Annotated in this window: 64 protein-coding genes and 1 tRNA gene (2 of these 65 running past the window's edge); 14 read left to right on the top strand and 51 right to left on the bottom strand. The window is 63.1% G+C overall.

Annotated features, from left to right (window positions below):
- The 37 genes from Q0877_RS08995 to rpoB form a co-directional block, all read right to left on the bottom strand.
- Window positions 1-711, bottom strand: the 5' portion of a protein-coding gene (locus Q0877_RS08995; RefSeq protein ID WP_299167094.1) for a tRNA pseudouridine(38-40) synthase TruA. Its footprint begins 231 nt before the window's first position; the window shows 711 of its 942 coding nt (coding positions 1-711); its start codon is at window positions 709-711; its stop codon lies off the left edge, out of view.
- Window positions 712-732: 21 nt separating this feature from the next.
- Window positions 733-1,365 (bottom strand): 50S ribosomal protein L17, encoded by a 633-nt coding sequence (rplQ, locus tag Q0877_RS08990; RefSeq protein ID WP_299167093.1) that lies wholly within the window; start codon window positions 1,363-1,365, stop codon window positions 733-735.
- A 64-nt stretch (window positions 1,366-1,429) separates the two neighbouring features.
- Window positions 1,430-2,440: a DNA-directed RNA polymerase subunit alpha gene (locus Q0877_RS08985; protein WP_299167092.1), complete on the bottom strand. Its 1,011-nt coding sequence runs from the start codon at window positions 2,438-2,440 to the stop codon at window positions 1,430-1,432.
- 154 nt (window positions 2,441-2,594) lie between these two features.
- Entirely contained in the window at window positions 2,595-2,996 is a 402-nt protein-coding gene (gene rpsK / locus Q0877_RS08980; protein ID WP_026545640.1) for a 30S ribosomal protein S11, read from the bottom strand.
- Window positions 2,997-3,045: 49 nt separating this feature from the next.
- Window positions 3,046-3,423 (bottom strand): 30S ribosomal protein S13, encoded by a 378-nt coding sequence (gene rpsM / locus Q0877_RS08975; protein WP_299167091.1) that lies wholly within the window; start codon window positions 3,421-3,423, stop codon window positions 3,046-3,048.
- A 166-nt stretch (window positions 3,424-3,589) separates the two neighbouring features.
- Window positions 3,590-3,703: a 50S ribosomal protein L36 gene (gene rpmJ / locus Q0877_RS08970; protein ID WP_024475611.1), complete on the bottom strand. Its 114-nt coding sequence runs from the start codon at window positions 3,701-3,703 to the stop codon at window positions 3,590-3,592.
- A gap of 21 nt (window positions 3,704-3,724) precedes the next feature.
- Window positions 3,725-3,946 carry a translation initiation factor IF-1 gene (infA, locus tag Q0877_RS08965; protein WP_019481515.1) on the bottom strand — a complete coding sequence of 74 codons (222 nt, stop codon included), beginning with the start codon at window positions 3,944-3,946 and terminating at the stop codon, window positions 3,725-3,727.
- A 212-nt stretch (window positions 3,947-4,158) separates the two neighbouring features.
- Complete coding sequence (gene map, locus Q0877_RS08960) at window positions 4,159-4,986, bottom strand: type I methionyl aminopeptidase (RefSeq protein WP_299167088.1); 828 nt, start codon at window positions 4,984-4,986, stop codon at window positions 4,159-4,161.
- A gap of 2 nt (window positions 4,987-4,988) precedes the next feature.
- Window positions 4,989-5,561 carry an adenylate kinase gene (locus Q0877_RS08955; RefSeq protein WP_299167086.1) on the bottom strand — a complete coding sequence of 191 codons (573 nt, stop codon included), beginning with the start codon at window positions 5,559-5,561 and terminating at the stop codon, window positions 4,989-4,991.
- Entirely contained in the window at window positions 5,558-6,871 is a 1,314-nt protein-coding gene (gene secY, locus Q0877_RS08950; RefSeq protein WP_299167085.1) for a preprotein translocase subunit SecY, read from the bottom strand. The genes Q0877_RS08955 and secY overlap by 4 nt, the downstream gene beginning before the upstream one ends.
- 236 nt (window positions 6,872-7,107) lie before the next feature.
- A complete protein-coding gene (rplO, locus tag Q0877_RS08945) occupies window positions 7,108-7,656 on the bottom strand; it encodes a 50S ribosomal protein L15 (protein ID WP_299167084.1) in 549 nt (182 codons plus the stop codon).
- The gene (rpmD, locus tag Q0877_RS08940; protein WP_299167083.1) at window positions 7,656-7,874 is read right to left on the bottom strand and encodes a 50S ribosomal protein L30; all 219 of its coding nucleotides are present in this window, start codon (window positions 7,872-7,874) and stop codon (window positions 7,656-7,658) included. Before rpmD ends, rplO begins: the two co-directional genes overlap by 1 nt.
- Window positions 7,874-8,578, bottom strand: a complete 705-nt coding sequence (gene rpsE, locus Q0877_RS08935; RefSeq protein ID WP_299167172.1) for a 30S ribosomal protein S5 — start codon at window positions 8,576-8,578, stop codon at window positions 7,874-7,876. Before rpsE ends, rpmD begins: the two co-directional genes overlap by 1 nt.
- A gap of 29 nt (window positions 8,579-8,607) precedes the next feature.
- On the bottom strand, window positions 8,608-8,991 hold the full coding sequence (gene rplR, locus Q0877_RS08930; RefSeq protein ID WP_299167081.1) for a 50S ribosomal protein L18: 384 nt from the start codon (window positions 8,989-8,991) through the stop codon (window positions 8,608-8,610).
- A 2-nt stretch (window positions 8,992-8,993) separates the two neighbouring features.
- A complete protein-coding gene (gene rplF, locus Q0877_RS08925) occupies window positions 8,994-9,530 on the bottom strand; it encodes a 50S ribosomal protein L6 (RefSeq protein ID WP_299167079.1) in 537 nt (178 codons plus the stop codon).
- A 20-nt stretch (window positions 9,531-9,550) separates the two neighbouring features.
- Entirely contained in the window at window positions 9,551-9,949 is a 399-nt protein-coding gene (gene rpsH, locus Q0877_RS08920) for a 30S ribosomal protein S8 (protein WP_056544043.1), read from the bottom strand.
- A gap of 95 nt (window positions 9,950-10,044) precedes the next feature.
- On the bottom strand, window positions 10,045-10,620 hold the full coding sequence (rplE, locus tag Q0877_RS08915) for a 50S ribosomal protein L5 (protein WP_056544039.1): 576 nt from the start codon (window positions 10,618-10,620) through the stop codon (window positions 10,045-10,047).
- Window positions 10,620-10,997 (bottom strand): 50S ribosomal protein L24, encoded by a 378-nt coding sequence (gene rplX / locus Q0877_RS08910; RefSeq protein WP_299167076.1) that lies wholly within the window; start codon window positions 10,995-10,997, stop codon window positions 10,620-10,622. The genes rplE and rplX overlap by 1 nt, the downstream gene beginning before the upstream one ends.
- A 2-nt stretch (window positions 10,998-10,999) precedes the next feature.
- Window positions 11,000-11,368: a 50S ribosomal protein L14 gene (gene rplN / locus Q0877_RS08905; RefSeq protein WP_056544033.1), complete on the bottom strand. Its 369-nt coding sequence runs from the start codon at window positions 11,366-11,368 to the stop codon at window positions 11,000-11,002.
- Window positions 11,369-11,702: 334 nt separating this feature from the next.
- Entirely contained in the window at window positions 11,703-11,990 is a 288-nt protein-coding gene (gene rpsQ / locus Q0877_RS08900; RefSeq protein ID WP_299167074.1) for a 30S ribosomal protein S17, read from the bottom strand.
- Complete coding sequence (gene rpmC / locus Q0877_RS08895) at window positions 11,987-12,334, bottom strand: 50S ribosomal protein L29 (RefSeq protein ID WP_299167073.1); 348 nt, start codon at window positions 12,332-12,334, stop codon at window positions 11,987-11,989. The genes rpsQ and rpmC overlap by 4 nt, the downstream gene beginning before the upstream one ends.
- A gap of 2 nt (window positions 12,335-12,336) precedes the next feature.
- Window positions 12,337-12,753, bottom strand: coding sequence for a 50S ribosomal protein L16 (gene rplP / locus Q0877_RS08890; RefSeq protein WP_026545657.1), 417 nt, complete (start codon window positions 12,751-12,753; stop codon window positions 12,337-12,339).
- On the bottom strand, window positions 12,754-13,614 hold the full coding sequence (gene rpsC / locus Q0877_RS08885; protein ID WP_299167071.1) for a 30S ribosomal protein S3: 861 nt from the start codon (window positions 13,612-13,614) through the stop codon (window positions 12,754-12,756). It lies immediately after the preceding gene.
- The gene (rplV, locus tag Q0877_RS08880) at window positions 13,615-13,980 is read right to left on the bottom strand and encodes a 50S ribosomal protein L22 (protein ID WP_204531724.1); all 366 of its coding nucleotides are present in this window, start codon (window positions 13,978-13,980) and stop codon (window positions 13,615-13,617) included.
- A 39-nt stretch (window positions 13,981-14,019) separates the two neighbouring features.
- On the bottom strand, window positions 14,020-14,301 hold the full coding sequence (gene rpsS / locus Q0877_RS08875; RefSeq protein ID WP_011692805.1) for a 30S ribosomal protein S19: 282 nt from the start codon (window positions 14,299-14,301) through the stop codon (window positions 14,020-14,022).
- A 12-nt stretch (window positions 14,302-14,313) separates the two neighbouring features.
- Window positions 14,314-15,153 (bottom strand): 50S ribosomal protein L2, encoded by an 840-nt coding sequence (gene rplB, locus Q0877_RS08870; RefSeq protein WP_299167066.1) that lies wholly within the window; start codon window positions 15,151-15,153, stop codon window positions 14,314-14,316.
- 31 nt (window positions 15,154-15,184) lie between these two features.
- Entirely contained in the window at window positions 15,185-15,490 is a 306-nt protein-coding gene (gene rplW, locus Q0877_RS08865) for a 50S ribosomal protein L23 (RefSeq protein WP_299167065.1), read from the bottom strand.
- Complete coding sequence (gene rplD / locus Q0877_RS08860) at window positions 15,487-16,125, bottom strand: 50S ribosomal protein L4 (RefSeq protein WP_299167063.1); 639 nt, start codon at window positions 16,123-16,125, stop codon at window positions 15,487-15,489. The genes rplW and rplD overlap by 4 nt, the downstream gene beginning before the upstream one ends.
- A 3-nt stretch (window positions 16,126-16,128) precedes the next feature.
- On the bottom strand, window positions 16,129-16,785 hold the full coding sequence (rplC, locus tag Q0877_RS08855) for a 50S ribosomal protein L3 (RefSeq protein ID WP_299167062.1): 657 nt from the start codon (window positions 16,783-16,785) through the stop codon (window positions 16,129-16,131).
- Between the two features lie 16 nt (window positions 16,786-16,801).
- The gene (gene rpsJ / locus Q0877_RS08850) at window positions 16,802-17,110 is read right to left on the bottom strand and encodes a 30S ribosomal protein S10 (RefSeq protein WP_003803825.1); all 309 of its coding nucleotides are present in this window, start codon (window positions 17,108-17,110) and stop codon (window positions 16,802-16,804) included.
- A gap of 398 nt (window positions 17,111-17,508) precedes the next feature.
- On the bottom strand, window positions 17,509-18,111 hold the full coding sequence (locus Q0877_RS08845) for a hypothetical protein (protein WP_299167061.1): 603 nt from the start codon (window positions 18,109-18,111) through the stop codon (window positions 17,509-17,511).
- Between the two features lie 76 nt (window positions 18,112-18,187).
- Window positions 18,188-19,378, bottom strand: coding sequence for an elongation factor Tu (gene tuf, locus Q0877_RS08840; protein WP_299167060.1), 1,191 nt, complete (start codon window positions 19,376-19,378; stop codon window positions 18,188-18,190).
- Between the two features lie 121 nt (window positions 19,379-19,499).
- Window positions 19,500-21,614, bottom strand: coding sequence for an elongation factor G (gene fusA, locus Q0877_RS08835; RefSeq protein ID WP_299167059.1), 2,115 nt, complete (start codon window positions 21,612-21,614; stop codon window positions 19,500-19,502).
- Window positions 21,615-21,698: 84 nt separating this feature from the next.
- Entirely contained in the window at window positions 21,699-22,169 is a 471-nt protein-coding gene (gene rpsG, locus Q0877_RS08830; RefSeq protein ID WP_167994193.1) for a 30S ribosomal protein S7, read from the bottom strand.
- 1 nt (window position 22,170) lies between these two features.
- Complete coding sequence (rpsL, locus tag Q0877_RS08825) at window positions 22,171-22,545, bottom strand: 30S ribosomal protein S12 (protein ID WP_026531947.1); 375 nt, start codon at window positions 22,543-22,545, stop codon at window positions 22,171-22,173.
- A 371-nt stretch (window positions 22,546-22,916) separates the two neighbouring features.
- Window positions 22,917-26,810, bottom strand: coding sequence for a DNA-directed RNA polymerase subunit beta' (locus tag Q0877_RS08820; protein WP_299167058.1), 3,894 nt, complete (start codon window positions 26,808-26,810; stop codon window positions 22,917-22,919).
- 105 nt (window positions 26,811-26,915) lie between these two features.
- Entirely contained in the window at window positions 26,916-30,425 is a 3,510-nt protein-coding gene (rpoB, locus tag Q0877_RS08815) for a DNA-directed RNA polymerase subunit beta (protein ID WP_299167057.1), read from the bottom strand.
- Between the two features lie 411 nt (window positions 30,426-30,836).
- Between rpoB and Q0877_RS08810 the strand changes: the two genes are divergently transcribed.
- The gene (locus Q0877_RS08810; protein WP_299167056.1) at window positions 30,837-32,039 is read left to right on the top strand and encodes an acetyl-CoA C-acetyltransferase; all 1,203 of its coding nucleotides are present in this window, start codon (window positions 30,837-30,839) and stop codon (window positions 32,037-32,039) included.
- Between the two features lie 70 nt (window positions 32,040-32,109).
- On the opposite strand, the gene rplL is transcribed toward Q0877_RS08810, so the two are convergent.
- From rplL to Q0877_RS08770, 8 genes are all read right to left on the bottom strand, one after another.
- Window positions 32,110-32,490: a 50S ribosomal protein L7/L12 gene (gene rplL / locus Q0877_RS08805; protein WP_299167054.1), complete on the bottom strand. Its 381-nt coding sequence runs from the start codon at window positions 32,488-32,490 to the stop codon at window positions 32,110-32,112.
- A 60-nt stretch (window positions 32,491-32,550) separates the two neighbouring features.
- Entirely contained in the window at window positions 32,551-33,150 is a 600-nt protein-coding gene (gene rplJ, locus Q0877_RS08800; protein WP_299167053.1) for a 50S ribosomal protein L10, read from the bottom strand.
- A gap of 276 nt (window positions 33,151-33,426) precedes the next feature.
- Window positions 33,427-34,521: a GNAT family N-acetyltransferase gene (locus Q0877_RS08795; protein WP_299167052.1), complete on the bottom strand. Its 1,095-nt coding sequence runs from the start codon at window positions 34,519-34,521 to the stop codon at window positions 33,427-33,429.
- Between the two features lie 134 nt (window positions 34,522-34,655).
- Window positions 34,656-35,363, bottom strand: a complete 708-nt coding sequence (gene rplA / locus Q0877_RS08790; protein ID WP_299167051.1) for a 50S ribosomal protein L1 — start codon at window positions 35,361-35,363, stop codon at window positions 34,656-34,658.
- Window positions 35,364-35,564: 201 nt separating this feature from the next.
- Complete coding sequence (gene rplK, locus Q0877_RS08785; RefSeq protein WP_299167049.1) at window positions 35,565-35,993, bottom strand: 50S ribosomal protein L11; 429 nt, start codon at window positions 35,991-35,993, stop codon at window positions 35,565-35,567.
- Window positions 35,994-36,121: 128 nt separating this feature from the next.
- Window positions 36,122-37,003: a transcription termination/antitermination protein NusG gene (gene nusG / locus Q0877_RS08780; protein WP_299167048.1), complete on the bottom strand. Its 882-nt coding sequence runs from the start codon at window positions 37,001-37,003 to the stop codon at window positions 36,122-36,124.
- A 59-nt stretch (window positions 37,004-37,062) separates the two neighbouring features.
- Window positions 37,063-37,323 (bottom strand): preprotein translocase subunit SecE, encoded by a 261-nt coding sequence (secE, locus tag Q0877_RS08775; protein ID WP_299167047.1) that lies wholly within the window; start codon window positions 37,321-37,323, stop codon window positions 37,063-37,065.
- A 105-nt stretch (window positions 37,324-37,428) separates the two neighbouring features.
- A tRNA-Trp gene (locus tag Q0877_RS08770) sits at window positions 37,429-37,501 on the bottom strand.
- A gap of 270 nt (window positions 37,502-37,771) precedes the next feature.
- Here Q0877_RS08770 and Q0877_RS08765 point away from each other — a divergent pair.
- Window positions 37,772-39,004 (top strand): pyridoxal phosphate-dependent aminotransferase, encoded by a 1,233-nt coding sequence (locus Q0877_RS08765; protein WP_299167046.1) that lies wholly within the window; start codon window positions 37,772-37,774, stop codon window positions 39,002-39,004.
- Between the two features lie 19 nt (window positions 39,005-39,023).
- On the opposite strand, the gene Q0877_RS08760 is transcribed toward Q0877_RS08765, so the two are convergent.
- Window positions 39,024-39,674 (bottom strand): response regulator transcription factor, encoded by a 651-nt coding sequence (locus Q0877_RS08760; protein ID WP_299167045.1) that lies wholly within the window; start codon window positions 39,672-39,674, stop codon window positions 39,024-39,026.
- Window positions 39,667-40,911, bottom strand: a complete 1,245-nt coding sequence (locus Q0877_RS08755) for an ATP-binding protein (protein WP_299167044.1) — start codon at window positions 40,909-40,911, stop codon at window positions 39,667-39,669. Before Q0877_RS08755 ends, Q0877_RS08760 begins: the two co-directional genes overlap by 8 nt.
- Window positions 40,912-41,035: 124 nt before the next feature.
- Between Q0877_RS08755 and Q0877_RS08750 the strand changes: the two genes are divergently transcribed.
- From Q0877_RS08750 to Q0877_RS08710, 9 genes are all read left to right on the top strand, one after another.
- Entirely contained in the window at window positions 41,036-42,628 is a 1,593-nt protein-coding gene (locus Q0877_RS08750) for a PspC domain-containing protein (protein WP_299167043.1), read from the top strand.
- Window positions 42,625-42,843, top strand: a complete 219-nt coding sequence (locus Q0877_RS08745; protein WP_299167042.1) for a hypothetical protein — start codon at window positions 42,625-42,627, stop codon at window positions 42,841-42,843. Before Q0877_RS08750 ends, Q0877_RS08745 begins: the two co-directional genes overlap by 4 nt.
- Before the next feature lie 63 nt (window positions 42,844-42,906).
- Window positions 42,907-43,152, top strand: a complete 246-nt coding sequence (locus Q0877_RS08740; RefSeq protein ID WP_299167040.1) for a PspC domain-containing protein — start codon at window positions 42,907-42,909, stop codon at window positions 43,150-43,152.
- Between the two features lie 123 nt (window positions 43,153-43,275).
- On the top strand, window positions 43,276-44,202 hold the full coding sequence (locus Q0877_RS08735; RefSeq protein WP_299167038.1) for an ABC transporter ATP-binding protein: 927 nt from the start codon (window positions 43,276-43,278) through the stop codon (window positions 44,200-44,202).
- Window positions 44,199-45,074: an ABC transporter permease gene (locus Q0877_RS08730; RefSeq protein WP_299167037.1), complete on the top strand. Its 876-nt coding sequence runs from the start codon at window positions 44,199-44,201 to the stop codon at window positions 45,072-45,074. Before Q0877_RS08735 ends, Q0877_RS08730 begins: the two co-directional genes overlap by 4 nt.
- Before the next feature lie 44 nt (window positions 45,075-45,118).
- Window positions 45,119-46,351, top strand: coding sequence for a sensor histidine kinase (locus Q0877_RS08725; RefSeq protein WP_299167036.1), 1,233 nt, complete (start codon window positions 45,119-45,121; stop codon window positions 46,349-46,351).
- Window positions 46,348-46,995 (top strand): response regulator transcription factor, encoded by a 648-nt coding sequence (locus Q0877_RS08720; protein WP_299167035.1) that lies wholly within the window; start codon window positions 46,348-46,350, stop codon window positions 46,993-46,995. Before Q0877_RS08725 ends, Q0877_RS08720 begins: the two co-directional genes overlap by 4 nt.
- A 136-nt stretch (window positions 46,996-47,131) precedes the next feature.
- The gene (locus Q0877_RS08715; RefSeq protein WP_299167034.1) at window positions 47,132-48,157 is read left to right on the top strand and encodes a 6-phosphofructokinase; all 1,026 of its coding nucleotides are present in this window, start codon (window positions 47,132-47,134) and stop codon (window positions 48,155-48,157) included.
- Window positions 48,158-48,201: 44 nt separating this feature from the next.
- Window positions 48,202-48,933, top strand: coding sequence for a GNAT family N-acetyltransferase (locus Q0877_RS08710; RefSeq protein WP_299167033.1), 732 nt, complete (start codon window positions 48,202-48,204; stop codon window positions 48,931-48,933).
- 61 nt (window positions 48,934-48,994) lie between these two features.
- Here the strand turns inward: Q0877_RS08710 and Q0877_RS08705 are convergent, their stop codons facing one another.
- From Q0877_RS08705 to Q0877_RS08690, 4 genes are all read right to left on the bottom strand, one after another.
- Window positions 48,995-49,393, bottom strand: a complete 399-nt coding sequence (locus Q0877_RS08705; protein WP_299167032.1) for an ankyrin repeat domain-containing protein — start codon at window positions 49,391-49,393, stop codon at window positions 48,995-48,997.
- Window positions 49,390-50,475 carry a folate-binding protein YgfZ gene (locus Q0877_RS08700; protein ID WP_299167030.1) on the bottom strand — a complete coding sequence of 362 codons (1,086 nt, stop codon included), beginning with the start codon at window positions 50,473-50,475 and terminating at the stop codon, window positions 49,390-49,392. The genes Q0877_RS08705 and Q0877_RS08700 overlap by 4 nt, the downstream gene beginning before the upstream one ends.
- A gap of 62 nt (window positions 50,476-50,537) precedes the next feature.
- Complete coding sequence (locus Q0877_RS08695; RefSeq protein WP_299167028.1) at window positions 50,538-51,137, bottom strand: FABP family protein; 600 nt, start codon at window positions 51,135-51,137, stop codon at window positions 50,538-50,540.
- A gap of 198 nt (window positions 51,138-51,335) precedes the next feature.
- Complete coding sequence (locus tag Q0877_RS08690) at window positions 51,336-52,070, bottom strand: hypothetical protein (RefSeq protein WP_299167027.1); 735 nt, start codon at window positions 52,068-52,070, stop codon at window positions 51,336-51,338.
- Window positions 52,071-52,313: 243 nt separating this feature from the next.
- Here Q0877_RS08690 and Q0877_RS08685 point away from each other — a divergent pair, with 243 nt between their 5' ends.
- The 3 genes from Q0877_RS08685 to Q0877_RS08675 form a co-directional block, all read left to right on the top strand.
- The gene (locus tag Q0877_RS08685) at window positions 52,314-53,018 is read left to right on the top strand and encodes a response regulator transcription factor (RefSeq protein ID WP_299167025.1); all 705 of its coding nucleotides are present in this window, start codon (window positions 52,314-52,316) and stop codon (window positions 53,016-53,018) included.
- Between the two features lie 212 nt (window positions 53,019-53,230).
- A complete protein-coding gene (mshD, locus tag Q0877_RS08680) occupies window positions 53,231-54,214 on the top strand; it encodes a mycothiol synthase (protein ID WP_299167024.1) in 984 nt (327 codons plus the stop codon).
- Window positions 54,215-54,284: 70 nt separating this feature from the next.
- Window positions 54,285-54,299, top strand: partial view of an RNA degradosome polyphosphate kinase gene (locus Q0877_RS08675; RefSeq protein WP_299167023.1) — the start only. The gene runs 2,211 nt beyond the window's last position; only the first 15 of its 2,226 coding nucleotides appear in the window; its start codon is at window positions 54,285-54,287; its stop codon lies beyond the right edge, outside the window.

Here is a 54,299-nt window from a genome sequence, read left to right as displayed (position 1 = left end):
GTGGCAGAAGGCGTCAGCCTGGATGGTGGCGAGGAGTACGCCGTCGGGCTCACGCTCAAATTCGAACCGCTGCAGTTCGCGCACCGTTGTGGCGCCCACGCGGGGCTTGCAGAAAGCGAGGAAATTCTGCAGGCCCAGCAGCGACGCCGCAGCCTCGTTCAGTAGACGCTCGTCCAACTCCTCCGAGTGCCACAGCACAGTGCTGCGGTGCAACGGGTCCTGCAGGTCTGAGCGGTCGGCGATGCGATAGCTGTAGCGGCGCCACAAGGCCGAGAAGCGGGCGTCGAAGCCCACCGGCGCAAGGCGGACAGCCCGTACGACGACGGGCGAGGCCGGATTGCCCGCGTAGACGGTGCGGGCGGCGGCGCTGGGTGGCAGGTAACGGTTCAGGGTGGCCTGGAGGCGGCGCTTCAGGGCCAGCGCGGGGTCGATCTCCCGACCTCGGTTCAGGGCGAACCATTCGGCCGGCTCGAGGTCGATGTGGGTCACCTGCCCGCGGGCGTGTACCCCTGCGTCGGTGCGGCCGGCAACAGTGAGGCGTACGTGCCTGCGGAAGAGCAGTTCGAGTCCGGATTCCACCGTGCCCTGGACTGTTGGCAGACCTGGCTGGACCGCCCAGCCGGAGAACGGGCCGCCGTCGTACGCAATATCGATCCGGACACGCAAATGCCCGCCATCCACGGACGGGATGACGGGCATTTGTTCGTTCATGTGTTCAGCAGAGGGGAAGAACTACTTCTTCTCGTCTGCTTCCGGCACGGAACCTTCTTCAACTACTACGGTCTCCGCAGCGTCGCCCTCAGAGGCGCTCACCGTGGTGTCCTCTGCCGCAACCTCATCAGCCGAAGCTGCGGAGGGTGCGGACTCAGCCGACTCTGCGGATTCAGCCGACTCAGGTGAATCTGCGGACTCAGCGGATGCTACGGGAGCAGCAGCTGCAGCGTCGCGGGCAGCGGCGTTGCCGGCAGCCTGCTCAGCTTCGCCGACGACGGCCTGCTTGGCGGACACTGCCTCAAGCACCAGCTCGATGACAGCCATGGGAGCGTTGTCGCCCTTGCGGTTGCCGATCTTGGTGATGCGGGTGTAGCCACCGTTGCGGTTGGCAACGGCCGGCGCGATGTCCGTGAACAGCTCGTGGACGACGCCCTTGTTGCTGATGACAGCCAGGACGCGACGGCGCGAAGCCAGATCACCCTTCTTGGCGAAGGTGATCAGGCGCTCGGCGTAGGGGCGAAGCCGCTTTGCCTTGGTCACCGTGGTGGTGATGCGCTTGTGCTCGAACAGCGAGGCGGCCAGGTTGGCGAGCATCAGGCGCTCGTGCGCCGGACCGCCACCGAGGCGTGGGCCCTTTGTGGGTGTGGGCATGATGTTTTATCTCCTCATGAATGTGCCCGAGGCCGCATCCTAAAGCGGCGCCAGGTTCTAACGTTTAGAGTTCGTCGTCGCCGTAAGCGGCGTCGTCCTCTTCAATCGCAGCGGCGCGGGCTGCAAGGTCGAACCCTGGAGGCGAATCCTTCAGGGACAGACCAAGCTCAACCAGCTTTGCCTTGACCTCATCGATGGACTTGGCTCCGAAGTTACGGATGTCCATCAGGTCAGCCTCGGAGCGTGCAACGAGCTCACCCACGGTGTGGATGCCCTCACGCTTGAGGCAGTTGTAGGAACGAACGGTGAGTTCGAGATCCTCGATCGGGAGAGCCATGTCAGCGGCGAGTGCGGCGTCGGTGGGCGACGGGCCGATCTCGATGCCTTCAGCGGCGGTGTTCAGCTCGCGGGCGAGGCCGAACAGTTCAACCAGGGTAGTGCCGGCGGAAGCAACGGCGTCGCGCGGGGCGATGGCGTCCTTCGTCTCGACGTCCACGATCAGGCGGTCGAAGTCGGTGCGCTGCTCAACACGGGTGGCTTCCACGCGGAAAGTCACCTTCAGGACCGGCGAGTAGATCGAGTCAACCGGAATGCGGCCGATCTCGGAGTCGCCGGACTTGTTCTGGGAAGCGGAGACGTAGCCGCGGCCGCGCTCGATGGTCAGTTCGAGCTCGAACTTGCCCTTCGAGTTCAGCGTTGCGATGTGCAGGTCCGGGTTGTGGAACTCCACACCGGCCGGCGGAGCAATGTCAGCTGCAGTCACGACGCCGGGGCCCTGCTTGCGCAGGTAGGCAACCACGGGCTCGTCGTGCTCGGAAGACACCGCGAGGTTCTTGATGTTCAGGATGATCTCGGTGACATCTTCCTTCACACCGGGAACCGTGGTGAACTCGTGCAGCACGCCGTCGATCCGGATGCTGGTGACAGCGGCTCCGGGAATCGAAGACAGGAGGGTGCGGCGAAGCGAGTTGCCGAGGGTGTAGCCGAAACCGGGCTCCAGCGGTTCGATGACGAACCGCGAACGGTTGTCAGCTACTACTTCTTCAGTCAGGGTAGGGCGCTGTGCAATAAGCACTTACATTTCCTTTCAGGGAGCATCCGCTATATGACGCAACACAAATGGTGGAAAGGGAAAGCTAGAGAGCGAAACTCAGTAGCTGAACGAAAGTCAGCCCCAGGCCGCCCGCGATTACAGCAGAAACGCGGATGGCCTGGAGCCAAGGAAGCTACTAGACGCGGCGGCGCTTCGGGGGACGGCAGCCGTTGTGGGCGCTGGGGGTAACGTCCTGGATGGAACCGACCTCAAGGCCTGCTGCCTGCAGCGAACGGATCGCGGTCTCGCGTCCGGAGCCCGGACCCTTCACGAATACGTCGACCTTGCGGACGCCGTGCTCCTGGGCGCGCTTTGCAGCGGCCTCGGCAGCGGTCTGCGCAGCGTAAGGGGTGGACTTGCGTGAGCCCTTGAATCCGACCTCGCCAGCCGAAGCCCAGGAGATAACAGCTCCGCTGGGGTCGGTGATCGAGACGATGGTGTTGTTGAACGTGCTCTTGATATGCGCCTGACCGAAGGCGATATTCTTTTTGTCCTTGCGACGCGGCTTGCGCACCGCTCCACGAGTCTTGGGGGGCATTACTTCTCCTACGAAGGTTCTGGGTGTTGGCTATCGGCGACCGCTGAAATCAGCGTCCGGCCTTCTTCTTGCCTGCGACGGTGCGCTTGGGGCCCTTGCGGGTACGCGCGTTGGTCTTGGTGCGCTGTCCGCGCACGGGAAGGCCGCGGCGGTGCCGAATACCTTCGTAGCTGCCGATCTCCACCTTGCGGCGGATATCTGCGGCTACTTCACGGCGGAGGTCACCCTCAACCTTGTAGCTGCCTTCGATGTAGTCGCGAAGCTGGACGAGCTCAGCGTCGGTCAGATCCTTAACACGCGTGTTCGGGTTGATCCCGGTCTCTGCGAGCGTCTGGTCTGCACGGGTCTTGCCCACGCCGTAAATGTAAGTAAGCGCAATGACTACCCGCTTTTCGCGGGGAATGTCTACGCCAGCGAGACGTGCCATAGTGGCGGTTCTCCTCTTGATGACCGGAGGTCTGAAACAGTGCGGCCCGGATTATTCCGGTCCCCGGCCTCCGTACCGGGGGTGTGGGCTGGTTGATGCTCGATCAACCGGCCCTGCTCTGCTTTTTGTGGTGTTACTACGCGTGGGTGACCCTCGAAAAGAGGATTCAGCCCTGGCGCTGCTTGTGGCGCGGGTTTTCGCAGATTACGAGTACATTGCCCTTGCGGCGAACCACCTGGCACTTGTCACAAATCCGCTTCACGCTCGGCTGGACCTTCATGGTTTTCCTTTGCGTTCGTTCTTATTTGTAGCGGTAGACAATACGGCCCCTGGTGAGGTCGTAAGGGCTAAGCTCCACTACCACCCGATCCTCGGGGAGGATTCGAATGTAGTGCTGACGCATCTTTCCCGAGATGTGGGCTAGAACAATGTGTCCGTTGGCCAACTCAACGCGGAACATCGCGTTGGGCAGAGCCTCGTTCACAGTGCCTTCAATCTCAATGACACCGTCTTTCTTGGCCATATCCTCCGCTAACTTCTGTGCCGCCACTTGCGGGGCGGACGGTCTTGGGTTTTGATTGCCTGACTCCCCCGCCCGGGATCACGAGATCCCGTTCCAGCCGCAACGAGACAATCCGTTCGGTGGATGGGCGCAAAAGGGCGCAAAAGTAGCGACAACCAACAATCAACTCTACGCTATGGCGTGTGAGAAGTTAAATCCGCCCGGAAGGGCGCTTAGTCCAAAGGCGCGACGACGACGCCCAGCTCGGCGAGCTTCGCGGCACCGCCGTCTGCTGCGCTGAGAACCCAGATGCCGCCGTCGTGCACGGCCACAGTGTGTTCCCACTGGCAGGCGCGCTTGCCGTCAACGGTGACCACGGTCCAGTCATCGTCGAGGACGGAGGTTTCCACGCGGCCCTGAACGAGCATGGGCTCGATAGCGAGGCACAGCCCCGGCTTGATCTTCGGGCCGCGGTGGCTGCTGCGGTAATTCAGCACGTCCGGTGACTGGTGCATCTGCGTACCAATGCCGTGCCCCACGTAGTCCTGCAGGATGCCCAGCGCCGGACCTTCGGCGGCAGACACGTAGTCGTCAATCGCAGAGCCGATGTCCCCGACGTGTTTGCCTGTGGCCAGGGCTGCGATCCCCCGCCACATGGCTTCCTCAGTGGTCTTCGACAGGTGGACATCTTCTGCCCGGGGCGTACCGACGATCACGGTGCGGGCGGAGTCCGAGTGCCAGCCGCGAACAATGGCGCCGCCGTCGATCGAGATGATGTCCCCGTCCTGCAGCACGTAGTCCCCGGGGATGCCGTGCACAACCTCGTGGTTCACGGAGGTGCAGATGCTGGCCGGAAACCCGTGGTAGCCGAGGAAGTTGGAGGTGGCGCCGGCGTCTTTGAGGACGCCGGCGAACACCGCGTCCAGCTCGCGGGTGGAGATACCCACGCGGGCCGCGGCCACCGTCTGATCCAGGGCGTTGGAAAGCACAAGGCCCGCTTCCCGCATGGTCCGGATCTGGTTGGCCGACTTGTACTCGACCCGCTGCTGGCGGAACATCACGGTTACTGGGTGACTTTCAGGGCAGACATGACGCGCTCGGTTACCTCATCGATAGCACCGATGCCGTCAACGCGGGTCACGATGCCCCGCGCCTCGTACTGGGAGACGACGGCCTCGGTCTGCTCGTGGTAGAGGTCGAGGCGATGCCGGATGACAACCTCATTGTCATCCGTACGCCCGTCAAGACGGGCACGACCGAGGAGCCGGCGGATCAGCTCCTCGTCATCGGCAGTGAGCTGCAGTACGACGTCGAGGTTCAGGTCATTCTGCTGCAGGATGTCATCCAGCTCGGTCACCTGGGCGGCAGTGCGCGGGTAGCCGTCAAGCAGGAAGCCCTCCTTGACGTCGTCATCGGCAAGGCGTGCGCGGACCATGCTGTTGGTCACGCTGTCCGGAACGAAGTCGCCGGCGTCCATGTACTTCTTCGCTTCGAGGCCCAGTGGGGTTTCACCCTTGACGTTCTCGCGGAAGATGTCGCCGGTGGAAATGGCAACCACGCCCAGCCGCTCCGAAATCCGGGCGGCCTGCGTTCCCTTGCCGGACCCGGGCGGTCCAATGATGAGCATCCGTGTCATCGCAATAACCCTTCGTAGTGGCGCTGCTGCAGCTGCGCGTCAATTTGCTTCACCGTCTCGAGGCCAACGCCGACCATAATGAGGATGGAAACTCCACCGAACGGGAAGTTCTGGTTCGCATTGATGGCCACGAGCGCGATCAACGGGATGAGCGCAACAAGTCCGAGGTAGATAGCGCCCGGCAGGGTGATGCGGGACAGGACGTACTGGAGGTACTCAGCGGTAGGCCGGCCCGCCCGGATACCCGGGATGAAGCCGCCGTACTTCTTCATGTTCTCCGACACTTCCTCCGGATTGAAGGTGATCGCCACGTAGAAGTATGTGAAGAACACGATCATCGCGAAGTACAGCGCCATGTAGAGGGGGTGGTCCCCGGAGGTCAGGTAGGTGGTAATCCAGTTGACCCACTCCGGCGGTGCGGTCTGCCCGTCGGTAGGTGTGTTGAACTGGGCGATCAGCGACGGCAGGTACAGCATCGACGACGCGAAGATCACGGGGATAACGCCGGCCATGTTGACCTTGATCGGGATGTAGGTGCTGCTGCCGCCCAGGGTACGGCGGCCGATCATGCGCTTGGCGTACTGCACCGGAATACGGCGCTGCGACTGCTCAACGAAGATCACGAGCATCACCGTAACAATGCCGATCAACAGCACGCTGAGGAAGACGCTCCAGCCCTGCGTACGCAGGATCTCACCCAGCGAACTGGGGAAGCCGGCAGCGATAGCGGTGAAGATCAGCAGCGACATGCCGTTGCCGACGCCGCGCTCGGTGATGAGCTCGCCCATCCACATGATGAGGCCGGTACCGGCGGTCAGCGTGATGATGAGGAGGATGATCGTGATGATGCTGTCGTCCGGGATAATCGGCACCGGGCAGTTGCCCAGCAGGGCACCTGACCGCGCCAGCGACACCAGCGTCGTGGCGTTCAGCAGCCCAAGTGCAATCGTCAGATAGCGCGTGTACTGGGTCAGCTGTGCCTGGCCCTGGGCGCCCTCCTGGTGGAGCTCCTGGAAGCGGGGAATGACCACGCGGAGCAGCTGCGTGATGATGCTGGCCGTGATGTACGGCATGATCCCGAGAGCAAAGATGGACACCTGCAGCAGCGCACCGCCGCTGAAAAGGTTCACGAACTGGTAGAGGCCGCCCTCTGTGTTGCCGAGCTGCAAACACTGCTGCACGTTGCCGTAGTCAACACCGGGCGCCGGGATGAACGCACCCAAACGGAAGATGGTGATGATTCCCAGCGTGAACAACAGCTTGCGCCGCAAGTCTGGCGTCCGGAAAGCCCGGCCAATAGCGCTTAGCAAGCGTCCTCCTGAATAAGTATTAGTGGCCCTCTACGGGCAATCCACACCAACCGAGTCTAACGGCTGGAAACGGGCAGGTGAGAACCCGAGGAAGTAATGAAGCCTGTTAAACGAAACAGACTCCTGGTGGACCGGGGATCCCGGCCCACCAAGAGTCTAGTTGCTTCATGAGCTAGATCACAGCCGGCTCCCCCGCCGCCGTCTTACGGCGACGGTGGGGGAAGCGACGCCGGGAACTAGAGACCCGAGACCGAACCGCCGGCAGCGGTGATCTTCTCGGCAGCGCTGGCGGACACGGCGTGAACCCTGACGTCTACCTTCACCGCGATGTCGCCCGTTCCCAGCACCTTGACGAGCTGGTTCTTGCGCACTGCGCCCTTGGCGATCAGGCTGTCCACGGACACCTCGCCGCCTTGGGGGTACAGCTCGTTGAGCTTGTCCAGGTTCACTACCTGGTACTCAACGCGGAACGGGTTCTTGAAACCGCGCAGCTTCGGCAGGCGCATGTGCAGCGGAAGCTGCCCACCCGCGAATCCTGCCTTGACCGAGTAGCGTGCCTTGGTGCCCTTGGTACCACGGCCTGCAGTCTTACCCTTGGAACCTTCACCACGACCAACGCGGGTCTTGGCGGTCTTGGCACCGGGGGCAGGGCGAAGGTGGTGTACCTTCAGTGCGTGGACGCGGGGCGTGCTTTCAGGGGTTTCCTGAACGGCCGCTCCCTTGGCAGCAGGCTTGCGGGCCGGCTTCTTCTCGGTGGATTCCTCCACTGTCTTCTTCTCAGCCATTACTTGGCCTCCTCAACCTTCACGAGGTGCGGAACCGTGTTGACCATACCGACGGTCACTTCGTCAGCGGTGCGGACAACAGTGTGTCCGATCCGCTTCAGGCCGAGTGAACGAAGGGTGTCCCGCTGGTTCTGCTTACCGCCAATGACGGACTTGATCTGGGTGATTTCCAGCTTCGCTGAGCTGACAACCACGCGCTTGGGTGTAATAGCAGTCATTACGCACCTGCCTTCTGATCCTGCATAGCGCGCAGCATCGACGTTGAGGCAACCTGGTCCAGCGGCAGGCCACGGCGTGCCGCCACAGCCTGGGGCTCTTCGAGCCTCTTCAGCGCGTCAACAGTTGCATGAACAATGTTGATGGCGTTGGAGGAACCGAGGGACTTGGAAAGGACGTCGTGAATGCCGACGCACTCCAGTACAGCGCGCACCGGACCACCGGCGATTACACCGGTACCGGGAGACGCCGGGCGCAGGAGTACGACGCCGGCAGCGGCCTCGCCCTGCACCAGGTGCGGAACTGTGCCACCGATGCGGGGAACCTTGAAGAAGGACTTCTTGGCCTCCTCCACGCCCTTGGAGATGGCCATGGGAACTTCCTTGGCCTTTCCGTAGCCGACGCCGACCATGCCGTTGCCGTCGCCGACAACAACCAGTGCGGTGAAGCTGAAGCGCCGACCGCCCTTGACGACCTTTGATACACGGTTGATCGACACGACACGCTCGACGAACTTGTCCTTGTCGTCACGACCGCCATCGCGACCGCCACGGCCGCCATCGCGACCGCCGCGACCGCTGTCACGGCCGCCGCGCTCTCCACGGCGACCGCCGCCGCCGCGGCGATCGTCAGTAGCTGACGCCGTCTCGGTGGATCCGGCCGCGGGAGCTTCAGTTGCAGGCTGCTCAGCCTTTGCCGTATTCAATGAGGCTTCCTTTGCGTTGTTCTGCTCGGTCACAGTGCCAGCCCACCTTCACGTGCGCCGTCTGCGATTGCGGCAACCCGGCCGTGGTACTTGTTGCCCCCACGGTCGAATACGACTGCCTCAATGCCCGCAGCCTTTGCCCGACCGGCAACGAGCTCGCCGACGCGCCTGGCCTTGGCGGTCTTGTCGCCGTCGAACGAACGCAGGTCCGCCTCGAGGGTCGAAGCCGATGCAACGGTGATGCCCTTGGTGTCGTCGACAACCTGCACAAAAATGTGACGGGCTGAACGGTTGACCACCAGACGGGGACGAACAGCAGTACCTGTAATGCGCTTGCGGACCCGAAGGTGGCGCCGTCCGCGCTGGGCGGACTTGCTCTTCGACGTGCGCTTCTTGTTGATGCTCAGTGTCATGGTTACTTACCAGCCTTTCCGACCTTGCGGCGAATAATTTCGCCCGCGTAGCGGATGCCCTTGCCCTTATAGGGATCCGGACGGCGCAGCTTGCGGATGTTCGCAGCAACTTCGCCGACCTGCTGCTTGTTGATGCCGGAGACGGACACCTTCGTGGGGCTGTCCACGGTGAGCGTTATGCCCTCCGGGGCCTTTACGGCCACGGGGTGGCTGTAGCCCAGTGCGAACTCCAGGTCGGAACCCTTGGCCTGCACGCGGTAACCGGTGCCGACAATCTCGAGGTTCTTCTTGTAGCCCTCGGTCACTCCAACGATCATGTTGGAGATCAGGGTGCGGGTCAGGCCGTGCAGCGAACGCGATTCGCGCTCGTCATTCGGGCGGGAGACGGTGATGGTGCTTTCCTCAAGCGATACCTGGATGGGGCTGGCAACAGAGTGGCTCAGCTCGCCCTTGGATCCCTTGACAGAAACAACACTGCCGTCAACCTTGACCTCAACGCCTGCGGGCACGGTGATGGGGAGACGTCCAATACGTGACATGTTTCTCTTTCCCTTTCCCGCTACCAGACGTAGGCGAGGACTTCCCCACCTACACCCTTCTTGGCTGCCTGGCGGTCTGTAAGCAGACCGGAGGACGTGGACAGGATGGCAATGCCCAGTCCGCCCAGTACGTGCGGCAGATTGGTGGACTTTGCGTAAACGCGCAGGCCCGGCTTGGAGATGCGCCGGATGCCCGCAATGGAGCGCTGACGGTCGGGACCGAACTTGAGGTCAATGGTGAGCTTCTTGCCCACCTCAGCCTCTTCTTCCTTCCAGCCGCCGATGTAACCTTCGGCCTTCAGGATGTCGGCAACGCGTGCCTTCAGCTTGCTGTATGGCATGGACACGGTGTCGTGGTATGCCGAGTTGGCGTTGCGGAGACGCGTAAGCATGTCTGCAACTGGATCTGTCATTGTCATTGGGCTCTAGCCCTTCCTCGGAACGGTTTCCGCTACTCCGGTGAGAACCAGCATCAGCTGGCCGGACCCCGGAACGGACCTGCAACGTAGTTGAATTAGTCTTCGGATTTGAACGGGAAGCCGAGCGCCTTGAGCAGGGCGCGGCCTTCGGCGTCAGTCTTGGCAGTGGTCACAACGGTGATGTCCATGCCGCGGACACGGTCAATCTTGTCCTGATCGATCTCGTGGAACATCGACTGCTCCGTAAGGCCGAAGGTGTAGTTGCCGTTGCCGTCGAACTGGCGCCCGTTGAGGCCGCGGAAGTCGCGGATACGGGGCAGTGCCAGCGAGACCAGGCGGTCGACGAATTCCCACATGCGGTCGCCACGCAGAGTTGCGTGCGCACCGATCGGCATTCCCTCGCGGAGCTTGAACTGCGCGATGGACTTGCGTGCCTTGGTGACCTGCGGCTTCTGGCCGGTGATCTGGGTGAGGTCGCGGACCGCACCGTCGATGAGCTTGGAGTCCTTGGCGGCATCTCCAACACCCATGTTCACAACGACCTTGACGAGCCGGGGAACCTGGTTGACGTTGCTGTAGCTGAATTCCTCCAGCAGCGTCGACTTGATTTCCGAGGCGTAGCGGGCCTTCAGGCGGGGGGTGATCTTTGTTTCTACGGCTTCAGCAGTCATTACAGATCCTTCCCTGATGCCTTGGCGACGCGGATGCGGACCGTGCGCTCACGGCCGTCCCGCTCCACCGTTTCGGTGCGGTAGCCGACACGGGTGGGCTTCTTGCTCTCCGGGTCTACAACTGCGACGTTACTGATGTGGATTGAGGCCTCAACGGTCTCGATGCCACCGGTCTGGGTGCCGCGCTGCGTCTGCCCAGCCTTGGTGTGCTTCGTGACGCGGTTAATGCCTTCGACCAGTACACGGTTGCTCTCAGGGAATACCTTGAGGACCTTGCCCTGCTTGCCGCGGTCTCCGCCGCGCTCCTGCTTGGCGCCGGTGATGACCTGAACGAGGTCACCCTTCTTGATCTTCAGCTTCGAACGGGTCTGAGCCATGACTACAGCACCTCCGGGGCCAGTGAAATGATCTTCATGAAGCGCTTGTCGCGAAGTTCGCGACCGACCGGGCCGAAGATACGGGTACCACGGGGATCGCCGTCGGCCTTGAGGATAACGGCAGCGTTCTCGTCGAACTTGATGTAGGAACCATCCGCACGGCGGCGTTCCTTCTTGGTGCGGACGATGACGGCCTTGACCACATCGCCCTTCTTGACGTTCCCACCAGGGATGGCGTCTTTGACGGTGGCGACGATGACGTCGCCAATTCCTGCGTAGCGACGTCCGGATCCACCGAGAACACGAATGGTAAGGATTTCCTTAGCACCAGTGTTGTCGGCGATCTTGAGTCGCGACTCTTGCTGAATCACTATCTACTCCTTGCGTCGCGCCGGTTCTCAGACCGAAAATAATGCATACGGAATGAGCCTTGCGGAACGGTTGATCGGGGTGTCTCTGGACCCACCTGGATTTTGCCAGGGATGAGCCTAAACGCCCGTGCCCGAGGCATTTACCTCCCAGGCGCAACAAGAGCAGGGAAGTACTATGCCGGAGCACGATTGATTACGAGGTTTGTCAATGGCACACGAAAGGCACCACACAAACTCAATATCCTAGCACGTTTGAAAACGCAAGCAGTCCCCCGCTCCGTAAAGGAACGAGGGACTGCCTGGGTGTCGCTTGACGACGAGAGGCTACTTGGTCTTACTTAGCCTTCTCAATAACTTCCACCAGACGCCACCGCTTGGTAGCGGACAGCGGGCGGGTCTCGCTGATCAGAACCATGTCGCCGATACCGGCGGTGTTCTGCTCATCGTGGACCTTGACCTTGGAGGTGCGGCGGATGACCTTGCCGTAGAGGGCGTGCTTCACACGGTCCTCCACCTGCACGACTACCGTCTTGTCCATCTTGTCCGACACGACGTAGCCGCGGCGGGTCTTGCGCTGACCGCGGGCCTCAGCCTCTACAGTGCCGTTCTTCTCTTCACTCATTTGGCATCCTCCTCAGAAGCCTGTGTTTCCACGGACTTTTCGTCCTTTGTGGAGGCAGCCTTGGAACCCTTCGATTTCTTGCCGGCCTTCTCAGTCTTTGCTTCTTCAACTGGGGCAACGACGTCGGGCCGAATTCCCAGCTCGCGCTCACGCAGCACGGTGTAGATGCGGGCAATATCCCGCTTCACCGAGCGCAGGCGGCCGTGGTTTTCAAGCTGACCGGTGGCTGACTGGAAGCGCAGGTTGAACAGCTCTTCCTTAGCCTTGGCGAGTTCCTCCACCAGACGGTCCTTATCGAACCCATCCAGCTGGTCGGTTGCCAGTTCCTTTGAACCGAGTGCCATGACTATTCACCACCCTCACGACGCACGATACGTGCCTTCAACGGCAGCTTATGGATCGCCAGGCGCAGTGCCTCGCGAGCTACCTCTTCATTGACACCGGAGAGTTCAAAGAGAACACGCCCCGGCTTGACGTTGGCGACCCACCACTCGGGCGAACCCTTACCGGAACCCATACGGGTTTCGGCAGGCTTCTTGGTCAGCGGACGGTCAGGGTAGATGTTGATCCACACCTTTCCACCACGCTTGATGTGACGGGTCATTGCGATACGCGCAGATTCGATCTGGCGGTTGGTGACGTATGCCGGGCTCAGAGCCTGGATACCCCACTCACCGAAGCTGACCTGCGTGCCGCCGGTAGCAGCGCCCGAACGACCGGGGTGGTGCTGCTTACGGAACTTCACTCGACGTGGGATAAGCATTTAAGCCTGTCCTCCTTCCGCTGCAGCAGCGGACTCAGCCGGTGCGGACTCGGCGGGAGCAGCGCTAGCTTCACCCTGACCGGCACCGCGATCGGTATTACGACGACGACGGTCGCCTCCGCGATCTCCACCGCGGTCAGCGCCGGCCGGGCCACGGCCCGGACGGTCTCCGCCACCACGGCCACGCGAAGGTGCTGCTGCAGCCTGGGCTGCGAGCTCCTTGGCAGTGACGTCGCCCTTGTAGATCCATACCTTCACACCGATGCGGCCGAAGGTGGTCTTGGCTTCGAAGAAGCCGTAGTCGATGTTCGCGCGCAGGGTGTGCAGGGGCACACGGCCTTCGCGGTAGAACTCCGAGCGGCTCATTTCCGCGCCGCCGAGGCGGCCGGAGCACTGTACGCGGATGCCCTTGGCACCGGCACGCTGTGCCGACTGCATGGCCTTCTTCATGGCGCGGCGGAAAGCCACACGTGAAGAGAGCTGCTCAGCGACGCCCTGGGCAACAAGCTGTGCCTCGATCTCGGGGTTCTTGACCTCGAGGATGTTCAGCTGAACCTGCTTGCCGGTGAGCTTCTCAAGCTCGCCGCGGATACGGTCTGCTTCAGCGCCGCGGCGGCCGATGACGATACCCGGGCGCGCCGTGTGGATATCCACACGAACGCGGTCGCGGGTGCGCTCGATCTCGACCTTGGCGATGCCGGCGCGGTCCATGCCCGTAGACATGAGCTGGCGGATCTTGATGTCCTCGCGGACGAAGTCCTTGTAGCGCTGGCCGGGCTTGTTGCTGTCAGCAAACCAGTGTGACCGGTGGTCAGTGGTGATGCCGAGTCGGAACCCGTGCGGGTTTACTTTCTGTCCCACTTAGCGAGCCTCCACTTTCTCAGGGGTAGCGACTACCACAGTGACGTGGCTGGTCCGCTTCTTGATCTGAAATGCACGACCCTGAGCTCGCGGCTGGAACCGCTTCATGGTCGGGCCTTCATCAACAAACGCTTCGCTGATGATGAGGTCGCCTTCGTCGAACGCCAGGCCGTCGCGGTCCGCGAGGACCCGGGCGTTGGCGATCGCCGACTGTACTACCTTGAAAACCGGCTCCGAAGCTGCCTGGGGGGCAAACTTCAGGATTGCCAGAGCCTCATTCGCTTGCTTACCACGAACAAGGTTGACGACGCGCCGGGCCTTCATAGGCGTTACGCGCAGATGACGCGCAATAGCCTTGGCTTCCATTGCTTTCCTTCTCTCGTCTTAGCCGTAGAAACAGGCGCCTTAGCGGCGCTTGCCCTTGCGGTCGTCCTTCACATGGCCGCGGAATGTCCGCGTGGGAGCGAATTCGCCGAGCTTGTGCCCGACCATCGACTCGGTGACAAACACCGGAATGTGCTTGCGCCCGTCATGAACGGCAATGGTGTGGCCGAGCATGTCCGGGATGATCATTGAGCGGCGGGACCACGTCTTGATGACGTTCTTGGTGCCCTTCTCGTTCTCGCGGTCCACCTTGACGAACAGGTGCTGATCGACGAAGGGGCCTTTCTTCAGGCTGCGTGGCATGTTTCCAGGCTCCTATCGCTTGTTCTTGCCGGAACGACGGCGACGCACAATGAGCGAGTCGCTTTCTTTGTTGGGACGGCGGGTACGGCCTTCGGCCTTACCGTTCGGGTTGACCGGGTGACGTCCACCGGAGGTCTTGCCCTCACCACCACCGTGCGGGTGATCGACAGGGTTCATCGCAACACCGCGGACGGTCGGGCGAACGCCCTTCCAACGCATGCGGCCTGCCTTGCCCCAGTTGATGTTCGACTGCTCGGCGTTGCCGACCTCGCCGATGGTGGCGCGGCAGCGCACATCAACGTTGCGGATTTCACCGGACGGCAGGCGAAGCTGCGCGAAGCGGCCTTCCTTGGCAACGAGCTGGACCGAGGCCCCTGCGGAGCGTGCCATCTTGGCACCGCCACCGGGACGAAGCTCAACAGCGTGGATAACCGTACCCACGGGGATGTTGCGCATCGGCAGATTGTTGCCGGGCTTGATGTCGGCGCCGGGGCCGGCCTCAACGAAGTCGCCCTGCTTCAGCTTGTTCGGCGCGATGATGTAGCGCTTCGTGCCGTCGATGTAGTGCAGGAGTGCAATGCGAGCGGTGCGGTTGGGATCGTATTCGATCTCAGCAACGCGGGCGTTGACTCCGTCCTTGTCATGACGACGGAAGTCGATGAGACGGTACTGACGCTTGTGTCCACCACCCTTGTGACGGGTGGTGATCTTTCCGGAGTTGTTACGGCCGCCCTTCTTGGGGAGCGGACGCACCAGGGATTTCTCCGGCGTCGACCGTGTGATTTCTGCGAAGTCGGCGACGCTCGAGCCGCGACGGCCCGGGGTTGTCGGCTTGTATTTACGGATAGCCATTTTTCAGTTCCTCGTTAAAGTGGTCTCCGCTCTAGCTGAGCGGACCGCCGAAGATGTCGATCGTGCCTTCTTTGAGGGTGACGATTGCGCGCTTGGTGTCCTTGCGCTGTCCCCATCCAAAGCGGGTGCGCTTGCGCTTCCCTGCACGGTTGATGGTGTTGATCGAGTCGACCTTTACGGAGAAAATCTTCTCCACGGCCAGCTTGATCTCGGTCTTGTTGGAGCGCGGGTCGACCAGGAAGGTGTACTTACCTTCGTCGATCAGGCCGTAGCTTTTCTCCGACACGACGGGCGCAATGACGACGTCGCGAGGATCCTTTGTGATGGAGCCACTCACTTGGCGTCCTCCTCAGTTGTGATGTCGGCGTCTACGGCCTGGGCCGTACCAACAAAGGTGTCGTAGGCGGCCTTCGTGAAGATCACGTCGTCCGACACGAGTACGTCATAGGTGTTCAGCTGATCCACGTACAGGGTGTGGACGTCGAGCAGGTTGCGCACGGACAGTGCGGCCTGGTCATTCGAACGCTCAATGACGAGCAGCAGGTTGGGACGCTCCGAGATGCCGCGCAGCGTGGCCATTGCAGCCTTGGTCGACGGCTTCTCGCCGCCGATCAGCGACTCGATGACGTGAATGCGTCCGTTGCGTGCCCGGTCCGAGAGTGCGCCGCGCAGGGCGGCTGCCTTCATCTTCTTGGGGGTGCGCTGGCTGTAGTCACGCGGCGTGGGGCCGTGGACAACGCCACCGCCGGTCATGTGCGGTGCGCGGATCGAGCCCTGGCGTGCACGGCCGGTGCCCTTCTGCTTGAACGGCTTGCGGCCGGCTCCGCTGACCTCGGCGCGTGTCTTCGTCTTGTGCGTACCCTGACGGGCAGCAGCAAGCTGGGCCACGACGACCTGGTGCAGCAGCGGAACGTTGGTCTGTGCGTCGAAGATCTCTGCGGGGAGATCGACATTCACAGTGTTGGTAGCCATGACTTATGCTCCCTTCACGGCGGTGCGTACGAGTACGACCTGTCCGCGGGCGCCGGGAACAGCGCCCTTGATCAGCAGCAGCGACTTCTCGACGTCCACAGCGTGAACGGTGAGGTTCAGGGTGGTCTGACGAACGGCGCCCATACGGCCTGCCATTTTCATTCCCCTGAAGACGCGGCTGGGGGTGGATGCTCCACCGATCGAGCCGGGCTTGCGGTGGTTCTTGTGTGCACCGTGGGAAGCGCCGACGCCGTGGAAGCCATGACGCTTCATAACACCGGCGAAGCCCTTGCCCTTGGTCTTGCCGATGACATCGACCTGCTGGCCGGCTTCGAACAGCTCAACGGAGAGTTCCTGGCCCAGCGAGTAGGAATCGGCATCGGAGGTGCGCAGTTCAACGACGTGACGGCGAGGCGTAACGCCGGCCTTCTCGAAGTGGCCGGCGAGCGGCTTGGTGACCTTGCGCGGATCGATCTGGCCGAAGCCGATCTGGACGGCGGTGTAGCCGTCAGCGTCAGCGGTACGCAGCTGCGTGATGACGTTGGAGTCAGCCTGCAGGACGGTTACCGGTACGAGGAGATTGTTTTCATCCCAGACCTGGGTCATGCCGAGCTTGGTAGCGAGCAGTCCCTTGACCTGGCGCGTAAGCGAAGTAGACATAGTTATCTTCTCTCCCTTACAGCTTGATCTCGATGTTCACGTCCGCGGGGAGGTCGAGGCGCATGAGCGAGTCGACGGCCTTGGGCGTGGGGTCAATGATGTCGATCAGACGCTTGTGCGTGCGCATCTCAAAGTGCTCGCGGCTGTCCTTGTACTTGTGCGGCGACCGGATAACGCAGTAAACGTTCTTTTCCGTGGGCAGCGGCACGGGGCCGACTACCGTCGCGCCTGCGCGCGTCACCGTCTCAACGATCTTCCGAGCTGAAACGTCAATGACCTCGTGGTCATACGACTTCAGCCGGATGCGGATCTTTTGTCCCGCCATGGCGTCTCGACTCTCTCTCTTCATGAAGAACGCCACCGTGCGGTGACGCTCCTGGCTACGTACATGCGCCCGTTGTTATGACGCTCCTCCAACAGACTGAATCCGGATAGCTCCGGGTTCCTCACCCTGCCGAGGCTCCGACCCCCGCGCTCGGGCGTGTCGCGTAACTTCTACATGGAAATGCAGACGATCCCGCAGAAAACCGAGCTTGTCGATTGGGGTGGGTTATATTTGGGCCAACTTCTGCGGTGGATGCGACCCTGCGTCAGGCATTATCCTGACCGGGACTACAGCTCAAACCGCGCGCGAAGGCGCTTGAACAACTCATTTAGTCTGCCAGATTATGCAGCACATTGCGAATCCGGCCCGTGTTAGCTTGCCGACACGCCGAGCAGATGCTAGCTCGCTCTGACACCTTCGCGTTTCAGAGCCAGCCGCGCCAGTCCGTCCAGAGTGGCTTGGTCACCCTCGCGCCACGCCCGCACCGGGTCTTCGGAGACCTTTCGCAACTGGGACGGTTTCGCCAGGACCAGCGCCCGCAGGGCAAGCAGCTCCCTGCCGCCGTCTTCGCCATTAAGGCGGCGTGTACGGGTGGACCGTACGACGAATTGAACCCGAGGGACCAGCCACATCGGGATGAGGACAAGTACCGGAAGCAGAAAGATGGCCCATCCCACCACTGCTGCGGCCTGGGCAACGGAGTGCTGCTGATCCTGGCCTGCATTGATGAGGAATCCTCCCGCCTCCGCTGCGTCCAGGAAGGGCGCACTCGCTTCATCTCCGATGAGCGGCACTCCCCCGATACGCTCAGCGGCATTTCCCATGGTGCTCTGGAACCCGCTGCCCGCATCTTCCAGGCCGGCCCCGAACACGGCGAGACCGGAAACAGCCTCAAAGGTTGCACGCGAGAAAAGCCAGGCAACCACGACGACGGCGATCGCAAACAGGTCGGTCAGGATCTGCCAGCCCCGCTTGAGCGGGAGGCTTGAGTAAATTTGCACCGCCTAACTCTACGGCACAAAAGCGAAAGCCCCGCTGCGCGAACGCAGCGGGGCTTTTGCGAAAGTAGTTCAGGAACTACTTGTTGATCTTGGTAACGCGACCTGATCCAACGGTGCGGCCGCCTTCGCGGATAGCGAAGCCGAGGCCTTCTTCCATAGCGATGGGCTGGATGAGCGCAACGGTCATCTCAGTGTTGTCGCCGGGCATGACCATTTCGGTGCCCTCGGGGAGGGTGATGACACCGGTGACGTCAGTGGTACGGAAGTAGAACTGCGGACGGTAGTTGGAGTAGAACGGGTTGTGACGGCCGCCCTCGTCCTTGGCCAGGATGTAGACGTTGGCCTCGAAGTCGGTGTGCGGGGTGATCGAACCCGGCTTGACGATAACCTGGCCACGCTCTACGTCTTCGCGCTTGATACCGCGGAGCAGCAGACCACAGTTCTCGCCGGCCCAGGCCTCGTCGAGCTGCTTGTGGAACATCTCGATACCGGTAACCGTGGTCTTCTGGACCGGACGGATTCCGACAATCTCGATTTCCGAGTTGATCTTGAGGGTTCCACGCTCGGCGCGGCCCGTGACAACGGTTCCACGGCCGGTGATGGTGAAGACGTCCTCGACAGGCATGAGGAACGGCTTGTCCTTGTCCCGAACCGGGTCCGGAACGCTGTTATCCACAGCGTCCATCAGGTCCTCAACGGACTTGACCCACTCGGGGTCGCCTTCGAGAGCCTTCAGGCCGGAAACGCGCACCACAGGGGCGTCGTCGCCGTCGAAGCCCTGCGCGCTGAGCAGCTCGCGGACTTCCATCTCCACGAGGTCCAGCAGTTCCTCGTCATCGACCATGTCGGACTTGTTCAGCGCGACCAGCAGGTAGGGGACACCAACCTGGCGGGCAAGCAGAACGTGCTCGCGGGTCTGGGCCATCGGGCCGTCGGTCGCAGCAACCACAAGGATTGCTCCGTCCATCTGCGCGGCACCGGTGATCATGTTCTTGATGTAGTCAGCGTGGCCGGGAGCGTCTACGTGTGCATAGTGGCGCTTCTCGGTCTGGTACTCAACATGCGAGATGTTGATGGTGATACCGCGCTGCTTCTCCTCGGGAGCCGAGTCGATGGACGCGAAGTCGCGTGCCTCGTTGAGGTTGGGGTACTTGTCATACAGCACCTTGGAAATGGCAGCCGTCAACGTGGTCTTTCCATGGTCAACGTGACCAATGGTGCCGATGTTAACGTGCGGCTTAGTCCGCTCGAACTTTGCCTTCGCCACGGGTTCCTCCTAGAACGTTTTTAGAAGACTTACTCCCCAGCCACGCTTTTCGCGGCTGAAACTCATGCAAGTCTACTGGGGGCTTTTATTTTGGTGAAATTACTGTCCGGACGAGCCGGAGTTACTCTCCGCGAGTCTTCTGGATGATCTCGTCGGCTACTGCCTTCGGGACCTCCGAGTAGCTGTCGAACTGCATTGAGTAGACGGCACGCCCCTGGGTCTTGGAGCGCAGATCGCCGATGTAACCGAACATGCCGGACAACGGCACGTGCGCACGGATGACCTTGACACCGCTTGCGTCCTCCATGGACTGCATCTGGCCGCGGCGTGAGTTGATGTCGCCGATCACATCACCCATGTACTCCTCGGGTGTGCGAACTTCAACCTCCATCAGCGGTTCGAGCAGCACGGGCTTCGCCATGCGGGCAGCTTCCTTGAACGCCATCCGGCCGGCGATCTTGAACGCCATTTCGGAGGAGTCAACATCGTGGTAAGCGCCGTCGAGCAGCGTTGCCTTGATGCCGACCACCGGGTATCCGGCCAGGATTCCGTCGTTGAGGGCATCCTGGATGCCCGCGTCGACGCTCGGGATGTATTCGCGGGGAACACGGCCACCGGTGACCTTGTTCTCGAAGGCGTACAGCTCGCCTTCGGACGTGTCCATCGGCTCGATCATGATCTGGATCTTTGCGAACTGTCCGGATCCACCCGTTTGCTTCTTGTGGGTGTAATCGTGCTTCTGGACGGTACCGCGAATGGTCTCACGGTAGGCGACCTGCGGCTTGCCGACATTCGCCTCGACCTTGAACTCGCGGCGCATGCGGTCCACCAGGATGTCCAGGTGGAGCTCGCCCATACCGGCGATGATCGTCTGGCCGGTGTCCTCGTTGAGGGACACCTGGAAGGTGGGGTCCTCAGCGGAGAGCTTCTGGATAGCGGTTGAAAGCTTCTCCTGGTCGCCCTTGGTCTTCGGCTCGATTGCAACCGAGATGACAGGCTCAGGGAAGCTCATCGACTCGAGGACGATCTGGTTGGTCGAATCGGAGAGGGTGTCACCGGTGGTGGTGTCCTTCAGGCCGATCGCCGCGTAGATGTGCCCGGCGAAGGCTTCGTCAACAGGGATTTCCTTGTTGGCGTGCATCTGGAAGAGCTTTCCGATGCGCTCCTTCTTGCCCTTGGTCGAGTTCACAACCTGTGTGCCGGCGGTGACGTGTCCGGAGTACACCCGGATGAACGTCAGCTGACCGAAGAACGGGTGGGTAGCGACCTTGAACGCAAGAGCCGAGAAGGGCTCCTCCGTGCTCGGCTTGCGGGTCAACGCAGCTTCCTCGTCGCGCGGGTCGTGTCCCACCATCGGGGGAACGTCCAGCGGGGAGGGCAGGTAGTCGATGACAGCATCGAGCATCGGCTGAACGCCACGGTTCTTGAATGCCGATCCACACAGTACCGGGTAGATTTCCGAGTTGATCGTCATCTTCCGGATGCCGGCCTTGAGCTCCTCGATGGTGGGCTCTTCGCCCTCGAGGTACTTGTTCATCAGCTCGTCAGAGGACTCAGCAACGGCCTCGACCAGCGCTGCGCGGTATTCCTCAGCCTTGGCCTGGAGGTCAGCCGGGATCTCCTGGATCTCGTACTTGGCGCCCATGGTCACGTCACCCTTGGAGTCACCGGGCCACACGAGTGCACGCATGTAGAGCAGGTCGACAACACCGATGAAGTCGTTCTCGGCACCAATGGGCAGCTGCATAACCAACGGCTTGGCACCGAGGCGGCTGACGATCGTGTCTACGGTGAAGTAGAAGTCTGCGCCCAGCTTGTCCATCTTGTTGACGAAGCAGATGCGCGGAACTTCATACTTGTCGGCCTGACGCCAGACAGTCTCGGACTGGGGCTCAACGCCCTCTTTGCCGTCGAACACAGCAACTGCGCCGTCGAGGACGCGCAGCGAGCGCTCAACCTCAACAGTGAAGTCAACGTGACCGGGGGTGTCGATGATGTTGATCTGGTTCTGTTCCCAGAAGCAGGTCACCGCGGCGCTGGTGATCGTGATGCCGCGTTCCTTTTCCTGTTCCATCCAGTCAGTGGTCGAGGCGCCGTCGTGCGTCTCGCCGATCTTGTGGTTTACACCCGTGTAGAACAGGATGCGCTCGGTAGTAGTGGTCTTGCCGGCATCAATGTGGGCCATGATGCCGATATTGCGGACCTTGTTGAGGTCAGTAAGCACGTCCTGTGCCACGGTGTCTCCCTTTTCTAAGGTGGAGTTCTGCTGGACCGCCGGTCCCCCACACCGCCGGAGCAGTATGAAAGACCGGCAGCGCGATTACCAGCGGTAGTGAGCGAAGGCCTTGTTGGACTCGGCCATCTTGTGCGTGTCTTCGCGACGCTTCACAGCGGCACCCAGACCGTTCGAAGCGTCGAGGATCTCGTTCTGGAGACGCTCGGTCATGGTCTTCTCGCGGCGAGCCTTCGAGTAACCGACGAGCCAGCGCAGCGCCAGGGCCGTGGAACGGCCCGGCTTGACCTCAACGGGAACCTGGTAGGTGGCTCCACCGACACGGCGTGAACGAACCTCGAGGCTGGGCTTGACGTTGTCCATGGCCTTCTTGAGGGCTGCAACCGGATCGCCGCCGGACTTGGCGCGAGCGCCTTCGAGGGCACCATAGACGATGCGCTCTGCGGTGGACTTCTTGCCGTCGACGAGCACCTTGTTGATCAGCTGGGTGACCAGGGGCGAACCGTAAACGGGATCTACAACGAGCGGCCGCTTGGGGGCCGGGCCCTTACGAGGCATATTACTTCTTCTCCATCTTTGCGCCGTAGCGGCTGCGAGCCTGCTTGCGGTTCTTCACGCCCTGGGTATCCAGCGCGCCACGGACGATCTTGTAACGCACACCGGGGAGGTCCTTCACACGACCGCCGCGCACGAGCACGATGGAGTGCTCCTGGAGGTTGTGGCCGACACCCGGGATGTAGGCAGTTACTTCGATGCCGCCGTTGAGGCGGACACGGGCGACCTTCCGGAGAGCCGAGTTCGGCTTCTTCGGGGTGGTGGTGTAGACACGGGTGCAGACACCGCGCTTCATGGGGCTGCCCTGCAGTGCGGGCGCCTTGGTCTTGGAGACCTTAGGTGACCGGCCCTTACGGACCAGCTGGTTAATGGTAGGCACTTCTCAGTTCTCCGTATGTTGTCTCGAGATCAGATCTCTGCTGACTCCGCACCGCATCCTTCGGCACATGGCCGTAAAGCAACGAGTCAGAGCTTGTCAGTCGTTTGGCGTGCCTACGTGAAAGTGGAACTGAAACGACCGTAGGCGTGCAAAAATGTGGCATTCGTTGTACAAGTTCCCTACAACACGGAGATACGCCCGAAGAGACGCCGATCCACTGCCACACAAACAATTCCCGACAAGTCTATCAGATTGCGCGCGCCGGCTTTGACGGCATGGTAAGGAGGACGCCAGAGGGGCCCGGACTCCAGTCGAAACTGCAGTCCGGGCCCCTCTGTCAGTGGAACAACGCTAACTGTTCACAGGGCTGATCAGCGGAAGTCGCTCGACCCCATGTCGTAGTCATCCAGCGGGATGGCGTGGAACTCGGGGCTGAGTCCGCCGTCGACACCTGCGTAGTCAAAGTCGCTGAACGCGCTCGGACCGGTGAACAGGTTGGCCTTGGCTTCCTCTGTGGGCTCGACCGTGATCTTCGTGTAGCGGTCCAGGCCGGTGCCGGCCGGGATGAGCTTACCGATGATGACGTTCTCCTTCAGGCCGAGCAGCGGATCGCTCTTGCCTTCCATGGCTGCCTGCGTGAGGACACGCGTGGTCTCCTGGAAGGAAGCGGCCGACAGCCAGGACTCCGTGGCGAGCGAGGCCTTCGTGATGCCCATGAGCTCGGGCCGGCCGGAGGCTGGCTTCTTGCCCTCGGAGACCACACGACGGTTCTCGTTCTCGAAGCGACGACGCTCGGCCAGCTCACCGGGGAGCAGGTCGGAGTCGCCGGACTCGATGACCGTGACGCGGCGCAGCATCTGCCGGACGATAACTTCCACGTGCTTGTCGTGGATGCCTACGCCCTGGCTGCGGTACACGCGCTGGACCTCGTCCACCAGGAACTCCTGCGCCTTACGCGGGCCGAGGATACGGAGGATCTGCTTGGGATCAACCGCACCGAAGACCAGCTGCTGGCCGACCTCCACGTGATCGCCGTCGGCAACCAGCAGACGTGCACGCCGCAGTACCGGGTAAGCGATCTCTTCGGAGCCGTCGTCCGGAGTAACCACCAGGCGCAGCTGCTTCTCTGCGTCTTCGATGGTGACCCGCCCTGCGACCTCGGAGATCGGCGCAACACCCTTGGGGGTACGCGCTTCGAACAGCTCCTGGATACGCGGCAGACCCTGGGTGATGTCCTCAGCAGAGGCAACACCACCGGTGTGGAAGGTACGCATCGTCAGCTGGGTACCCGGCTCACCGATGGACTGTGCAGCGATGATGCCGACGGCCTCACCGATGTCCACAGTCTTACCCGTGGCCAGCGAACGGCCGTAGCAGAGTGCACAGGTACCAACACTGGACTCACAGGTCAGAACGGAGCGGATCTTGATGTCCGTCACGCCTGCTTCGAACAGCTTGGTGATCAGCACGTCGCCGACGTCGGAGCCGGCAGGAGCCAGCACCTCGCCCTTGGAATCAACGACGTCGGTAGCCAGCGTGCGTGCGTAAGCCGAGTTCTCGACTTCCTCATGCAGGACGAGCTCGCCGTCGTGGTTCGGTACAGCGATGGTGACGTTCAGGCCGCGCTCGGTACCGCAGTCGTCCTCGCGGACGATGACGTCCTGCGAGACATCCACGAGACGACGGGTCAGGTAACCCGAGTTCGCGGTACGCAGAGCGGTATCGGCAAGACCCTTACGGGCACCGTGCGTGGCGATGAAGTACTCCAGAACCGACAGGCCCTCGCGGTACGAGGACTTGATCGGACGCGGGATGATCTCACCCTTGGGGTTTGCCACCAGGCCGCGGATACCCGCGATCTGACGGACCTGCAGCCAGTTGCCGCGAGCACCGGAGGACACCATGCGGTTGATGGTGTTGTCCTTCGGCATTGCGCCGCGCATGGACTCGGCGACCTCGTTGGTTGCCTTGTTCCAGATGTCGATCAGTTCCTGACGACGCTCCTCATCGGCGATGAGGCCCTTGTCGAACTGTGCCTGAACCTTGGCTGCCTGCGTCTCGTAGCCCTCCATGATTCCGGCCTTGTTGATCGGCGCGGAGATATCGGAGATAGCCACCGTGACGCCCGAGCGTGTTGCCCAGTAGAAGCCGGAGTCCTTCAGGTTGTCCAGCGTCGCAGCAGTGACAACCTTCGGGTAGCGCTCCGCGAGATCGTTGACGATCGTGGAGAGCTCGCCCTTGTCAGCAACCTTCTCAACCCAGGGGTAATCCGCAGGCAGGGTGTCGTTGAACAGGACCTGGCCGAGTGAGGTTTCAATCAGCGCAGGGGTGCCTTCTTCCCAGCCCTCAGGGGCTGCGGTGTCCGGACCCGGGACGAAGTGCGGAACGCGGATCTTCACAACCGAGTTCAGGTGCAGCTCACCGGAATCGAACGCCATGATCGCCTCAGCCGGGCTGGAGAAGACGCGCCCCTCCCCTGCCGAGCCCTCACGCTTGGTGGTGAGGTGGTGCAGGCCGATGATCATGTCCTGCGAAGGCAGGGTCACCGGACGGCCGTCCGACGGCTTCAGGATGTTGTTCGAGGACAGCATCAGGATGCGCGCCTCGGCCTGGGCTTCGGGGCTCAGCGGCAGGTGCACTGCCATCTGGTCGCCGTCGAAGTCAGCGTTGAACGCACCACAGACCAGCGGGTGAAGCTGAAGGGCCTTGCCTTCAACCAGCTGCGGCTCGAACGCCTGGATGCCGAGGCGGTGCAGGGTAGGTGCACGGTTCAGCAGCACAGGGTGTTCGGTGATGATCTCTTCAAGGACATCCCAGACCTGCGGGCGGTAACGCTCGACCATACGCTTGGCGCTCTTGATGTTCTGTGCGTGGTTGAGGTCAACCAGGCGCTTCATCACGAACGGCTTGAAGAGCTCCAGAGCCATCTGCTTGGGCAGACCACACTGGTGCAGCTTCAGCTGCGGGCCGACGACGATGACCGAACGGCCCGAGTAGTCGACGCGCTTGCCGAGCAGGTTCTGACGGAAACGCCCCTGCTTGCCCTTGAGCATGTCGGAGAGCGACTTGAGCGGGCGGTTGCCCGGTCCGGTGACCGGACGGCCGCGGCGGCCATTGTCGAACAGCGAGTCAACAGCTTCCTGGAGCATGCGCTTCTCGTTGTTCACGATGATCTCGGGAGCTCCGAGATCAAGCAGGCGCTTCAGGCGGTTGTTGCGGTTGATCACGCGACGGTACAGGTCATTAAGGTCGGAGGTCGCGAAGCGGCCACCGTCCAGCTGCACCATCGGACGCAGTTCCGGCGGGATCACCGGCACGGCGTCGAGCACCATGCCCAGCGGGCTGTTGGTGGTGGTGAGGAACGCGTTGACAACCTTCAAACGCTTCAGGGCACGCGTCTTGCGCTGGCCCTTGCCGTTCTGGATGATGTCGCGGAGCAGCTCAGCCTCAGCCTGCATATCGAAGTTCTCGAGGCGCTTCTTGATTGCCTCGGCTCCCATGGAGCCTTCGAAGTACAGACCGTAACGGTCGCGCAGTTCGCGGTACAGACCCTCGTCACCTTCAAGGTCTGCGACCTTCAGGTTCTTGAACCGGTCCCAGACCTGCTCGAGGCGCTCGATCTCGGCGTCGGCGCGCTTGCGCAGATTCGCCATCTGGCGGTCAGCGGAGTCGCGTGCCTTCTTCTTGTCAGCTGCCTTGGCGCCCTCACCCTCCAGGCGGGCGAGCTCGTCCTCAAGGTCGCGGGCAAGTGCTGCGATATCGGAGTCGCGCTGGTCGACGAGCTGCTTCTTCTCGAGGTCGTGTTCGGCCTGGAGGTTCGGCAGTTCGGCGTGACGGTTCTCTTCGTCAACCGAGGTGATCATGTAAGCAGCGAAGTAAATGACCTTCTCGAGGTCCTTCGGCGCAAGATCAAGGAGGTAGCCAAGACGCGACGGAACGCCCTTGAAGTACCAGATGTGCGTAACGGGAGCGGCGAGCTCGATGTGGCCCATGCGCTCGCGGCGTACCTTCGCACGGGTGACCTCAACGCCACACCGCTCGCAGATGATGCCCTTGAAGCGCACGCGCTTGTACTTGCCGCAGTAGCATTCCCAGTCACGCGATGGGCCGAAGATCTTCTCGCAGAAGAGTCCGTCCTTCTCAGGCTTGAGCGTGCGGTAGTTGATGGTTTCCGGCTTCTTGACTTCGCCGTACGACCATCCGCGGATCTCTTCCGCGGTGGCCAGGCCGATTCGCATGTGGCCGAATGAGGATTCGCTGGACATATGGTCCCTGTCTCTCTTCTCTAAATTCACAAAGTCTTATGGGTGCGGCAGGGGCTCAGCTGTGCACCGCAGCGGCGATTCATCGCCGGTGCGGTGCGGAAACAGCTAAACCTCTTCGACAGAACTCGGCTCGGCCCGTGAGAGGTCGATGCCCAGTTCTTCCGCGGCCCGGAAGACTTCTTCATCCGAGTCACGCATCTCAATCGTGGTGCCGTCGGTGGAAAGAACTTCCACGTTCAGGCACAGCGACTGCATTTCCTTGATCAGAACCTTGAAGGACTCCGGAACACCCGGTTCCGGGATGTTCTCGCCCTTGACGATTGCCTCGTACACCTTGACGCGTCCATGGATGTCATCCGACTTGATGGTCAGGAGCTCCTGCAGCGTGTACGCCGCACCGTAGGCCTCGAGTGCCCAGACTTCCATCTCACCGAAGCGCTGTCCGCCGAACTGCGCCTTACCACCCAGCGGCTGCTGCGTGATCATCGAGTACGGGCCGGTGGACCGGGCGTGGATCTTGTCGTCCACCAGGTGGTGGAGCTTCAGGATGTACATGTAGCCGACAGAAATCGGATCCGGGAACGGCTCGCCGGAGCGGCCGTCGAACAGCCGCGCCTTGCCGGACTCGCCGATGAGGCGCTCTCCGTCGCGGGTCACGTTCGTGGAGCCGAGCAGGCCGACGATCTCATCCTCGGTAGCGCCGTCGAACACGGGGGTTGCAACGGTGGTCGTCGCGATCTCGCGGGGAAGGTTCGGGAGGTTCTTGAGCCACTCAGGCTCTCCCTCGATCTTCCAGCCCTGCTTGGCAACCCAACCGAGGTGGATCTCCAGCACCTGTCCGACGTTCATACGACCCGGCACACCAAGCGGGTTCAGGACGATGTCGACGGGGGTGCCGTCCTCGAGGAAAGGCATGTCCTCGATCGGAAGGATCTTGGAGATGACACCCTTGTTGCCGTGACGGCCGGCAAGCTTGTCGCCGTCCGTGATCTTGCGCTTCTGGGCAACATAGACGCGGACCAGCTGGTTGACGCCCGGGGGCAGCTCGTCGTCGTTGTCGCGGTCGAAGATGCGAACGCCGATAACGGTGCCCGACTCGCCGTGGGGAACCTTCAGGGAGGTGTCGCGAACCTCGCGGCTCTTCTCACCGAAGATAGCGCGCAGCAGCCGCTCTTCCGGGGTCAGCTCAGTTTCACCCTTGGGGGTGACGCGGCCAACCAGGATGTCGCCGGCTTCCACCTCGGCACCGATGTGGATGATGCCGCGCTCGTCGAGCGCGCCAAGAACCTCTTCGGAGACGTTCGGGATGTCACGCGTGATTTCCTCGGCACCAAGCTTGGTGTCGCGGGCATCGACTTCGTGCTCCTCGATGTGGATCGACGTCAGGACATCGTCGGAAACGATGCGCTGGGACAGGATGATCGCATCCTCGAAGTTGTGGCCTTCCCAGGACATGAACGCAACGAGCATGTTCTTGCCGAGTGCCAGCTCACCCTGATCTGTGGACGGACCGTCCGCAATAATCGTGTTGTACTCAACGCGGTCGCCGTCTGCAACCAGCACGCGCTGGTTGTAGGCGTTGCCCTGGTTGGAGCGCGCGAACTTCATGATCGGGTAGTGGGTCTCGGTGCCGTCGTCGTTCAGGACCGTCACCAGATCAGCCGATACCTCGGAAACCACGCCGGCCTTGTTGGCCGTTACGGCGTCACCGGCGTCGACTGCGGCGTTCTTCTCCATACCGGTTCCCACGAGGGGACGCTCGGAACGGAGCAGGGGCACAGCCTGACGCTGCATGTTCGCACCCATGAGGGCGCGGTTGGCGTCGTCGTGCTCCAGGAACGGGATCATCGCGGTGGCGACGGACACCATCTGGCGCGGGGAAACGTCCATGTACTCAACGTCCGCAGCTTCAACGAGAACAGGCTCGCCCGAACCACCACGGGTACGGACAAGGACCATGTCCTCTTCGAACTTGCTGTTCGCATCGAGCGGTGCGTTTGCCTGGGCGATCAGCCGCTCAACCTCGTCGTCTGCCGTGAGGTAGTCGATCTGCTCCGTGACGATGCCGTTCTCAACCTTGCGGTACGGAGTCTCGATGAAGCCGAACGTGTTGATCCGGCCGTAGGACGCCAGCGAACCGATGAGGCCGATGTTCGGGCCTTCAGGGGTTTCGATGGGGCACATACGTCCGTAGTGGGACGGGTGAACGTCGCGGACTTCCATGCCTGCGCGGTCACGGGACAGACCACCCGGGCCCAGCGCGGACAGGCGACGCTTGTGCGTCAGGCCAGCGAGCGGGTTGTTCTGGTCCATGAACTGCGACAGCTGGGACGTTCCGAAGAACTCCTTGATCGCTGCGACAACCGGACGGATGTTGATCAGGGTCTGCGGCGTGATCGCCTCGACGTCCTGGGTGGTCATCCGCTCACGGACGACGCGCTCCATACGGGACAGGCCGGTACGGACCTGGTTCTCGATGAGCTCGCCGACGGCGCGGATGCGGCGGTTGCCGAAGTGGTCGATGTCGTCGACCTCAACGCGCAGCTCGACGTCTTCGCCCTCGCGCTTACCCGTCAGGGTGGTCTCACCGGCGTGGAGTGCAACCAGGAACTTGATCATCGCAACAATGTCATCGATGTTCAGGACCGAGGCATCCGGATCGCCCAGGTTCTTGTCGATGCCGAGCTTGCGGTTGATCTTGTAACGGCCAACCTTCGCCAGGTCGTAGCGCTTGGCGTTGAAGTACAGGTTGTCCAGCAGCGTCTTCGCAGCCTCGACCGTGGGCGGCTCTCCCGGACGGAGCTTGCGGTAGATGTCCAGCAGGGCATCTTCCTGGGTTTCCGTGGCGTCCTTCTCGAGGGTGGCGCGGATGGAGTCATACTCGCCGAACGTCTCGAGGATCTGGCCTTCGGTCCAGCCGAGGGCCTTCAGCAGGACGGTGACGGACTGCTTGCGCTTGCGGTCAAGGCGAACGCCGACCTGGTCTCGCTTGTCGATCTCGAGCTCGAACCAGGCGCCGCGCGACGGGATGATCTTCGCGCTGAAGATGTCCTTGTCACTGGTCTTGTCCGCAGCGCGCTCGAAGTACGCACCGGGGGAACGAACGAGCTGGGAGACAACGACACGCTCGGTGCCGTTGATGACGAACGTGCCCTTCTCGGTCATCAGCGGGAAGTCACCCATGAACACGGTCTGCTGCTTGATTTCGCCCGTGTTGTTGTTCATGAACTCGGCCTTGACGTAGAGCGGAGCCGCGTAGGTGGCGTCGCGGTCCTTGCACTCGGCCATGGTGTACTTCGGGTCAGCGAATTCAGGCTCCGAGAAGCTCAGGGACATGGTGCCCTGGAAGTCCTCGATCGGAGAGATCTCTTCGAAGATGTCAGCGAGGCCGGAAGTGGTGGCCACACCCTGGAGACCCTGCTCCAGCGCCTCTTCCACGCGCGCCTTCCAGCGCTCGTTGCCTACCAGCCAGTCAAAGCTGTCGGTCTGCAGGGCGAGAAGATTGGGAACATCCAGAGGTTCATGAATCTTTGCGAATGATAGCCGGGGTGCGGCGCCGTCGGCGTCGACCTGGCTGGTAGCGGTTGCATTAAGTGAGGTGCTCGGGGCGACCAAGAGGGATCCTTCCACAGACCAACAGGCGTGTTCTTACGATCACTCCCCGCACCAATAGGTGCCAACCTGACGCCCACATCCGCTCTCGGTTACAACCCGCAGGGAAACCAACTGGGTAACCGATGGGACTGTCCGTTAAATGACGAATGCGTGGCAAAGCCCACCGCTATATGAAGGCTGAGGTTATGAGGGAAGACGCAAATATCTACTGTACGTCAGGGCAGCGACAATGTCCAACCGGATGTGGTATACGGGTTCGGTCGGTGTTGCCGGCTCTGATGACCACTTCAGTGAATGGTCATTAGCTGGAATAGGGATTCCCTCCGGTAACGTTAAACCCAGGGCGGAACCCCAGTGCGCCATCAGCGCCATGCCCCTGCAATTCAATGACGAAAGCGAGCGGAACTTCCGATGAACAGCCTTGAGCAATCCCCCCAGGACGTCGTCATCGTAGGCGGTGCACGAACACCGCAAGGCCGGCTCAACGGACAGTTGGCGGCTTTCACCGCCGTCGAACTCGGAGCCTTCGCCATCACCGGAGCGCTCGAGCGCTCCGGCGTCGCAGCCGCCGACGTCGACGCCGTCATCATGGGCCATGTGGTGCAGGCCGGTTGCGGCCAGAATCCGGCACGGCAGACCTCCATCAAGGCCGGTATCGGTTGGGATGTTCCCACGGTGACCATCAACAAGGTGTGCCTCTCGGGCCTCACCGCTGTGATCGACGCCGCCCGCCTGATCCGAAGCGGCGAGGCAAGCGTCGTCGTCGCCGGCGGCCAGGAATCCATGACCCGGGGGCCGCACCTTCTGCCCGGCGCGCGGCAGGGCTGGACTTACGGAACCATGCCCGCCGTCGACTCCGTTGCGCATGACGGCCTTACCGACGCTTTTGACCAGGAGTCCATGGGCGCTTCGACCGAGCGCGGCAACACCGGGCTCGGCATCGACCGGACGGCACAGGACGAGGTAGCGGCGTCGTCGCACCAGCGTGCTGCAGCTGCCACCGAGGCGGGAGTTTTTAAGGACGAGATCGTCTCCGTGCACGTGCCGCAGCGCAAAGGTGATGACATCGTCGTATCCACGGATGAAGGGGTACGGCCGAATACGACAGTCGAGACGCTCGGTGGTCTGAAGCCCGCCTTCGCGAAGGACGGAACCATCACCGCGGGCAATTCCTCTCCCCTGTCCGACGGCGCGGCAGCACTGGTGCTCACCAGCCGCGGAAACGCTGAGGCCAACGGCTGGGAAGTCCTCGCTGTCGTCGGGCGCCCGGGACAGGTGGCCGGCCCGGACAACTCGCTGCATTCCCAGCCATCACGCGCAATTGAACAAGCGCTCGACCGCGCCGGCTGGAGCACGGCAGACCTCGACTTCGTGGAGATCAACGAGGCTTTCGGTTCAGTTGCCTGCCAGTCGCTGAAAGATCTGGACCTGCCGCTTGAGAAGTGCAACATCCACGGCGGAGCGATTGCGCTGGGGCACCCCATCGGCGCCTCCGGAGCACGGCTTGCCCTGCATGCCGCGATGGAACTGCAGCGCAGGGGCAGCGGAAAGGCGGCAGTGTCACTCTGCGGAGGCGGCGGCCAGGGCGAGGCCGTACTGCTGTACCGCAACTGACCCTTCCTGGCTGGAAACACGAAACAACCCCGGAACCAAACGGTTCCGGGGTTGTTTCGTGAAGAGGAACTTACTTGAGGGTGACGGTGGCGCCGGCAGCCTCGAGGGACTCCTTGGCCTTTTCCGCCGCTTCCTTGTTTGCACCTTCGAGGACAGCCTTGGGTGCGCTGTCAACCAGGTCCTTGGCTTCCTTGAGGCCGAGGGAGGTGAGGGCGCGAACTTCCTTGATCACTGCGATCTTCTTGTCGCCGGCAGCTTCGAGGACAACGTCGAAGGAGTCCTTCTCTTCCTCGGCAGCTTCGCCTGCTCCGCCACCGGCGGGGCCTGCAACTGCAACTGCAGCAGCGGTGACATCGAAGGTCTCCTCGAACAGCTTTACGAAGTCCGAGAGTTCGATGATGGACAGTTCCTTGAAGGCTTCAATGAGCTCTTCGTTGGTGAGCTTCGCCATGGCTAAAGCATCCTTCCTGAAATGGTGCGTGCGGCACCGGGAGATTGGTGGGGAAGAGAATTACTTCTCTTCGGGGGAAGCTGCTTCTTCGGCAGCCTCGGCAGGTGCGGCATCCGCTGCTGCGGGTGCTTCCTCTGCCGCGGGAGCAACGGCCTCGGCTGCAGGTGCAGCGTCCCCGTTTTCCTCCAGCTTGATGCGCAGGGCATCGACGGTGCGGGCAAGCGCGGACATGGGTGCCTTGAGCACACCTGCCACACGGGCCAGCTGGAACTCACGCGACTCAAGAGCAGCAAGTGCGGTTACCGCCGAGGCGTCGAGGGACTTGCCCTCGAAGTAACCGGTCTTGATGACGAGCTGTGGGTTGGTCTTCGCGAAATCCGTCAGGCTCTTTGCCGCAGCAACGGCGTCACCCTTGATGAAGGCGATTGCAGTGGGGCCGGCAAGCTGGCCATCGAACGCGTCGATGCCGGCTTCCTTGGCTGCAATGCCAGTCAGGGTGTTCTTGACGACAGCGTATTTGGTTTCTGCGCCGAGCGAGCGACGCAGTTCCTTGAGCTGTGCAACGGAGAGCCCACGGTATTCGGTTAGGACAGCAGCAGTGGATTCCTTGAAATCGGTGGTGATTTCATCCACGGCCGAAACCTTTGTTGGCGTTGCCATAACCCTCCTTCCGGGGAATTGGTGCCGGTGAGCGGATCCAATAAAAAACGCCCCGCGCAGATGCACGGGGCTGGACCACAGCAGGGCCTATTGCTCTGCGGAAGGAGTAGCTTCGTTCACCTGCGCTGGCCGCCCTGAACGGGAACTTTCAGATGAACACCTAAGCAGCTGAACAGGTTCAGAGGCTTTATGGTGATCATCGACCGACGGTCTTTGGTGTTTCAAGCTTACGGGACAGGCACGGGCCGGCCAAATCGGCCGACCCGCCCCTACTGGTTACGGAGTCTCCAGCTTCTTTTGCCAGGCGGCCGTGTAGCCTTCCGGTGTGAATCCCAGCTCGATGTTCACGTCCAGCATGTGCCGGTTCTCCTCGGCATTCCAGGTGTAGATCCGCTGCGTTTCGGGCCAGACCTCCTGGACGGCAAGCAGGTTCGCTGCCTTCAGCAACATCCCAAGCCGGTGACCACGATGGGAGGAAAGTACCAGGGTGTCCTCCTGGTAGACGATCTCCGGTTTCTCGGCCCGCCTCTCAAGGATTGTATGACCGACAAGCCGACCGCTCGGCCTGTGCAGCACGGCCCGGACAAGGCTGCTGCCGCCCTCTCGCGCGAGCCGGTCCTCACCCTCGCGCACCCGCGGGCCGTCCCAGACCTCCTCTTCCCAGTCCAACTCCCCCATGGGGACATCCGTGCTCATGGTCTTGCGCAGTTGCGCGTATTGCTCAAGCAACTCGTCCGGGCAGTGATCAACCCAATCGACGACGGCGTAGCCTGATCCCGCGGTGCGAGCGGCCGCGGCGGCAAGCGCACTGAGGCGATCGCTATCCCAGTCGGCAGGAAGAACACTGCAGCGGTCCACCTGCGCCAGGGCGTATCCATGCTTTGTGGCGAACCTGGCCGCCAGAGCAGAAGCGGGAAAGGCTCCTGCTCCTGTTGCCGGAGTGAGCGCGTCGGTCGGATCGAAGCCGGCGCGGGCGTCCGTCCACCCCATGATGGTGGAGCGTCCGTGCTGCCGTGCGTGATCCTCTACGGCTGCGTGAAGCGCCGAGCCCAGCCCTGCTCCGCGACGTTCAGGATGGACCATGACCAGTGCGTAGCAGGTCTGGAGATTGTCCGTCAGCGGTACATCGACCACAGCCTTGCCGACCACCCGCTCGCCCTCGAAGGCGAGAAATGTGGTGCGCTTCTCGTAATTGTTCGGCCTGGAGCTTTCCAGACGAATTTCAGGTGTGTGGCAGTGGTCGTCATTGCCCCACACCTCGCGCTCGACGAGGTTGCTGAGATCAGAGGCCGCGATGAACGGGAGGGCCTCCGGAACGTCCAGGGAGGACGGGAGCGCATACGGCCTGATAGTCACATCGGTGATGGTCATGGTCATCATCATCACTCAGCGATTGGGAACTGTCAATCAGTTTTCGAGCGAGTTTCTTGAGCGGCCCCTCACGAGGCGCACATACGAAAAGGGCGGGTGCAGCAATCGCTGCACCCGCCCTTTTGATCAGTCGCTTATGCGTCTGCGAGAACCTTGGTGACGTTGGGATCCACCGAGATGCTCGGTCCGAAGGTGGTGGTAACCGTTGCCTTCTGGATGTAACGGCCCTTTGATGCCGACGGCTTCAGGCGAAGCACTTCCTCCAGCGCAATGGCGTAGTTTTCGGCCAGCTTGCGCTCGTCGAAGGACACCTTGCCGATGATGAAGTGGAGGTTGGAGTGCTTGTCGACGCGGAAGTCGATCTTTCCACCCTTGATGTCGTTGACAGCCTTGGTGACGTCAGGGGTTACCGTTCCGGTCTTCGGGTTCGGCATGAGGTTACGGGGACCCAGTACCTTTCCGAGACGGCCAACCTTGCCCATGAGGTCAGGGGTAGCGACTGCTGCGTCGAAATCGACCCAGCCGCCGGCTACCTTCTCGATCATGTCGTCGGAACCGACGAAGTCCGCGCCTGCTGCGATTGCCGCTTCGGCCTTGTCACCGGTTGCGAAGACCAGGACGCGCTTGGTCTTGCCGGTGCCGTGCGGCAGGTTGACGGTGCCGCGCACCATCTGGTCTGCCTTGCGGGGATCAACGCCGAGGCGGAAAGCCACCTCGATGGTTGCGTCGAATGACGAAGGGTTGGTTTCCTTCGCCAGGGCTACTGCCTCTACCGGCGCGTACTGCTTGTTCGCGTCGATCTTGGCGGCAGCTGCCTCATATGCTTTGCTGCGCTTTGCCATCTGCTTCTTTCTCCTTATGCAGTCGTGGTCTGCGGACCGCGCTCGGCCCTGCCACAGACATTCCGAGCCGAGAAGGCTCGGTGTCTTAGATGAATGGTGAGTAGATCAGAATTAATCTACGGTGCTCGATTGTCGACTAACTTGCGGGGCTTACTCCCGGCGGATCCTCGTTCCTCGGCTCCACCGTACGTAAACTCCTCGTTAGTCGACGGTGATGCCCATCGACCGGGCGGTACCGGCGATGATCTTGGCTGCTGCCTGAACATCGTTGGCGTTGAGGTCTTCCATCTTCATGGTGGCGATTTCCTCAACCTGCGCGCGGGTCAGCTTGGCAACCTTGACGGTGTGCGGCGTAGCCGAGCCCTTCTGTACGCCGGCAGCCTTCTTGATCAGCTCGGCGGCCGGAGGGGTCTTGGTGACGAAGGTGAACGAGCGATCCTCGTACACCGTGATTTCAACGGGGATAACGTTCCCGCGCTGGGATTCTGTTGCGGCGTTGTACGCCTTGCAGAACTCCATGATGTTGACACCGTGCTGACCAAGTGCAGGACCGATCGGAGGAGCCGGGTTGGCGGCGCCTGCGTTGATCTGCAGCTTGATGAGGCCGGTGACCTTCTTCTTGGGGGCCATGAAAGGGTCCTTTTCTTACATTTCGTTCCTCGGGACAGGAGCGTCCCGGGGATGGTGACCGCCATGGCGTGGCGGCCGGCCGTCCTGACGGGCCAAAGCGAACCCGACGAGGACGAAACTTACCTGGTCTATTGAATCTTGGTGACCTGGTTGAACGAGAGCGTAACCGGAGTCTCGCGCTCGAAGATCGAAACCAGCACAACCAACTGCTGCGATTCCGGCTTGATCTCGGAGATGGTGGCCGGGAGGGTCTCGAACGGGCCCTCGTTGACCGTCACGGACTCGCCCACTTCAAAGTTCACCAGGGTGGGTGTGGCCTGGGCGCGTGCCGGCTTGCCAGCCTCGGAGCCGCTCTTCACGATGGTGTGCTCCAGCATCGAGAAGACTTCTTTGAGGCTCAGCGGCACCGGATCATGCGCGTTCCCCACGAAGCCGGTCACACCCGGAGTGTGGCGAACGGCGCCCCACGATTCATCAGTGAGATCCATGCGCACCAGGACGTAGCCGGGGATACGGACGCGGTTGACGATCTTGCGCGTCGTGTTCTTGATTTCCACGACTTCTTCCATGGGCACCTGGATTTCGAAGATGTAATCTTCCATGTCCAGGGTCTGGATACGGGTTTCCAGGTTGGCCTTCACGCGGTTCTCGTAACCGGCGTAGGAGTGGATCACGTACCAGTCGCCTTCCTGGCGACGCAGCTTTGCCTTGAAATCGGCCACTGGGTCAACTTCGGGTTCCTGGGCCTCGTCTGCGTCACTGCCGGATGCTTCCTCCGAGGAATCTCCGGACGATTCCTCCGTGGAGCCCTCGGCTGCTTCCCCAGCTTCCTCACCGGAGTCACCAACAGGCTCATCCGCTGAATCTTCGTCGAAGGAGACGTCATCGCTGTCCGCGGGCGCAGCGGCATCAGCAGGGGCGTCTTCCGCACCTGCTGCAGTTACCTGATCCTCGGTACCCAGATCTTCCTCGTCGGTTGTGATCTGTCGTTCGAGTTCTTGCTCGGACACCTAGCTGCCTGCTTTCTGGATTGCTGTGCTTGCTCGATACTGCCGCTGGAGGGCAGAAACTAGCTTTCGCCGCCGAAGACCCATACCGCGCCGGTGCCGAACAGGAAGTCCAAAGCGGTCACGATAAGGATCATGATGATCACGAACACCAACACTGTGATGGTGAAGCGGATCAGTTCCTTGCGGGTGGGTACAACCACCTTGCGCATTTCGGCGATGACCTGCCGTACAAAAAGGATGATCCGGCCGAAGAATCCGCGCTTGGGATTCTGCTTGTCGGCGGGGCTTCCCTTGGAGCTGCTCGCAGCCGTATCGGTCACCTTCAACCTCACCAATCTTGTAGGTATCTGAGCTGGCCGCACTGACCCATCACTCATAGAGCGTTCAACGCCGCACTGCCGCATGCTGACCATGACGGTGATGCGCAGGGCAGACAGGACTCGAACCTGCAACCTGCGGTTTTGGAGACCGCTGCGCTACCAATTGCGCCACTACCCTTTGGAATGAAACTTCGCCGATGCCCAATACCTCCTGCGAAAACTCCGCAGCGCAGGCACGAACCATCGTGGCGACTTCAACACCGAGGAACTAGTCTACGCAATCAGGGACGCAACGTCGAACCGGGCCGGGCGGGCGTTCACGGACATCTTCGCAGCCTGTCATTCAACGCATGCCGACCGGCTGTGTTCAGGGGTGAAGCCCTAAGCTGGGAGAAGGATCCACCCCCGACCCACCCCAGCTCCAACCACCTCAACTGATGGGAAGACTATGACTGCCGCTGACGCCCCGTCCCAGCATGCCAACGGACGCGTGTCCCGGCGAATCGCCGCCATCGCTGAATCCGCAACCCTTGCCGTGGATGCGAAGGCAAAGGCGCTCAAGGCCGCCGGACGTCCTGTGATCGGCTTCGGTGCCGGCGAGCCGGACTTCCCCACCCCGGACTACATCGTGGATGCAGCCGTCGACGCCGCGCGGCAGCCCCGGTTTCACCGCTACTCCCCCGCGGGCGGGCTGCCCGAACTGAAGCAGGCCATCGCAGAGAAGACACTGCGTGATTCGGGCTACCAGGTTGACCCGGCGCAGGTGCTGGTGACCAACGGCGGCAAGCAGGCAGTCTATGAATCCTTCGCAACGCTGCTCGATCCCGGCGACGAGGTGCTGGTTCCAACCCCCTACTGGACCACGTATCCGGAAGCGATCCGGCTTGCCGACGGCATCCCGGTCGAGGTTTTCGCGGGCCCCGAGCAGTCCTACCTGGTAACCGTCGACCAGCTGGAGGCAGCGCGTACACCGCGGACAAAGGTTCTGCTCTTCGTCTCTCCGTCAAACCCGACCGGGTCGGTGTATTCCCCGGAACAGGTCCGCGAGATCGGTGAGTGGGCTGCCGGCCATGGCCTCTGGGTAGTGACGGACGAAATTTACGAACACCTGACGTACGACGACGTCCCGTTCACCTCCATTGCCACGGCGGCGCCCTCGCTGGGGGACCGCGTAGTGATCCTCAACGGGGTGGCCAAGACGTACGCAATGACCGGCTGGCGCGTGGGTTGGATGATCGGCCCGAAGGACGTGGTGAAGGCGGCCACCAACCTGCAGTCGCACGCAACGTCCAACGTCGCCAACGTTTCCCAGATGGCAGCTCTCGCCGCTGTATCCGGACCACTGACCGCGGTTGAGGAGATGAAGCAGTCCTTCGACCGCCGTCGTCGTGCAATGGTTTCCGGACTGAACGCGATTGACGGTGTCCAGTGCCCCACACCGCATGGTGCTTTCTACGCGTACGCGGATGTGCGGGAGCTCTTGGGGCGCGAGCTCGCCGGCGCAAGGCCGCTCACCTCGGCCGAACTGGCAGCTTTGGTCCTCGACACCGTCGAGGTTGCTGTGGTTCCGGGTGAAGCCTTTGGGCCGAGCGGATTCATCCGTCTTTCCTACGCGCTTGGCGATGAGGATCTTGCAACGGGCGTAAGCAGACTCCAGGAGTTCCTCGGTTCAGCGCGCTGACGCGCTGTTGCCGCGCTGATCAGAGCAGACGGCGCTCCGCCGCCCAGCGCGTGAGTTCGTGCCGGGAGGAGAGCTGCAGCTTCCGCAGCACAGCCGAAACGTGTGTTTCCACGGTTTTGATGGAGATGAACAACTCCTTCGCAACCTCCTTGTAGCTGTAGCCGCGGGCGATCAGCCGCATCACTTCGAGCTCCCGCGCGGAAAGCCGGTCCAGTTCGCTGTCGGCCGCCGCTACGGCAGCCGTGCCGAAGGCGTCGAGGACGAACCCGGCCAGTCGCGGTGAAAACACTGCGTCTCCGGACGCCACGCGCAGCACCGCGTCGGAGATGTCGGCGCCCGTAATGGTCTTCGTGACATATCCGCGGGCCCCTGCCCGGATGACGGTCACTACATCTTCGGCCGAATCGGAAACGCTGAGTGCGAGGAACCGTGTGGACTGGCGGACGTCGCCGCATCCCGCAATCACCTCGGCACCGCCGCCTCCCCTGCCCCCGGGCAGGTGGACGTCAAGGAGGACAACCTGAGGCTGCTGCGCGCAGATGACCGCGATCGCTTCCTCGACGGTGGCTGCCTCGCCGACCACCTGGACACGGCTGTCGAGGTCCGCCTTCACTCCGGACCGGAAAATGGCATGGTCATCGACGACGACGACGGTGATCGGCTCAGTCATGGGGAACTCCTGCTTCCTCTTCGGGCATGGTCAGGTGCACTTCGGTCCCCGCGTCCGAGCTGCGGATCCGGGCAGTGCCGCCATGGCGCTGCATGCGGTTGATCACCGACTCCCGGATGCCGAGGCGGTCGGGCGGAACCGTGTCCAGGTCGAACCCGGCGCCGCGGTCGCGGACGAACACCTGCGAAACAGCGCTCCCTGCCTCGAGGTAGATGGAGACGGCACCGCCGGCATGTTTCGCTGCGTTGAGGATGGCCTCGCGTGTGGCCTGCACCAGCGCCTCCTGGCGGGGCGTCATGGGCGTGTCGCCGACGGATACGACGTCGACGGGATGCCCGTATGCCTCTTCCACCTCCGCTGCCACCGCCTTGATGCGGTCCGCGAGGTTGCCTGTTCGCTCCGCCGTGTCGGCATAGAGCCAGCGCCGCAGCTCCCGCTCCTGCGCGCGTGCCAGCCGGACAACGTCCTGCTCGGAGGCAGCGCGGTTCTGGATCAGCGCCAGGGTCTGCAGCACCGAATCATGGAGGTGCGCAGCAATTTCCGCCCGCTGGGTTTCGCGCACGCGGGCGGCCCGTTCCGCCTCAAGGTCTTTCCAGAACTTCAGGCCCCAGGGCGCCAGGACGAGCCCAACACCGCCCAGCACGGCCGCCGTTGCCAGCAGCACCGGCCAGGTGAACTCCCAGGACAGCGAGCCGGAAACAAGGATCAGCAGCCCCACCATCACGAGGACCAGACCCGCTGCCAGCCGGGCCACACCTTCAGCCCGGGTGGCGCCCGCATGGTCCATCAGCCGGGTACGGCGCGCCTCATCGAGCTGGGACCAGGCGAGGACCGCGCCGAGCGCCACGGCAGCAACCGGCACCAGCCAGCCCCACTGGACTGACACCCCAAGCTGCTGGGCAACGAAAGCCGCAGCCACCACTAACAGCCCGACGCCGATCATCACCTCACGGCCGCCTGCCGTACCGAAAGATCGACCCTGTCTCATCTCCGCGCCGGCAAGGACCGGCGCGCCCAGACGCAGGCCGGCGGGCGTGGCCACGCCCCGCCGTCGTTCTTCAGCCGTTGGAACCAGCAGCCACAGCCAGCCATAGAGAACGACGCCGGCACCGCCCACCAGCGCGAGCGCCACCATTCCGATGCGGGCTGCCCGCAGCGAGACTCCGAGGTGAGCAGCCAGCCCCGCGCAGACGCCCGCAATGAGGGCATCGTTCGAACGCAGCAGCGGGGGTCTCATGGGTCAATCCAAGCACGCTCAGGGCTCTGTGTTGCCGGTTCTCAGGGTAATTCCGCCGGAGGTCAGGGGAGGTTCAGGGTCGGCCCCGATGGTTGGAATGGCCGCCGGGAACAAGGATGAAGATATGAACTCGCATCCAGACCCATCTTCGACGCCCCGGGACGCTGACGGTCGCCCGGAATCCTCTGCTGATCCGACCGCCGGCCACGGGGAACAAGGCGCCGCCCCCAGCGGCAACGAGAGCGCCGGCTTCGGCAGCAATCAGAGCTCCGCTCCCGGCGACAACCCGGGCGCCGCCTCCAGCGGCAATCAGAACCCTGCTTCCGGCGGCGCCCCGGGCAGCACACGAATCGGCTCCGGTACCGGCTTCTTCGGCTGGCTCCGAAGCCTGCGGATCACCCGCGGGGAGGACCGCTGGATCGGCGGCGTTGCGACCGGAATCTCGGCACGAACCGGCCTGGATGTCGTCCTGGTCCGCGGCCTTTTCGTTGTGCTCGCGATCTTCGGCGGGATCGGCCTGCTGGTGTACGGGCTTGCCTGGGCATTGCTGCCCGAACCGGACGGACGCATCCACGCGGAATCCGCTGCCCGCGGCAGCTGGACCTCCGGCATGACCGGAGCCCTGGTCGTTTCCCTCCTCGGCCTGTGGCGCCCGAACGCACCGTTCTTCGGCAACACCGGTGGGTTCGGCGGCTTCATCTGGAGCCTGTTCTGGATCGGCGTGGCGGTGTTCATCGTGTACTGGATTTCCAACGCCAACCGGAACAAGAGCCAGTACAGCGCAGGCCCCGGCAGCACGGGCGGGGCGGGCACAGACAGCGAAGGCCCAGGTGGCAGAGGGAATGGGGGCGCGGTCCCGCTGGATACCTACTCGACCGGAACCACTTTCGCGGGCACCGCTGCTCCGGGTACCACTTCTCCCGGCACCGCTGCTTCCGGCACCGCACCGACCGACATCTTCCCACCCACAACTCCGCCCACCAGGCCTTTCGCCGGTCCGGCCGGTTCGGGTGTTCCCACGCCCAAGGCCTCCCCCAGGCGCACGGTGCCGCGGCCCACCGGTGCTGATGTGGCCATCTTCCTTGGCGGGGCGCTCCTCCTGGCAGCGCTGGTGCTCGTCCTCGACTACGTCGGCGTACTCGCCCTCGGCGGAAGCGTTGTCGCCGTCGCACTGGCAACCGGCGTCGTCGTACTGGGGCTTGGGATTGTCCTGTTAGGGGTCCGCGGACGCTCCTCCGGTGCGCTGGGCTTCCTGGCAGCCGTCGGGATCGCGGCGACCTTCATCGCATCAGCCTCCCCGCTGACGGGCAACTGGGTTCTCGCTGACCAGGGCAGGTGGTCCATGACGGCGGCGAGCCCGGCGTCCGAGGGATACACCGTCGTCGCCGGGCAGGGCCGCGTGGACCTGACCGGCCTCGAAAACATCACTGAGGACGTCACCATCTCCGTCAATGCAGCTGCAGGGAACGTCGGGATCCTGGTGCCCGACGACGTGCCGGTGGACGTGCGCTCACACATGGCGCTCAGCTCAACAGAGGTGGTCAGACCAGCCGGCACCACCAGTGTCGGCGGAATCTGGCAGCCCGGCACGCTGCAACTGAACGAGGACGCGGATGGCCCGGGCATCATCCTCGACGTGCGGGGTGTGGCCAGCCGCATCACCGTCTCCACCACCGAAGACGCACTCCTGGACACCGAAAGCAGGCTGGAACGATGAGCACCCTCTATCCCAACAAGAACGACGACGACACGCGGCCCCGCGCCGGAACCATCATCTGGGGCACCCTGGCGATTGTCATCGGCATCCTCGTCCTCGCCGGTGAACTGACGGGCCTGGTGCTGGATCCCGTACTCGTGGTCATGGTGCTGCTGGTAGGCACCGGTGTGGCACTCATCGTCGGAGGAATCCTCTCGATGAACCGGCGCAGCTGAATGGACACCTACGGCAGTAGTACCTCCCGTGACATCTCTCTCCCAATACGAAAGCATGGACAAATGAATTCCTTCTTCAACGCCCTCCGCTCCTCTCCCATCAAGCGCGCACCCGGCGGGTGGTTTGGCGGCATCGCCTCAGGCATCGCCATCAAGTTCGGCTGGTCCGTGGGAATGGTGAGAATCGGCATCCTGCTCAGCTTCCTGCTTCCCTTCATCGGTCTGCCGCTGTACGTGGTCCTGTGGCTCCTGCTCCCGAAGACGGACGGGACGATCGCACTGGAGTCGCTGGTGGGCCGCCGCTACTGATAGCCAACCTCCCCTCCTACGACTCAGGAACGCTAGAAGACGGGTGTGTCCACCGACCGGTGGACACACCCGTTCAGTCTGTAGATGCTTACCCGGCCTGCCCGCACGGAGCAGGCTTGAGACATGGAAACTACGACGTTCAACCCGTCCTCACGCACCGACGCAGCCCGGCGACCGGATGCGCCGATCAGGGTTGAGAACCTCAGCAAGATCTATCGGCAGAAGTCCGGCGTACTGCACGCCGTCGACAATCTGAACCTGTCAGTCCGCGCAGGGGAAACCTACGCGCTGCTTGGCCCGAATGGCGCAGGGAAAAGTACCACCATCGAGATCCTCGAAGGTCACCGCAAGCCCACCTCCGGCAAAGTCACCGTCCTGGAAACGGCGCCGTACAAGGCACATCCATCCTTTCGGGCGCGGATCGGCATTGTCCTGCAGGAAGCGACCGACTCCGGTGAGCTTCGGGTCGCCGAGGCGCTGCATGCCCTGGCGTCCTACTACCCGAATCCCCGCCCGGTGGACGAGCTGATCTCTGCCGTCGGCCTGGAAGGCAAGGAGTCGCAGCGCATCAGCACTTTGTCCGGCGGCCAGCGCCGTCGCGTTGATGTGGCATTGGGCCTGGTCGGCAACCCCGAACTGCTCTTCCTGGATGAGCCCACCACCGGTTTCGATCCTGACGCCCGACGGACATTCTGGGAACTGATCCGCAGTCTCCGGGCCGATGGAACCACCATCGTCCTGACCACCCACTACCTCGACGAAGCAGAACAGCTGGCAGACCGGCTCGGCGTCATCACCCACGGTCAGCTCGTAGCCGAGGGAACCCCCGGCACGCTCGGCGGCGCTGCCCTGCGGACGCCGCGCGTGAGTTGGGCGGACAACGCCGGCCACCATGAAGAAAGCACCGACCGGCCGGCCGAGCTTGTGAACCGGCTCAGCGCAGGCGGCACCGAGGAGCCGCTGCACCTGCAGGTTCGGGTACCGAGCCTTGAAGACATCTATCTCGAGCTGCTGAGGCAGCATGACCTGAACGGCGAAGAAGCGTCATGAAAACAACTACAGCTCCGGCACTGACCGGTCCGGCCGCGCGGGGCCCGCGCCGTTCCTGGAAGCCGAACACCCTGGCCCTCGGCTGGCGGCGGACCCTACTCGAAGCACGGATGTTCTCCCGGGATCCATCCTCGCTGGTGTTCACCCTGTTCTTCCCGCTGATCATGATGGGCCTCTTCAGCAGCGTCTTCGGTAACGAACCCAGCATGGGTGACCCTTCCAGACCAGAGTCCCTGCTGCGCCCGGCCGAGTACTTCCTTCCCGGCATGCTTGCCCTCGCCACCATTCTGAGCGGCTTCCAGAACCTCAGCGGTTATGTGGCCGCGGAACGGTTCAACGGCAGCATCAAGCGGCTGGCCGGCACGCCGTTGCCAAGCCTGTCCTACTTCCTGGGCAAGACCGGGCTCACGTTGATCCTCATCCTGACGCAGACAACCCTGCTCCTGCTGGGCGCGCGTTTCCTCTTCGGTGTCGACCTCCCAACGACGGCGGCCGCCTGGCTGACCTTCGCCTGGCTGTTACTGGGTGCAACCGCCGCATGGTCGGTGGTCGGAATCGCCTTCGCGTGCATTGCCAGATCAACGCAGTCCGCGTCGACCATGTCCGCTGTTCCGCCGCTTCTGCTGGCCTTCATCTCGGGTGTCTACTTTCCCTTCTCACAGATTCCGGACTGGCTGGGCGGCCTTGCGGACCTGACGCCGCTCCGCTGGACCGCCAGCGGTTTCCGCGCGGTGTTTCTTCCCGAAGGCTGGGAGTCCGTCGAGCCGGGAGGCGTCTGGAACCTTGGCCTGTCCGCCCTCGTGATCGGCCTCTGGCTGGTCGTGGGTCTCATCGTGACCATGCTGACCTTCCGCTGGCCACCGCAGAAGTGATCGATACCGGCGCGGGCGGGCAACCGCCGTCGTACAGTGATTCCATGACTACTCCAGCGGATCGGAGCGTCCCCCTACTCCCGGACAACTCCGTATGGCTGCGAGGGATGCGCTGGTGGCATATCGGCTTCTATGCGGTGCTGTCGGTGGTGGTGCTCGTAGTCCTGCTGCTGGTGGAAGGTGACTCAACTAAGGCCGCCATGCTCGTGGCTCTCGGAGTACTGGCAGCCGTCTATCCGTTCCTCACCCGGCTGGAGCACCTTGGCTCCTGGCGCCCGACGGCGTACGTTGTCCTACTTGTCAGCGCCGTCGGGTTGTTGTCATTCCTGTCGAGTTACGGGTCCATCCTGCTTTTCATCGCCTTCCCCCAAATCTGGATGTTCTCGAACACCCCGCGCAGAGGCCTCGCCGCCACCGCCGTTCTCTGCGTTGTGGTCGCGCTGGGTCAGTTGAACCTCACCGGTACAGATCCGGAAAATCTGCGAAGCGTCGGTTTGCAGGTGCTCATCTCCTTCCTGGGCTCCAGCATGATCGGGTTGTGGATCTACAAGATCATCGACCAGAGCGAGGACCGCGGACAGTTGATCGCATCCCTTGAGGCAACCCGGGCGGAGCTCGCCGAGGCACATGAGCAACAGGGCGCCATGGCTGAACGCGAGCGCATGTCACGGGAAATCCACGACACCCTCGCGCAGGGATTCACGTCGATTGTCATGCTGTCCGAGGCAGCGCAGGCAAGGCTACGCCGTGCGCCGACAGACAGCGGGGTTACCAGTGAGCTCGCAGCAATCGGTGAAACGGCGCGGGAGAATCTACGGGAGTCGCGCGCACTCATCGCCTCGGCGGGCCCGTCGCAACTGCAGGGCGGAGACCTCCTGGGGGCGTTACGCCGGCTGGGCGAAGCCGCCGGCCGGGATGGCCGCAGAGCTGAGGTGTCCCTTCCGGAGACGCTGCCGCCGCTGACGTCTCCGGAACAAATTGCGGTGCTGCGCTGCGCCCAGGAAGCGCTGAGCAACGTTCGCCGCCACAGTCATGCGGAAGACGTGCGGTTGGCCATCAACACTCAAGGCGGCAGCCTGGTGCTCACGGTGAGCGACAATGGCTGCGGCTTCACCGGACAAGACAGCAACGGTGGATACGGACTGAAGTCGATGCGTACGCGGCTGGCGGAGATCTCCGGAACACTTGCGGTGGATACTGCACCTGGCCGCGGAACGCGTGTCACCATGACCGTGCCGCTCGCACCGCGACCCACCCCCGAAGCTCCACGGCCATGACAGACAATGCTGTCAGGGTCCGCGTCCTCATCGCGGATGACCACCCCATCGTCCGCGCGGGCCTCCGTGCGCTGCTCAGCACCGACAGCCGGCTTCTGGTTGTCGGTGAGGCCGGGAACGGTCGGGAAGCCGTCACCAGCAGCGCAACTGATGCTCCCGACGTCGTGCTCATGGACCTGCGCATGCCGGAAATGGATGGGGCTGAGGCAACCGCCCGGCTGCTGAAAGCCGACCCGGCCATCAAAGTCCTCGTGCTCACAACGTACGACGGCGATGCCGACATTGTGCGCGCAGTCGAGTCGGGCGCGGTGGGCTACCTCCTGAAGGACACTCCAGGTGAAACGCTCATCGACGCTGTCCTTGCCGCCGCACGCGGCGAAACCGTCCTCGCGCCGCCGATTGCGGCGAAGCTGGTCTCCCGGCTGCGGGCACCGGAGCCCCCACCGCTATCCCCCAGGGAGAAGCAGGTCCTTCAGGCGGTGGCGCAGGGAATGAGCAACCCGGAGATCGCTGCAGCGCTGTTCATCGCGGAAACCACCGTCAAAACCCATCTGCTGCGAATCTTCGCCAAGCTGGACGTCGACGACCGGACGCGCGCCGTCGTCGTCGCCATGGAGCGCGGTCTGCTGCCGTCCGCCCGCTAAGGCAGCGCCGTCGTGCCAGTGTGTTCGGCGCCTCTGACACAAAGGGGCCTCCCGCGCCGATGTGTCTAGAATCATAGAGGGCTCAAAGAGGCGCTCTTCTCGATTCCCCGTCCACGATTGATTGGAAAACGCCTTAATGAAGATTGGAATCCTCACCAGCGGAGGCGACTGTCCCGGACTCAACGCGGTGATCCGCGGAGCTGTACTGAAGGGCATCAAGACCGACAACCTCGAGTTCGTGGGGTTCCGTGACGGCTGGCGGGGCGTGGTGGAGGGCGACATCATCGATCTTCCCCGACACGCGGTTCGAGGCATTTCCAAGCAGGGCGGCACCATTCTGGGCACGTCCCGCACCAACCCCTTCGAGGGCAAGGGCGGACCCGACGCCATCAAGGCCACCCTTGACCGGCTCGGCATCGACGCAATGATCGCCATCGGCGGCGAAGGCACGCTCGCAGCGGCCAAGCGCCTGACTGACGCCGGGCTGAAGATCGTCGGCGTTCCCAAGACGGTCGACAACGACCTCGACGCCACCGATTACACCTTCGGCTTCGATACCGCCGTGCAGATCGCCACCGAGGCCATCGACCGGCTCCGCACCACCGGTGAATCCCACTCCCGCTGCATGGTGGCCGAGGTCATGGGCCGTCACGTGGGCTGGATCGCGCTGCACGCTGGCATGGCCTCGGGCGCGCACGCCATCCTCATCCCGGAACAACAAACCTCAATGGAACAGATCTGCGAATGGGTCACTGATGCCAGGGACCGCGGACGCGCGCCGCTGGTTGTGGTCGCCGAAGGCTTCGTCCCCGCGCACATGGAACAGGCGCACTCCGAACGTGGCCTGGATACCTTCGGCAGGCCGCGGCTGGGTGGCATCGCCGACCAGCTCGCCCCCGAAATCGAATCCCGCACCGGCATCGAGACGCGCGCCACGGTACTCGGCCACATCCAGCGCGGCGGCGTGCCCTCCGCGTTCGACCGGGTACTGGCCACCCGCCTCGGGATGGCAGCCGTGGACTCGGTCATCAACGGGCTATGGGGCACCATGGTTTCGCTCAACGGCACCGAGATCGCCCATGTCGGTTTCGATGCCGCGCTGGGCAACCTCAAGTGCGTTCCGCAGCACCGTTACGACGAAGCGGCCATTCTCTTCGGCTGAGAGCCGTCTGCTGCCGCTGAGCCCCGTTCAGCTAACGTTGTTCCATGAAATTCGGGACGAATCTGGAACCCGGCACCATCTCGATCATTCAGCTCGCCTGGTCCAGACTGCTGGGGCTCGACGACGATGCCATGGCCGCCGGCGGCCGGAACCGCATCTACCGTGAGGACAACAGCGCCCCGCTGCTCAGCTTCGTCTCCCTCTTCGGGAAGGAAGCGCTGGTGGGGCCCACCTGGGCGCTGGATGAGGCGAAGAGCCTGCCCGGCGCCGAACTGGCCCGGCATTCAACGCTGTTGTCCATGAGCCGGCCGCGCGGCGGAAGGGGGCTCGGCGAAGCTTTCCTGTATTTCTGCGACACCCTGCCCACCTTCCCTGACGACGGTCCGCCGGTCAGCAGCGACACCGAACACGCGCTCGCGCTTGAGCGGCTCTGCCCGCCGGACGACGTCGCCGAGGTGGGACTCAGCGCGATGGAGCACACCTGCGTTCTGGTGGACGACTCCTCCGATCCTCTGCTCCCCCTCGCCGGCGCCGGCTACGACATCTGGGAAGGCATCCTGGCGCACCTCGGCGTGCTGACGGCTCCGGCTGAACGACAGCGGGGACGGGCGTCCTACGCCGCATCAATCGCGGTCGAGGAATCCATGGCTGCCGGGCTGATCCCGCAGTGGCGGGCGCGCACGGACAATACTGCCTCACAACGCACAGCGCTCAGCGCGGGGTTTGTCCGCGTGGGAAGCCAGACCTCCGTTGTGCTGGAGGGCGGCGCGGCCTAGCGGCGCAGGGCGACGGCGAAGGACCGGACGTAGCGGAAGCCCGGGAAGAACGAGAGAAGGGTTAGCTGAAGAGCTCCAGCATGTCAGCGCGGCCGAACATGGTGGCGGCATCGCGTGCTGACGGCGTTCCGGCGTCCGGGCTTGCGCCTGCGTCCAGCAGGACCCTCGCCACGTCGGAGTAGCCCTTGAAGACTGCTCCGGCCAGCGGAGTCTGACCGCGGTCATTCGGCGCCTCGGCATCTGCTCCACGCGCAATAAGATCGGCAACCACCGAGGCGTGCCCGTTATACGCGGCGAGCATCAGCAGGCTGTCCCCGGCAGCGTTGGTCAGCGTCGCCGGCACCCCGGCGTCAAGGTACTGACGCAGCGTTGCGCCGTCGCCTTCCCGTGCTGCATCCAGCAGCCGGTGGGCCAGCGCGATGGCTGCGTCGGCTGAGGGATCTGAGCCCTGTGCGGTCATACCCGCCCGCCTTTCAGCAGTCCGGTGGGACGGCCGACAACCTGCCCGGCGTCCGTTGCGACGATCAGTTCCTGTGCGGCCGCGTAGTGCTCCTCACCGTCCACCACGTCGACGGCGGCGTCAGGATCCACGCTGCGCTTGATGACCGCCAGGCCCACCGCGCCCATCTCGTAGTGCTGCCCGACGGAGGTGAGCGTACCCACCGTTCGTCCTCCGACGACGACGGCGCTGCCGCGCTCCGGAAGGGTGTGCTGGCTGCCGTCCAACTGCAGGAAGACAAGCCGCCGCGGCGGATGCCCGAGGTTATGAACGCGGGCGACTGTCTCCTGGCCCTTGTAGCAGCCCTTCGAGAGGTGGACGGCTGTGCGCAGCAGATCGAGCTCGTGCGGGATGGTGCGCTCGTCCGTTTCTACACCGAGCCGCGGACGCCAGGCCGCAATGCGCAGGGCTTCCGACGCCATCATTCCCGCCAGGGTGAGACCGTTCACGGCTTCCGCGAGATCGGGGCGGGGAACCAGGTATTCATGCCAGGGACGCTCTGCGCCCGGGTGCGAGCCCTCCTCCACAACGCTGTAGGAGTACCCGCCCGTACGGATGTTGGGCCACGCGTCAATCCAGGTGAGGTTCTCCCCGAACCGTTCGACCGGCTTGACCGAACCGACCGTCGCCCAGAGGGCAGTGACGTCCGCTATTTCCACCCGAAGCATAAACTTCATGCGGTCCAGCCACTGTGCCAGTGGAGCGGCTTCCCAACTTTCGGTCAGCAGCCAGGTGGTGGCGCCGTCGTCGACCACTCGAGGACTGTACTCAATCCGACCCTGCACGGTGAGCAGGAGCGTTTCGGTGGATTCGCCCGGCGCGAGGTCCAGCAGGAGCTGCGAGGAAAGGGTGTTGAGCCAGCTCAGGCGGTCGGGGCCGGACACGGTGACGACGCCGCGGTGGGAGAGGTCGACGACGGCTTCCCCGCGGGCGAGCGCGCGCTGTTCGCGGAGCGGATCGCCGTAGTGCGCCGCCACGCCCTCATCGGGTGCGCCGGCAGCAACAGCGCCGGGCAGGGAAAGTAGCGGGCTTGAGTAGGTCATACCGTTGGCAACGTTCTTGGCGGTCGCGGGTATTCCAGCGGCGGATTCCAAGGAATACCGGCTCAGGACGTCTTCTTGAGGATCGCGGAGGCATGCGGTTCGAGCGAGCTGCCGTTCGCTGCTATGTCCCAGCGCCAGTACAGGTCACCGCTGACCAGTCCGAACAGGCGCGTGGCCGCCGAGTAGTCCTTGGAGTGCTGCCCGCGCATCACGAGGTCTGTGGTGAGCTGGATCTGCGGACCCTTGATGCTCCCGTAGTACAGCTCCGCGATGCCGCCCGGATGGACGATGGTGGCAGTGATGTCAAACCCGCCCGCCTCATTACGGAACTGTTCAACCTCGTCGGCACTTTTCAGGGCGGGCACGATGTCCGCCGGCGACAGACCGGGGCCGACGTCGGCGTCGTTCAGTTTGCGGTCCAGCGCCCAGAATCCGGTCTCCACCGACAGCGGACGCAGGGTGTTGCCCTCTTCATCGGTGAGCCAGCTCTCCGCGGTGTACTGCACATAGGGCAGGCCATGCTGGGTGAAGGTGGCACGCTGGAAGAAGTGCTCCGAATCCGCGTTGCCCTCGCCGAGCCTGCCGGAACCTTCCCACGTGCCCAGCAGCCAGGACAGGGGAACAAGCTCGGGAGTCAGGTCTGTGGGTATCTCATACGACATGGATCAGCGGATGCTACTTCTGGCCCTTGTACAGGCGTGCGACAACGAGTGCAGCGAAACCGGCCATGCCCAGGCCCGCGATGACCAGCAGCGAGATGAAGAAGATTTCCAGCGCAAGAATTGACATGGATCCATCCTAACGCCGTGTATCTTCCGCCCGCGCCATGATGAGCGTCACGTCGGTGCCGTAACGCACTGTCAGCTCAGCAGGAGCCGTTCGAGGAAGTACACGAGCGAGCCGATGCCGAGGATCGGGGCTATGCCGACGGCCAGGACTGCGGCAGCGTTCAGGGGCGCATCCCTGCTGATCACCAGGCGCCGGCCTGCCACCACGACAGCACCGCACACCGCGCCGATGATCGCTGCGGCAAGGCCTTCGACGTCGGTGAACACCAGCGCGCACAATGGTCCGGCGAGCGCCGCGAGGACAACCCCGAGCGGCCCGACCATCCGGTCCGGCCAGGGCAGCAGTGCGGTGGCAATGGCCACGAGGACGCTGATCCCGGTAACGAGTGTGACGCCGGAGGTTCCCGCATTGATGGCGAGGTTTTCAGCTGCGATCCAGCCCGCCCCGAGTGCGATGAGCAACACTCCGGAGCTGGCCCCGAGCGTCGATTCGAGCCGGTGGCTCTGGCCGGTTCCGCGGATGAGCTGGATGAGGAAGATCGCGCCGACACCGAGGGCCACCGCAACCGGCAGCCAGGTGAGCGCAGCCCCGGAGGGAGCCAGGTAGGCGGCGGCGCACGCCGCGATCGCGCTGAGGGCGATGGCCGTCGACTGGCTCTTGCGCGCCGGAACTCCCAGCACATGCGGCCATCCGATCGCCGCCACAAGGATCAGCACCACGACGACGGCGGCGTTCACCGCCAGTGACACGTAGGATGCGCCGACAATAGCCGTCAGTGCGCCCGCCGCGACCAGTGCCGCCATCATGATCCTCACCCCTGCAATACTGCACTACCCATGCGGGAGGCGTCGAAAGCGGCAGCCTGCTCCGGCATGCTGCGGTTCGCCTGGTTGGTGGCGTTTCCCCGCGGGATGTTACGGCGTGCCGCCAGTCACACCGGTATACTGGACCGAATCCGCTGCCGGCCCGCTGGAATGTTCTCCTGTTCACGGCTCACCGGTCACCGCTGCGCCCGCCCGATGATGCGCGTCCCAATCCCTGGAGGACACATGCCGCACATCCTGATGCTGACGAACAGCCCGGGCTCATCCGTGGATATCCTGCCTGCGCTTGAACTGCTCAATCACAAGGTGCACATCCTGCCGGCCGAACCCACCGCCCTGCTCGAAACTGAACCAAGCGACGTCGTCATCATTGACGCCCGCAAGGATCTGGTGGGTGCCCGCTCGCTGACGCAGCTGCTGCGTGCCACCGGGCTCAGTGCTCCGCTGATGCTCGTACTTACGGAAGGCGGCATGGCCGCCGTGTCCGCGAATTGGCTGGCCGACGACGTCGTCCTCGACTCAGCCGGTCCGGCCGAGGTTGAGGCGCGGCTGCGCCTCGTCATCTCGCGAGCGAACACTGCGGCCGAGGAGGTATCGAGCGAGATTCACGCTTCCGGCGTCGTCATTGATGAAGCGAGCTATACCGCGCGCGTCGGCGGCGAGCCGATGAACCTCACCTATAAGGAGTTCGAGCTCCTGAAATACCTTGCGCAGCATCCCGGGCGGGTCTTCACCCGCGACCAGCTGCTGCACGAGGTGTGGGGGTACGACTACTACGGGGGCACCCGGACCGTCGATGTCCATGTGCGCCGGCTGCGCGCCAAGCTTGGTGCCGACCACGAGCAGCTGATCGGCACGGTGCGGAACGTCGGCTACCGGTTCACGCTGACCCGGCAGCCCGGCGACTCAGCTGTTCCCCAGCAGGCATAGACAGAGGCTCCCTCCCCCGAAGTGCGGAGAGGAAGCCTCTGATGTTTTCGCAGTGCTGTTCGTGGAGGACATACGGGTCGAACGTATCGAGGGCGCCCCACTGGCGCATCCCCCCGGTTGCACCCTTTCGAGCGCTAGAAAAGCGTACAACACCCTGCCGATGCTGCCAAAAGCCCTCCCGGAACCGCGATGCACACGGCTACGCTGATCAGATGACCGCAGCTAATGCACCCACCTGGCCCATCCTCACCATCGGCGGCGCTCCACGCGATGAGGTCCTGGCGGACATCGTCGGACTGGCGCGGGCTGCGGAGGACGCTGACGGCAACCCTCCCCTGTCTGAACAGACGCTGGTGAATTTACGTGCGTCGCACGAACACCCGGACTCCCTGCTGGTCTTTGCGACCTACGCCAGCGACGGTGAGGGTGTGGCCGGCGAGGAGCTGGCCGGCGTCGCCGTCGTCAGCCTTCCCCGCTCTGAGGAGCAGCCGGGCGTGCTGGAACTGGTGGTCCGGCCCACCTACCGTAACCAGGGCGTCGGCACGAGCCTGGTCCGCGCGCTGCAGGAGCACCAGTTGCCGGAGCTGCGGGTGTGGTCGCATGGCAACCATGCCGCCGCCGTCGAACTCGCGTCCACGGCCGGGTACACCCCCGTCCGTGAACTATGGCGCATGCGGCAGACACGTGCCGCGCTTGAAGCGACAGTGCCCGACGCCGTTGTCCCCGACGGAGTGCGCCTGCGCACCTTCGAACGGGGCAGGGACGAGCAGTCCTGGCTGGACGCGAACGCCGCCGCATTTGCGCACCATCCCGAGCAGGGCGCCATGACGTCCGAAGACCTTGAGGCGCGCATGGCGGAGGACTGGTTCGATGCGGACGGGCTGATCCTCGCGGTGCGGGAGGCGGATGGTCAGCTCCTCGGCTTCCACTGGACCAAGGTCCACCCGCGCAGCGGCAAGCACCCCGCCATCGGTGAGGTGTACGTGGTCGGGGTGACCCCCGCTGCGCAGGGCATGGGGCTCGGAAAGGCTTTGACCATCGCCGGGATCGAACACCTGCATTCGCTGGGTTTGCAGGCGATCATGCTGTACGTCGACGCGGACAATACTGCCGCCGTCGCGCTGTACCGTTCGCTGGGCTTCACGCGGTGGGACGTTGATGTCATGTACGCGCCGGGCAACAAAGCAGACTTGTAAGGTTGAGGAGGGCTTCAGCCCACTGCGACACGGCAGGTAAGCGCCGGCCGAAACCACCGAAGGAGACACTATGGAAGCCGAAACC

Origin of the sequence: uncultured Arthrobacter sp., from assembly GCF_947495145.1 — a bacterium.
Classification (GTDB): domain Bacteria; phylum Actinomycetota; class Actinomycetes; order Actinomycetales; family Micrococcaceae; genus Arthrobacter_D.
The sequence above is the reverse complement of the archived record's forward strand: the minus strand, read 5'-3'. Positions and strand labels throughout refer to the sequence as shown.

What these genes read in the sequence shown, in the direction of transcription:
- rplQ (WP_299167093.1), bottom strand. Translation starts at nt 1,365, where the DNA reads ATGCCCACACCCACAAAGGGCCCACGCCTCGGTGGCGGTCCGGCGCAC.
- rpsK (WP_026545640.1), bottom strand. Translation starts at nt 2,996, where the DNA reads ATGCCCCCCAAGACTCGTGGAGCGGTGCGCAAGCCGCGTCGCAAGGAC.
- rpsM (WP_299167091.1), bottom strand. Translation starts at nt 3,423, where the DNA reads ATGGCACGTCTCGCTGGCGTAGACATTCCCCGCGAAAAGCGGGTAGTC.
- rpmJ (WP_024475611.1), bottom strand. Translation starts at nt 3,703, where the DNA reads ATGAAGGTCCAGCCGAGCGTGAAGCGGATTTGTGACAAGTGCCAGGTG.
- infA (WP_019481515.1), bottom strand. Translation starts at nt 3,946, where the DNA reads ATGGCCAAGAAAGACGGTGTCATTGAGATTGAAGGCACTGTGAACGAG.
- Q0877_RS08955 (WP_299167086.1), bottom strand. Translation starts at nt 5,561, where the DNA reads ATGACACGGATGCTCATCATTGGACCGCCCGGGTCCGGCAAGGGAACG.
- rplO (WP_299167084.1), bottom strand. Translation starts at nt 7,656, where the DNA reads ATGGCTGAGAAGAAGACAGTGGAGGAATCCACCGAGAAGAAGCCGGCC.
- rpmD (WP_299167083.1), bottom strand. Translation starts at nt 7,874, where the DNA reads ATGACTGCTATTACACCCAAGCGCGTGGTTGTCAGCTCAGCGAAGCTG.
- rplR (WP_299167081.1), bottom strand. Translation starts at nt 8,991, where the DNA reads ATGACACTGAGCATCAACAAGAAGCGCACGTCGAAGAGCAAGTCCGCC.
- rplF (WP_299167079.1), bottom strand. Translation starts at nt 9,530, where the DNA reads ATGTCACGTATTGGACGTCTCCCCATCACCGTGCCCGCAGGCGTTGAG.
- rpsH (WP_056544043.1), bottom strand. Translation starts at nt 9,949, where the DNA reads ATGACAATGACAGATCCAGTTGCAGACATGCTTACGCGTCTCCGCAAC.
- rplE (WP_056544039.1), bottom strand. Translation starts at nt 10,620, where the DNA reads ATGACTGCTGAAGCCGTAGAAACAAAGATCACCCCCCGCCTGAAGGCC.
- rplX (WP_299167076.1), bottom strand. Translation starts at nt 10,997, where the DNA reads ATGGCTCAGACCCGTTCGAAGCTGAAGATCAAGAAGGGTGACCTCGTT.
- rpsQ (WP_299167074.1), bottom strand. Translation starts at nt 11,990, where the DNA reads ATGAGTGAAGAGAAGAACGGCACTGTAGAGGCTGAGGCCCGCGGTCAG.
- rpmC (WP_299167073.1), bottom strand. Translation starts at nt 12,334, where the DNA reads ATGGCACTCGGTTCAAAGGAACTGGCAACCGACCAGCTGGATGGGTTC.
- rplP (WP_026545657.1), bottom strand. Translation starts at nt 12,753, where the DNA reads ATGCTTATCCCACGTCGAGTGAAGTTCCGTAAGCAGCACCACCCCGGT.
- rplV (WP_204531724.1), bottom strand. Translation starts at nt 13,980, where the DNA reads ATGGAAGCCAAGGCTATTGCGCGTCATCTGCGCGTAACGCCTATGAAG.
- rpsS (WP_011692805.1), bottom strand. Translation starts at nt 14,301, where the DNA reads ATGCCACGCAGCCTGAAGAAAGGCCCCTTCGTCGATCAGCACCTGTTC.
- rplB (WP_299167066.1), bottom strand. Translation starts at nt 15,153, where the DNA reads ATGGCTATCCGTAAATACAAGCCGACAACCCCGGGCCGTCGCGGCTCG.
- rplD (WP_299167063.1), bottom strand. Translation starts at nt 16,125, where the DNA reads ATGGCTACCAACACTGTGAATGTCGATCTCCCCGCAGAGATCTTCGAC.
- rplC (WP_299167062.1), bottom strand. Translation starts at nt 16,785, where the DNA reads ATGTCTACTTCGCTTACGCGCCAGGTCAAGGGACTGCTCGCTACCAAG.
- rpsJ (WP_003803825.1), bottom strand. Translation starts at nt 17,110, where the DNA reads ATGGCGGGACAAAAGATCCGCATCCGGCTGAAGTCGTATGACCACGAG.
- rpsG (WP_167994193.1), bottom strand. Translation starts at nt 22,169, where the DNA reads ATGCCTCGTAAGGGCCCGGCCCCCAAGCGGCCGCTCGTTGTAGATCCC.
- Q0877_RS08820 (WP_299167058.1), bottom strand. Translation starts at nt 26,810, where the DNA reads ATGTCCAGCGAATCCTCATTCGGCCACATGCGAATCGGCCTGGCCACC.
- Q0877_RS08810 (WP_299167056.1), top strand. Translation starts at nt 30,837, where the DNA reads ATGAACAGCCTTGAGCAATCCCCCCAGGACGTCGTCATCGTAGGCGGT.
- rplL (WP_299167054.1), bottom strand. Translation starts at nt 32,490, where the DNA reads ATGGCGAAGCTCACCAACGAAGAGCTCATTGAAGCCTTCAAGGAACTG.
- rplJ (WP_299167053.1), bottom strand. Translation starts at nt 33,150, where the DNA reads ATGGCAACGCCAACAAAGGTTTCGGCCGTGGATGAAATCACCACCGAT.
- Q0877_RS08795 (WP_299167052.1), bottom strand. Translation starts at nt 34,521, where the DNA reads ATGACCATCACCGATGTGACTATCAGGCCGTATGCGCTCCCGTCCTCC.
- rplA (WP_299167051.1), bottom strand. Translation starts at nt 35,363, where the DNA reads ATGGCAAAGCGCAGCAAAGCATATGAGGCAGCTGCCGCCAAGATCGAC.
- rplK (WP_299167049.1), bottom strand. Translation starts at nt 35,993, where the DNA reads ATGGCCCCCAAGAAGAAGGTCACCGGCCTCATCAAGCTGCAGATCAAC.
- Q0877_RS08765 (WP_299167046.1), top strand. Translation starts at nt 37,772, where the DNA reads ATGACTGCCGCTGACGCCCCGTCCCAGCATGCCAACGGACGCGTGTCC.
- Q0877_RS08760 (WP_299167045.1), bottom strand. Translation starts at nt 39,674, where the DNA reads ATGACTGAGCCGATCACCGTCGTCGTCGTCGATGACCATGCCATTTTC.
- Q0877_RS08755 (WP_299167044.1), bottom strand. Translation starts at nt 40,911, where the DNA reads ATGAGACCCCCGCTGCTGCGTTCGAACGATGCCCTCATTGCGGGCGTC.
- Q0877_RS08750 (WP_299167043.1), top strand. Translation starts at nt 41,036, where the DNA reads ATGAACTCGCATCCAGACCCATCTTCGACGCCCCGGGACGCTGACGGT.
- Q0877_RS08745 (WP_299167042.1), top strand. Translation starts at nt 42,625, where the DNA reads ATGAGCACCCTCTATCCCAACAAGAACGACGACGACACGCGGCCCCGC.
- Q0877_RS08740 (WP_299167040.1), top strand. Translation starts at nt 42,907, where the DNA reads ATGAATTCCTTCTTCAACGCCCTCCGCTCCTCTCCCATCAAGCGCGCA.
- Q0877_RS08735 (WP_299167038.1), top strand. Translation starts at nt 43,276, where the DNA reads ATGGAAACTACGACGTTCAACCCGTCCTCACGCACCGACGCAGCCCGG.
- Q0877_RS08730 (WP_299167037.1), top strand. Translation starts at nt 44,199, where the DNA reads ATGAAAACAACTACAGCTCCGGCACTGACCGGTCCGGCCGCGCGGGGC.
- Q0877_RS08725 (WP_299167036.1), top strand. Translation starts at nt 45,119, where the DNA reads ATGACTACTCCAGCGGATCGGAGCGTCCCCCTACTCCCGGACAACTCC.
- Q0877_RS08720 (WP_299167035.1), top strand. Translation starts at nt 46,348, where the DNA reads ATGACAGACAATGCTGTCAGGGTCCGCGTCCTCATCGCGGATGACCAC.
- Q0877_RS08715 (WP_299167034.1), top strand. Translation starts at nt 47,132, where the DNA reads ATGAAGATTGGAATCCTCACCAGCGGAGGCGACTGTCCCGGACTCAAC.
- Q0877_RS08710 (WP_299167033.1), top strand. Translation starts at nt 48,202, where the DNA reads ATGAAATTCGGGACGAATCTGGAACCCGGCACCATCTCGATCATTCAG.
- Q0877_RS08705 (WP_299167032.1), bottom strand. Translation starts at nt 49,393, where the DNA reads ATGACCGCACAGGGCTCAGATCCCTCAGCCGACGCAGCCATCGCGCTG.
- Q0877_RS08700 (WP_299167030.1), bottom strand. Translation starts at nt 50,475, where the DNA reads ATGACCTACTCAAGCCCGCTACTTTCCCTGCCCGGCGCTGTTGCTGCC.
- Q0877_RS08695 (WP_299167028.1), bottom strand. Translation starts at nt 51,137, where the DNA reads ATGTCGTATGAGATACCCACAGACCTGACTCCCGAGCTTGTTCCCCTG.
- Q0877_RS08690 (WP_299167027.1), bottom strand. Translation starts at nt 52,070, where the DNA reads ATGATGGCGGCACTGGTCGCGGCGGGCGCACTGACGGCTATTGTCGGC.
- Q0877_RS08685 (WP_299167025.1), top strand. Translation starts at nt 52,314, where the DNA reads ATGCCGCACATCCTGATGCTGACGAACAGCCCGGGCTCATCCGTGGAT.
- mshD (WP_299167024.1), top strand. Translation starts at nt 53,231, where the DNA reads ATGACCGCAGCTAATGCACCCACCTGGCCCATCCTCACCATCGGCGGC.